The organism is Mesorhizobium sp. M1396 (assembly GCF_040317725.1).
Classification (GTDB): domain Bacteria; phylum Pseudomonadota; class Alphaproteobacteria; order Rhizobiales; family Rhizobiaceae; genus Mesorhizobium.
The window spans coordinates 1-55573 of the sequence record NZ_JAMYLA010000047.1 but is presented as its reverse complement, the minus strand read 5'-3'; the positions used below and the strand labels follow the sequence as shown (position 1 = coordinate 55573).

The 55573-nt window shown below is 63.3% G+C and carries 51 protein-coding genes, 1 tRNA gene and 2 pseudogenes (1 of these 54 cut by a window edge); 27 read left to right on the top strand and 27 right to left on the bottom strand.

Features of this window, described 5'->3' with window-relative positions:
• Nucleotides 1–260, top strand: the end of a protein-coding gene (locus tag NKH02_RS25910; RefSeq protein WP_352874015.1) for a ParA family protein. It extends 541 nt beyond the left edge of the window; 260 of the gene's 801 nt are visible here — the last part of the coding sequence; the start codon falls outside the window, past its left edge; its stop codon occupies nucleotides 258–260.
• 77 nt (nucleotides 261–337) lie between these two features.
• Complete coding sequence (locus tag NKH02_RS25905) at nucleotides 338–1222, top strand: ParB/RepB/Spo0J family partition protein (protein ID WP_352882543.1); 885 nt, start codon at nucleotides 338–340, stop codon at nucleotides 1220–1222.
• Between the two features lie 299 nt (nucleotides 1223–1521).
• Here the strand turns inward: NKH02_RS25905 and holA are convergent, their stop codons facing one another.
• Nucleotides 1522–2565: a DNA polymerase III subunit delta gene (gene holA, locus NKH02_RS25900; protein WP_352882542.1), complete on the bottom strand. Its 1044-nt coding sequence runs from the start codon at nucleotides 2563–2565 to the stop codon at nucleotides 1522–1524.
• A gap of 337 nt (nucleotides 2566–2902) precedes the next feature.
• On the opposite strand from holA, the gene NKH02_RS25895 reads away from it, so the two are divergent.
• From NKH02_RS25895 to lpdA, 4 genes are all read left to right on the top strand, one after another.
• Entirely contained in the window at nucleotides 2903–4135 is a 1233-nt protein-coding gene (locus NKH02_RS25895; RefSeq protein WP_352882540.1) for a 3-methyl-2-oxobutanoate dehydrogenase (2-methylpropanoyl-transferring) subunit alpha, read from the top strand.
• 3 nt (nucleotides 4136–4138) lie between these two features.
• A complete protein-coding gene (locus NKH02_RS25890; RefSeq protein WP_352882538.1) occupies nucleotides 4139–5152 on the top strand; it encodes an alpha-ketoacid dehydrogenase subunit beta in 1014 nt (337 codons plus the stop codon).
• 1 nt (nucleotide 5153) lies between these two features.
• A complete protein-coding gene (locus NKH02_RS25885; RefSeq protein WP_352882536.1) occupies nucleotides 5154–6557 on the top strand; it encodes a dihydrolipoamide acetyltransferase family protein in 1404 nt (467 codons plus the stop codon).
• Nucleotides 6558–6845: 288 nt separating this feature from the next.
• A complete protein-coding gene (lpdA, locus tag NKH02_RS25880) occupies nucleotides 6846–8237 on the top strand; it encodes a dihydrolipoyl dehydrogenase (protein WP_352882533.1) in 1392 nt (463 codons plus the stop codon).
• Nucleotides 8238–8278: 41 nt separating this feature from the next.
• Here the strand turns inward: lpdA and NKH02_RS25875 are convergent, their stop codons facing one another.
• Nucleotides 8279–9382, bottom strand: coding sequence for a saccharopine dehydrogenase family protein (locus NKH02_RS25875; RefSeq protein ID WP_352882532.1), 1104 nt, complete (start codon nucleotides 9380–9382; stop codon nucleotides 8279–8281).
• A gap of 163 nt (nucleotides 9383–9545) precedes the next feature.
• Here NKH02_RS25875 and NKH02_RS25870 point away from each other — a divergent pair, with 163 nt between their 5' ends.
• Nucleotides 9546–9974 (top strand): Lrp/AsnC family transcriptional regulator, encoded by a 429-nt coding sequence (locus NKH02_RS25870; protein ID WP_352866558.1) that lies wholly within the window; start codon nucleotides 9546–9548, stop codon nucleotides 9972–9974.
• Between the two features lie 172 nt (nucleotides 9975–10146).
• Here the strand turns inward: NKH02_RS25870 and NKH02_RS25860 are convergent, their stop codons facing one another.
• On the bottom strand, nucleotides 10147–10644 hold the full coding sequence (locus NKH02_RS25860) for a hypothetical protein (RefSeq protein WP_352882530.1): 498 nt from the start codon (nucleotides 10642–10644) through the stop codon (nucleotides 10147–10149).
• Nucleotides 10645–10863: 219 nt separating this feature from the next.
• On the opposite strand from NKH02_RS25860, the gene NKH02_RS25855 reads away from it, so the two are divergent.
• Both NKH02_RS25855 and NKH02_RS25850 read left to right on the top strand, forming a co-directional pair.
• Nucleotides 10864–11229: a RidA family protein gene (locus NKH02_RS25855; RefSeq protein WP_352866553.1), complete on the top strand. Its 366-nt coding sequence runs from the start codon at nucleotides 10864–10866 to the stop codon at nucleotides 11227–11229.
• Nucleotides 11230–11409: 180 nt separating this feature from the next.
• Nucleotides 11410–12645, top strand: a complete 1236-nt coding sequence (locus tag NKH02_RS25850) for an amidohydrolase/deacetylase family metallohydrolase (protein ID WP_352882528.1) — start codon at nucleotides 11410–11412, stop codon at nucleotides 12643–12645.
• A 193-nt stretch (nucleotides 12646–12838) separates the two neighbouring features.
• Here the strand turns inward: NKH02_RS25850 and NKH02_RS25845 are convergent, their stop codons facing one another.
• The 3 genes from NKH02_RS25845 to NKH02_RS25835 form a co-directional block, all read right to left on the bottom strand.
• Complete coding sequence (locus NKH02_RS25845) at nucleotides 12839–14629, bottom strand: NAD(P)-binding domain-containing protein (protein ID WP_352866547.1); 1791 nt, start codon at nucleotides 14627–14629, stop codon at nucleotides 12839–12841.
• 138 nt (nucleotides 14630–14767) lie between these two features.
• A complete protein-coding gene (locus tag NKH02_RS25840; protein WP_352882526.1) occupies nucleotides 14768–15712 on the bottom strand; it encodes a MurR/RpiR family transcriptional regulator in 945 nt (314 codons plus the stop codon).
• 146 nt (nucleotides 15713–15858) lie between these two features.
• Nucleotides 15859–17103, bottom strand: a complete 1245-nt coding sequence (locus tag NKH02_RS25835; protein WP_352866542.1) for a M24 family metallopeptidase — start codon at nucleotides 17101–17103, stop codon at nucleotides 15859–15861.
• A 189-nt stretch (nucleotides 17104–17292) separates the two neighbouring features.
• Here NKH02_RS25835 and NKH02_RS25830 point away from each other — a divergent pair, with 189 nt between their 5' ends.
• A complete protein-coding gene (locus NKH02_RS25830) occupies nucleotides 17293–17571 on the top strand; it encodes a hypothetical protein (RefSeq protein ID WP_352866539.1) in 279 nt (92 codons plus the stop codon).
• Between the two features lie 154 nt (nucleotides 17572–17725).
• On the opposite strand, the gene NKH02_RS25825 is transcribed toward NKH02_RS25830, so the two are convergent.
• The 4 genes from NKH02_RS25825 to NKH02_RS25810 form a co-directional block, all read right to left on the bottom strand.
• Nucleotides 17726–18055 carry a hypothetical protein gene (locus NKH02_RS25825; protein WP_352866537.1) on the bottom strand — a complete coding sequence of 110 codons (330 nt, stop codon included), beginning with the start codon at nucleotides 18053–18055 and terminating at the stop codon, nucleotides 17726–17728.
• A 42-nt stretch (nucleotides 18056–18097) separates the two neighbouring features.
• Nucleotides 18098–18694 (bottom strand): hypothetical protein, encoded by a 597-nt coding sequence (locus NKH02_RS25820; protein ID WP_352882524.1) that lies wholly within the window; start codon nucleotides 18692–18694, stop codon nucleotides 18098–18100.
• A 26-nt stretch (nucleotides 18695–18720) separates the two neighbouring features.
• Nucleotides 18721–20052, bottom strand: coding sequence for a gluzincin family metallopeptidase (locus tag NKH02_RS25815; protein WP_352866533.1), 1332 nt, complete (start codon nucleotides 20050–20052; stop codon nucleotides 18721–18723).
• A 135-nt stretch (nucleotides 20053–20187) separates the two neighbouring features.
• On the bottom strand, nucleotides 20188–22062 hold the full coding sequence (locus NKH02_RS25810; RefSeq protein ID WP_352882522.1) for an adenylate/guanylate cyclase domain-containing protein: 1875 nt from the start codon (nucleotides 22060–22062) through the stop codon (nucleotides 20188–20190).
• 154 nt (nucleotides 22063–22216) lie between these two features.
• On the opposite strand from NKH02_RS25810, the pseudogene NKH02_RS25805 reads away from it, so the two are divergent.
• Nucleotides 22217–22471, top strand: a pseudogene (locus NKH02_RS25805) (SapC family protein); the annotation flags it as partial.
• Nucleotides 22472–22591: 120 nt separating this feature from the next.
• On the opposite strand, the gene NKH02_RS25800 reads toward NKH02_RS25805, so the two are convergent.
• The 10 genes from NKH02_RS25800 to NKH02_RS25755 all read right to left on the bottom strand — a co-directional run bounded on the left by NKH02_RS25800 (nucleotide 22592) and on the right by NKH02_RS25755 (nucleotide 31474).
• Entirely contained in the window at nucleotides 22592–23155 is a 564-nt protein-coding gene (locus NKH02_RS25800; RefSeq protein WP_352866526.1) for a type 1 glutamine amidotransferase domain-containing protein, read from the bottom strand.
• A gap of 184 nt (nucleotides 23156–23339) precedes the next feature.
• The gene (locus NKH02_RS25795; protein WP_352882520.1) at nucleotides 23340–24068 is read right to left on the bottom strand and encodes a glycosyltransferase family 25 protein; all 729 of its coding nucleotides are present in this window, start codon (nucleotides 24066–24068) and stop codon (nucleotides 23340–23342) included.
• 146 nt (nucleotides 24069–24214) lie between these two features.
• On the bottom strand, nucleotides 24215–25024 hold the full coding sequence (locus NKH02_RS25790; RefSeq protein WP_352882518.1) for a DUF2182 domain-containing protein: 810 nt from the start codon (nucleotides 25022–25024) through the stop codon (nucleotides 24215–24217).
• A 60-nt stretch (nucleotides 25025–25084) separates the two neighbouring features.
• Nucleotides 25085–25723 (bottom strand): DUF1326 domain-containing protein, encoded by a 639-nt coding sequence (locus NKH02_RS25785; protein ID WP_352882517.1) that lies wholly within the window; start codon nucleotides 25721–25723, stop codon nucleotides 25085–25087.
• Between the two features lie 317 nt (nucleotides 25724–26040).
• Nucleotides 26041–26202 (bottom strand): hypothetical protein, encoded by a 162-nt coding sequence (locus NKH02_RS25780; protein ID WP_352866515.1) that lies wholly within the window; start codon nucleotides 26200–26202, stop codon nucleotides 26041–26043.
• 152 nt (nucleotides 26203–26354) lie between these two features.
• The gene (locus NKH02_RS25775) at nucleotides 26355–27092 is read right to left on the bottom strand and encodes an ABC transporter ATP-binding protein (protein WP_352882515.1); all 738 of its coding nucleotides are present in this window, start codon (nucleotides 27090–27092) and stop codon (nucleotides 26355–26357) included.
• Nucleotides 27089–27940: an ABC transporter ATP-binding protein gene (locus tag NKH02_RS25770; RefSeq protein WP_352882513.1), complete on the bottom strand. Its 852-nt coding sequence runs from the start codon at nucleotides 27938–27940 to the stop codon at nucleotides 27089–27091. Before NKH02_RS25770 ends, NKH02_RS25775 begins: the two co-directional genes overlap by 4 nt.
• On the bottom strand, nucleotides 27927–28829 hold the full coding sequence (locus NKH02_RS25765; RefSeq protein ID WP_352882512.1) for an ABC transporter permease: 903 nt from the start codon (nucleotides 28827–28829) through the stop codon (nucleotides 27927–27929). Before NKH02_RS25765 ends, NKH02_RS25770 begins: the two co-directional genes overlap by 14 nt.
• Nucleotides 28826–29854: an ABC transporter permease gene (locus NKH02_RS25760; RefSeq protein WP_352882511.1), complete on the bottom strand. Its 1029-nt coding sequence runs from the start codon at nucleotides 29852–29854 to the stop codon at nucleotides 28826–28828. Before NKH02_RS25760 ends, NKH02_RS25765 begins: the two co-directional genes overlap by 4 nt.
• An 18-nt stretch (nucleotides 29855–29872) precedes the next feature.
• Nucleotides 29873–31474 carry an ABC transporter substrate-binding protein gene (locus tag NKH02_RS25755; protein WP_352882510.1) on the bottom strand — a complete coding sequence of 534 codons (1602 nt, stop codon included), beginning with the start codon at nucleotides 31472–31474 and terminating at the stop codon, nucleotides 29873–29875.
• A gap of 121 nt (nucleotides 31475–31595) precedes the next feature.
• On the opposite strand from NKH02_RS25755, the gene NKH02_RS25750 reads away from it, so the two are divergent.
• The 4 genes and pseudogenes from NKH02_RS25750 to NKH02_RS25735 form a co-directional block, all read left to right on the top strand.
• Entirely contained in the window at nucleotides 31596–32321 is a 726-nt protein-coding gene (locus NKH02_RS25750; protein WP_352866502.1) for a FadR/GntR family transcriptional regulator, read from the top strand.
• Between the two features lie 71 nt (nucleotides 32322–32392).
• Nucleotides 32393–33373 (top strand): mannonate dehydratase, encoded by a 981-nt coding sequence (locus NKH02_RS25745; RefSeq protein WP_352882547.1) that lies wholly within the window; start codon nucleotides 32393–32395, stop codon nucleotides 33371–33373.
• Nucleotides 33374–33419: 46 nt separating this feature from the next.
• Nucleotides 33420–34343 carry a 5-dehydro-4-deoxyglucarate dehydratase gene (gene kdgD / locus NKH02_RS25740; RefSeq protein ID WP_352882508.1) on the top strand — a complete coding sequence of 308 codons (924 nt, stop codon included), beginning with the start codon at nucleotides 33420–33422 and terminating at the stop codon, nucleotides 34341–34343.
• Between the two features lie 147 nt (nucleotides 34344–34490).
• A pseudogene (locus tag NKH02_RS25735) lies at nucleotides 34491–34688 on the top strand (transposase); the annotation flags it as partial.
• A 570-nt stretch (nucleotides 34689–35258) separates the two neighbouring features.
• Here the strand turns inward: NKH02_RS25735 and NKH02_RS25730 are convergent.
• Nucleotides 35259–35333: transfer RNA gene (locus NKH02_RS25730), tRNA-Gly, on the bottom strand.
• A gap of 256 nt (nucleotides 35334–35589) precedes the next feature.
• Here NKH02_RS25730 and NKH02_RS25725 point away from each other — a divergent pair.
• The 4 genes from NKH02_RS25725 (at nucleotide 35590) to NKH02_RS25710 (ending at nucleotide 38517) form a co-directional block, all read left to right on the top strand.
• Complete coding sequence (locus NKH02_RS25725; RefSeq protein ID WP_352882505.1) at nucleotides 35590–36087, top strand: prolyl-tRNA synthetase associated domain-containing protein; 498 nt, start codon at nucleotides 35590–35592, stop codon at nucleotides 36085–36087.
• A gap of 82 nt (nucleotides 36088–36169) precedes the next feature.
• On the top strand, nucleotides 36170–37183 hold the full coding sequence (gene trxA / locus NKH02_RS25720) for a thioredoxin (protein WP_352882504.1): 1014 nt from the start codon (nucleotides 36170–36172) through the stop codon (nucleotides 37181–37183).
• A 207-nt stretch (nucleotides 37184–37390) separates the two neighbouring features.
• Nucleotides 37391–38062, top strand: a complete 672-nt coding sequence (locus tag NKH02_RS25715) for an LON peptidase substrate-binding domain-containing protein (RefSeq protein ID WP_352882502.1) — start codon at nucleotides 37391–37393, stop codon at nucleotides 38060–38062.
• Between the two features lie 209 nt (nucleotides 38063–38271).
• Nucleotides 38272–38517 (top strand): Trm112 family protein, encoded by a 246-nt coding sequence (locus NKH02_RS25710; RefSeq protein ID WP_352882500.1) that lies wholly within the window; start codon nucleotides 38272–38274, stop codon nucleotides 38515–38517.
• A gap of 222 nt (nucleotides 38518–38739) precedes the next feature.
• Here NKH02_RS25710 and NKH02_RS25705 read toward each other — a convergent pair whose 3' ends face one another.
• Genes NKH02_RS25705 through NKH02_RS25695 form a run of 3 tightly spaced genes read right to left on the bottom strand, consistent with a single transcriptional unit; the run spans nucleotide 38740 to nucleotide 44556 of the window.
• Nucleotides 38740–42078, bottom strand: a complete 3339-nt coding sequence (locus NKH02_RS25705; protein WP_352882499.1) for an error-prone DNA polymerase — start codon at nucleotides 42076–42078, stop codon at nucleotides 38740–38742.
• Nucleotides 42075–43553 carry a DUF6504 family protein gene (locus NKH02_RS25700; protein WP_352882497.1) on the bottom strand — a complete coding sequence of 493 codons (1479 nt, stop codon included), beginning with the start codon at nucleotides 43551–43553 and terminating at the stop codon, nucleotides 42075–42077. The genes NKH02_RS25705 and NKH02_RS25700 overlap by 4 nt, the downstream gene beginning before the upstream one ends.
• Nucleotides 43495–44556, bottom strand: coding sequence for an ImuA family protein (locus NKH02_RS25695; protein ID WP_352882496.1), 1062 nt, complete (start codon nucleotides 44554–44556; stop codon nucleotides 43495–43497). The genes NKH02_RS25700 and NKH02_RS25695 overlap by 59 nt, the downstream gene beginning before the upstream one ends.
• A 182-nt stretch (nucleotides 44557–44738) precedes the next feature.
• Here NKH02_RS25695 and NKH02_RS25690 point away from each other — a divergent pair, with 182 nt between their 5' ends.
• The gene (locus NKH02_RS25690) at nucleotides 44739–45161 is read left to right on the top strand and encodes a metallopeptidase family protein (RefSeq protein ID WP_111544069.1); all 423 of its coding nucleotides are present in this window, start codon (nucleotides 44739–44741) and stop codon (nucleotides 45159–45161) included.
• A gap of 70 nt (nucleotides 45162–45231) precedes the next feature.
• Here the strand turns inward: NKH02_RS25690 and NKH02_RS25685 are convergent, their stop codons facing one another.
• Nucleotides 45232–45879 carry a TetR/AcrR family transcriptional regulator gene (locus NKH02_RS25685; protein WP_352882494.1) on the bottom strand — a complete coding sequence of 216 codons (648 nt, stop codon included), beginning with the start codon at nucleotides 45877–45879 and terminating at the stop codon, nucleotides 45232–45234.
• A 170-nt stretch (nucleotides 45880–46049) separates the two neighbouring features.
• Here NKH02_RS25685 and NKH02_RS25680 point away from each other — a divergent pair, with 170 nt between their 5' ends.
• Nucleotides 46050–46736, top strand: coding sequence for a hypothetical protein (locus NKH02_RS25680; protein WP_352882493.1), 687 nt, complete (start codon nucleotides 46050–46052; stop codon nucleotides 46734–46736).
• On the opposite strand, the gene NKH02_RS25675 is transcribed toward NKH02_RS25680, so the two are convergent.
• Nucleotides 46723–46929, bottom strand: coding sequence for a DUF1737 domain-containing protein (locus tag NKH02_RS25675; protein WP_027032001.1), 207 nt, complete (start codon nucleotides 46927–46929; stop codon nucleotides 46723–46725). The genes NKH02_RS25680 and NKH02_RS25675 overlap by 14 nt on opposite strands.
• Nucleotides 46930–46973: 44 nt before the next feature.
• Nucleotides 46974–47864 (bottom strand): HpcH/HpaI aldolase/citrate lyase family protein, encoded by an 891-nt coding sequence (locus NKH02_RS25670; RefSeq protein WP_352882492.1) that lies wholly within the window; start codon nucleotides 47862–47864, stop codon nucleotides 46974–46976.
• Between the two features lie 550 nt (nucleotides 47865–48414).
• On the opposite strand from NKH02_RS25670, the gene NKH02_RS25665 reads away from it, so the two are divergent.
• From NKH02_RS25665 to NKH02_RS25640, 6 genes are all read left to right on the top strand, one after another.
• Nucleotides 48415–49959, top strand: coding sequence for a DUF4153 domain-containing protein (locus NKH02_RS25665; RefSeq protein WP_352882489.1), 1545 nt, complete (start codon nucleotides 48415–48417; stop codon nucleotides 49957–49959).
• Between the two features lie 3 nt (nucleotides 49960–49962).
• Complete coding sequence (locus tag NKH02_RS25660) at nucleotides 49963–50655, top strand: response regulator transcription factor (RefSeq protein WP_352882486.1); 693 nt, start codon at nucleotides 49963–49965, stop codon at nucleotides 50653–50655.
• On the top strand, nucleotides 50646–52247 hold the full coding sequence (locus tag NKH02_RS25655; protein WP_352882484.1) for a sensor histidine kinase: 1602 nt from the start codon (nucleotides 50646–50648) through the stop codon (nucleotides 52245–52247). Before NKH02_RS25660 ends, NKH02_RS25655 begins: the two co-directional genes overlap by 10 nt.
• 28 nt (nucleotides 52248–52275) lie before the next feature.
• Complete coding sequence (locus NKH02_RS25650; RefSeq protein WP_352882482.1) at nucleotides 52276–53442, top strand: NAD(P)/FAD-dependent oxidoreductase; 1167 nt, start codon at nucleotides 52276–52278, stop codon at nucleotides 53440–53442.
• 217 nt (nucleotides 53443–53659) lie between these two features.
• On the top strand, nucleotides 53660–54265 hold the full coding sequence (leuD, locus tag NKH02_RS25645) for a 3-isopropylmalate dehydratase small subunit (RefSeq protein WP_352662390.1): 606 nt from the start codon (nucleotides 53660–53662) through the stop codon (nucleotides 54263–54265).
• 73 nt (nucleotides 54266–54338) lie between these two features.
• Entirely contained in the window at nucleotides 54339–55256 is a 918-nt protein-coding gene (locus NKH02_RS25640; RefSeq protein WP_352882480.1) for an Ivy family c-type lysozyme inhibitor, read from the top strand.
• The last annotated feature ends 317 nt before the right edge of the window (nucleotides 55257–55573 follow it).

Here is a 55573-nt window from a genome sequence, read left to right as displayed (position 1 = left end):
CGGACCTTATTATCCAAGGCATCGTGCTGACCATGTATGACGGCCGCAACAATCTCGCCAACCAGGTGGTGCAGGATGTGCGGGCGCATATGGGCGACAAGGTCTACGAGACCGTCATTCCGCGCAATGTGCGGGTGTCCGAGGCGCCGTCCTACGGCAAGCCGGCTATCCTCTACGATCTGAAATGCTCGGGCAGCCAGGCCTATCTGCAGCTGGCGTCGGAAGTGATCCGCCGCGAGCGTAAATTGCGCGCCGCTTGATTGGATCGGATGCATAGCTAAAACCAATTCGATACCGAAACGATCGCTTCTGGAATAGACGGGACTTTGGAACAAAGATGAGCGACGACCTTTCGAGAAAGAGACTGGGCCGCGGGCTGGCAGCACTGATCGGCGAGATCGACCGTCCGGAAGCACCGGAAAAGCCTGGCATGAGCGCCGACGGCAAGGTGCCGATCGAGTTCCTGACCCCCAATCCGAAAAATCCACGCCGCCATTTCGGCGACGCCGAGCTGACGGACCTTGCCCAGTCGATCCGAGAGCATGGTGTCGTCCAGCCGGTGGTGGCGCGGCCGTCGCCGACACAGGCCGGCCGCTACGAGATCATCGCCGGCGAGCGCCGGTGGCGCGCGGCGCAGCGCGCCGGGCTGTCCGAGATCCCGGTCATCATCCGCGAGGTCAACGACCGCACGGCCCTGGAACTGGCGATCATCGAGAACGTGCAGCGCACCGACCTCAACGCGGTCGAGGAAGCGCTTGGTTATCAGCAGCTCATCGACGAGCACGGCTACACCCAGGCCGATCTCGGTCAGGTGATCGGCAAGAGCCGCAGCCATGTCGCCAACACGCTCAGGCTGCTTAAGCTGCCGGACGTGATCCGCGACATGCTCGTCGACGGCGCGCTGTCGGCGGGACACGCTCGCACGCTGGTGACGGCGGAAGATCCGGCCGGCCTTGCCAAGCGCATCGTCGAAGAGGGACTTTCGGTACGCCAGGCCGAAGCACTGGCGCAGATGCCAGCCGGCGGCGCGAAGGAGGCCAAGCCGGCGCCGAGTCCGGAGCAGAAGGACGCCGACACGCTGGCGCTGGAGAAGCTGTTGACCGATACGATCGGCATGATCGTGTCGGTCGATCACAAGGGCAAGGGCGGCGTGCTGCGCATAGCATATCGGTCGCTTGAGCAGCTTGACGAACTGTGCAGACGGCTAAAGCAGGAGCGGTAATTAGCCGGCGAATTATTGGCCACTGTTGGACTCCCGAGAGTAGGCGCTCCCGCGCACGGACTCCTCTCATACCTTGCTTTTGGAGCTTTGCGCTGCCCCTCACCTGCCTGCCGGCATCCTCTCCCCGTAAACGGGCGAGGGGCGCTGTCATCGGCGACTTCGCCCAATCATCCGCCTTGCAAGTAGGGCGTCGGCGTTGCGGCCAGCGTCTTTCTCCCCGTCACTATACGGGGAGAAATGTCCGGCAGGACAATGAGGGGCGGCGCTGACATCGATAGTCAGCGGCCTGCCTCAACGAACTACCTCTGCGCCAGCCGGCTGCTTTCCACGGCGATACCAAGCAGCGCCTGTCTTGCCAGCGCCACGGCAAGATCCGGCCGCCGTCGTGTCTGCAGGACCGCCGTCTGCAGCCGGGTCAGCGCACGGCCGAGCGCGTCGGTGTTCCAGCGCTCCAGCGCCTTCTCCACCAGCTTGCGGCGCGAGAAGAAGACCGGCGGTCGGGCGGCGGCAACGACGGAAGCTGCATTGCGGCCGCCCGAATCCATCTGGCCGCGCATGGCCTGGATTTGCTGCAGCTGCCGCATCGCCGAGGACAGCACCAGGAAGGGCTGCCCGCCGGACTGGCAATGGCGGGTGAAGGCGGTGTCGAAGTCGCCGATCTTGCCTTCGAGCAGCGCGTCGACCGCGTCGTCGAAAGAGGCGCCGGACACGTCGCCCGACATCGCTTTGACCTCCTCCAGTCCGATTTCCTGCTGGCCGTGGGCGTAGAGAATGAGCTTTTCGATCTCGCCGCGCGAGGCCAGCCGGTCGCCGCCAAGATTGCGGCGCAGCGCCTGTCTCGCCTCCATGGTCATCGACATGCCGGCCTTGCGCAGTTCGTCGTCGATAACGGCGTCGATGTCGCGGGCTTCATCGGCGTAGCATGGCAGCGCTATGGCGTTGTCCGCCGCCTCGACGATGGCGCGCAGCCCGACGCCCTTCTTGAGGTCGCCGGCCTCAATGAGAATGATCGCGTCCCGCGCGGGCTCCGCCGTCAGCGCCTTGACGTCATCGGCCAGCGCCTTCTGGCCGCTGGCATTGCGCACCCAGAGCAGCCGCCGGTCTGAAAACATCGGCACGGTGCGGGCTTCGTCGAGCAGGCGGCCCTCGTCGCGGTCAACCTCCGAGCCCTCAAGCCGGACCACCGAGAAGGGATCATCGAGCGGCAGGCCGGTCTTGCCGGCAAAAGCCTTCGCCCGCTCCGAGACGAGGCCGCGATCGGGACCATAAAGCAGGACAATGGAGATGCGCTGGTCCGGCCGCGCCAGCCACCCATCGACCTCGTAAGCTTTCTTCTGTGCCATGGCGGGTTGGTTAGCATGATGCGGGGGCGGGGTGAACGACGATTGGCACTGACCGCACTTTTCCTTCTTCCACAAGGGGAGAAGGAAGGCCGCTAGGCTCTGCCCCCTAAATCGCCTTATCTGGCGACAAACCCAGCCCAACCTTCCCCTTAATTGCGCTTCACCACCCAACATCGACAAGAAATTTCGGCGACATATCTTCATCCTGGTGCGCGGGAGGCTAGATCGGCCGGCGCGTCCGGAACCGACTTGCGCAGGCTTGCCCGACGAATTCGCACTGGTCTGGCCGTGCAGATATGCAACTATCCGCACCAGGCAACATTGGAGGACAGAGGTCATGGCCGATGCTGGGATGTTGCGGTTTCACGTTCCGGAGCCGGAAGTGCGGCCGGGCGGAACGCCTGACTTTTCCAATGTGCCGATCCCGAAGGCCGGCTCGGTGCCGCGCCCCGAAATCTCTGTCGATCCGCGCGCCATCCGCGATCATGCCTTCTCGATCATCCGCGTGCTGAACCGCGCCGGCGAAGCCGTCGGCCCTTGGGCCGGCCTGCTTTCCAGCGACGAGCTGTTGGCGGGCCTGCGCCACATGATGACGTTGCGAACCTTCGACGCCCGCATGCAGATGGCGCAGCGCCAGGGCAAGACCTCGTTCTACATGCAGCATCTGGGCGAAGAGGCCGTGGCTTGTGCCTTCCGCAAGGCGCTCGAACCCGGCGACATGAATTTCCCGACCTACCGGCAGGCCGGCCTGCTCATCGCCGACGGCTATCCGATGGTCACGATGATGAACCAGATTTATTCCAACGAGGCCGACCCGCTGAAGGGCCGGCAATTGCCGATCATGTATTCGTCGAAGGAGCACGGCTTCTTCTCGATCTCCGGCAATCTGGCGACGCAGTACATCCAGGCGGTCGGCTGGGCGATGGCCTCGGCGATCTCGAACGATTCGAAGATCGCCGCCGCCTGGATCGGCGACGGCTCGACGGCCGAGTCCGACTTCCATTCGGCGCTGGTGTTCGCCTCCACCTACAAGGCGCCCGTCGTGCTCAACGTCGTCAACAACCAGTGGGCGATCTCGACCTTCCAGGGCATCGCGCGCGGCGGCTCGGGCACGTTCGCCGCCAGAGGCCTTGGCTTCGGCATCCCGTCCTTGCGTGTCGACGGTAACGACTATCTCGCCGTCCATGCGGTGGCCAAATGGGCGGCGGAGCGGGCGCGCAGCAATCTCGGGCCGACGCTGGTCGAATATGTCACCTACCGCGCCGGCGCGCATTCGAGCTCGGACGACCCGTCCGCCTACCGGCCGAAGACCGAATCCGACGCCTGGCCGCTCGGCGACCCGATCGTGAGGCTGAAGAACCATCTCATCGCGCTCGGCGTCTGGTCGGAGGAGCGGCACGCGCAGGCCGAGGCGGAAATCCTCGACACGGTGATCGCGGCGCAGAAGGAAGCGGAAAGCCACGGCACGCTGCATGCCGGCGGCAAGCCGTCGACGCGCGACATGTTCGAAGGGCTCTACGCCGAAATGCCGCCGCATCTGCGGCGCCAGCGCCAGCAGGCGGGAGTCTGAGCCATGCCGAGACGGACCATGATCGAGGCCATTCGCGACGCCATGGACGTGTCGATGGCGCGCGACGACCGCGTCGTCGTGTACGGCGAGGATGTCGGCTTTTTCGGCGGCGTCTTCCGCTGCACGCAAGGCCTGCAGGCCAAATACGGCAAGAGCCGCTGCTTCGATACGCCGATCAGCGAATCCGGCATTGTCGGCTCGGCCATCGGCATGGCGGCCTATGGCCTGAAGCCGTGCGTGGAGATTCAGTTTGCCGACTACATGTATCCGGCCTACGACCAGCTGACCCAGGAAGCGGCGCGGCTGCGCTACCGCTCCAACGGCGATTTCACCTGCCCGATCGTGGTGCGCATGCCGACCGGCGGCGGTATTTTCGGCGGCCAGACCCACAGCCAGAGCCCGGAAGCGCTGTTCACCCATGTGTCCGGCCTGAAGACGGTGGTGCCGTCCAACCCGCATGACGCCAAGGGGCTTTTGATCGCGGCGATCGAGGATCCGGATCCGGTGATCTTCCTCGAACCCAAGCGGCTCTACAACGGTCCGTTCGACGGCCATCACGACCGGCCGGTGACGCCGTGGTCGAAGCACGAGCTCGGCGAGGTCGCGGACGGCCACTACACGGTGCCGCTCGGCAAGGCGGCGATCCGGCGGGCTGGCTCTGCCGTCACCGTGCTGGCCTACGGTACCATGGTCTATGTCGCGCAGGCCGCCGTCGAGGAAACCGGCATCGATGCCGAGATCATCGACCTCAGGACCCTGCTGCCGCTCGACCTCGACACCATCGTGGCTTCAGTGAAAAAAACCGGACGCTGCGTCATCGTCCACGAGGCGACGCTGACCTCGGGCTTCGGCGCCGAGCTGTCGGCTCTGGTGCAGGAAAACTGCTTCTACCATCTGGAGGCGCCGGTGGCGCGGGTCGCCGGCTGGGACACGCCCTATCCGCATGCGCAGGAATGGGATTATTTTCCCGGTCCCGCCCGTGTCGGCCGCGCCCTCATCGAAACCATGGAGGCCTGACATGGGCGAGCACATCATCAAGCTGCCCGATGTCGGCGAGGGTGTCGCCGAGGCCGAGCTCGTCGAATGGCACGTCAAGGTCGGCGACATCGTGCGCGAGGACAGCGTGCTTGCCGCCGTCATGACCGACAAGGCGACGGTCGAAATCCCGTCGCCGGTCGATGGCGAGATACTGTGGCTGGGCGCCGAGATCGGCGACACGGTGGCGATCGGTTCGCCCATCGTGCGGCTGAAGGTGGCGGGCGAGGGGAATGCGGAGGGTGCGGCGCCGGCAAAAGTCACGGCTGAGAGTACCCCCACCCCTAACCCCTCCCCACAAGGGGGAGGGGGACGCGTTTCAACCACGAAGGCCGACGCCAAGTCAGCCACATCCAAGAATGCGCCAAGAACCACGGGCGCCAGGGAATCAGATACCGGTATACGGGCGGCAGAGACCGAGTCCCCCTCCCCCTTGTGGGGAGGGGCTAGGGGTGGGGGTACTGCGCCGACGTCCGGAGTTGTCGGGCCCGTCGGCGCGCCGCGTCCTGAAGGCGAAAAGCCGCTGGCCTCGCCGGCTGTTCGCCTGCGGGCGAAGGAGGCCGGCGTCGATCTGAGGCAAGTTGCGGGAAGCGGCCCGGCCGGTCGCATCGGTCATGAGGACATCGAGGCTTTCCTGGCACGCGGACCGCGGGTTGCCAGGGCACCGGGCCTCGCCCGCAACGATGCCGTCGAGGACATCAAGGTGGTGGGCTTGCGGCGCAAGATCGCCGAGAAGATGACGCTGTCGAAATCGCGCATCCCTCACATCACCTATGTCGAGGAGATCGACGTCACCGCGCTGGAAGATTTGCGCGCCGCGCTCAACAAGGAGAAGCGCCCGGGCGTGGAGAGGCCGAAGCTGACGCTGCTGCCGTTCCTGATGCGGGCGATGGTCAAGGCGATATCGGACCAGCCCAATCTCAATTCGCTGTTCGACGACGAGGCCGGCGTCATCCACCAGCATGGCGGCATCCATATCGGCATCGCGGCCCAGACGCCGTCGGGGCTTGTGGTGCCGGTGGTCAAGCACGCCGAGGCGCGCGACATCTGGGAATGCGGCACTGAGGTCGTCAGGCTGGCCGAGGCGGCCAAGTCCGGCACGGCGACGCGCGATGAGCTGTCCGGCTCGACCATCACCATCACCTCGCTCGGCGCCATGGGCGGCGTGGCGACGACACCGGTCATCAACCATCCGGAAGTGGCGATCATCGGCGTCAACAAGATGATGGTGCGGCCGGTGTGGGACGGCACCCAGTTCATCCCGCGCAAGATGATGAACCTGTCGTCCAGCTTCGACCATCGCGTCATCGACGGCTGGGACGCGGCGGTGTTCATCCAGCGCATCAAGACGCTGCTGGAAACGCCGGCGCTGATTTTCGTGGATTGAGGGGGATGTAGTGCGTTCTCAGCGTGTTTCTCGGTCGCTTCACATTCAGTGCCGCGCCGCCCCTCATTGCCCTGCCGGGCATTTCTCCCCGTATAGTGACGGGGAGAAAGACGCCGTCATCGGCGGTTTCGCCAATCGCCAACGTTGCAGGGACGGCGCCAGCGTCACGATCAGCCCCCTTCTCCCCGTCACTATACGGGGAGAAGGCGCCGGCAGGCGGATGAGGGGCGGCGCGAGGCCGGGCAGGAGGGTGTCACTTGCAGTTCTGACTAAAAGGACGCCGACCCCATGAAAGAAATCTCCTGCAAGCTGCTCGTCATCGGCGCCGGCCCCGGCGGGTATATCTGCGCCATCCGTGCCGGGCAGCTCGGCGTCGATACGGTGATCGTGGAAGCCGGCAAACCGGGCGGCACCTGCCTCAATGTCGGCTGCATCCCGTCCAAGGCGCTGATCCATGCGGCGGAAGAGTTCGAGAAGGTCTCGCACATGGCCGGCGGCAAGAGCCCGCTCGGCATCTCGGTCACAACGCCGAGGCTCGATCTTGCCAAAACAGTCGCCTGGAAGGACGGCATCGTCAGCCGGCTCAACAGCGGCGTCGCCGGACTGCTCAAGAAGGCCGGCGTGAAGACCGTGCATGGCTGGGCGACATTTCGTGACGGCAAGACCGTCGCGGTCGAGACCGAGACCGGAAGCCAAGTGATCCGTGCCGAGGCGATCGTCATCGCCACCGGCTCGGCGCCGGTCGAACTGCCGTTCCTGCCCTTCGGCGGGCCGGTGATTTCGTCCACCGAGGCGCTGGCGCTAAGCGAGGTTCCAAAAAAGCTCGCGGTGGTCGGTGGCGGCTATATCGGGCTGGAACTCGGCATTGCCTTCGCGAAAATGGGCGCCGAGGTGACCGTGGTCGAGGCCTTGCCGCGCGTGCTGGCGCTGTATGATGCAGAGCTTACCCGACCGGTGGTCAAGCGGCTCAACGCGCTCGGCGTCGAAATGATGACCGGTGCCAAGGCCAAAGGGGCCAAGGGCGACGCGCTGCTGGTCGAGACGTCGGACGGCAAGAGCGCCAAGGTCGCCGCCGACAAGATCCTGGTGACGGTCGGCCGCAAGCCGGTGACCGAAGATTGGGGGCTTGACCAGATCGACCTCGACATGGCGGGCAAATTCATCCGCATCGACGACCAGTGCCGCACCTCGATGCGCGGCATTTTTGCCATCGGCGACGTCACCGGCGAGCCGATGCTGGCACACCGGGCGATGGCGCAGGGCGAGATGGTCGCCGAGATCATCGCCGGCCACAAACGCAACTGGGACAAGCGCTCCATTCCCGCCGTCTGCTTCACCGATCCCGAGCTGGTGACGGCAGGCCTGTCGCCGGAAGAGGCCAAGGCGCTCGGCGGCGAGCTCAAGATCGGCATGTTCCCGTTCGCCGCCAACGGCCGCGCCATGACGAAGCTCGGCGAGGACGGTTTCGTCCGCGTCGTGGCGCGCGCCGACAACCATCTGGTGCTCGGCATCCAGGCGGTCGGGCAGGGCGTGTCGGAACTGGCGGCGGCCTTCGGGCTGGCGCTCGAAATGAGCGCAAGGCTGGAGGACATCGCCGGCACCATCCATGCCCATCCGACGCAAGGCGAAGGCTTCCAGGAAGCAGCGCTGAAGGCGCTGGGGCACGCGCTGCATATTTGAGGGGGTGTGATCTCCCCCCTCAAGGGGGGAGATTTACGCGTTCAGCTCGCGAGCCGGCTAACCATCTCGTGTTGCGCATAGGCGCGGCCGAAGCGGTTGGCGAGGAAGGCGTCGAGGGCGATGTCTTCCTGCTTGATGAAGCCGGTCGCCGGCAGGCTGCCGTCGGCCAGCATGTCGAGCACGGCACAGATGCCGGAAGCTGTGGTGATCTGGATGGCGCTGCGCACCGTGTCGCCAATGCGCTTCGAGTAGATCTTGTTGGCGTAGGTCTCCTGCAGCAGGCGACCGTTCTTGCGGCCCGAGACGGTGACGAAGACGATGACCACGTCCTGCAGCGTCGCCGGCAGGGCGCTTTCAAAGATGTCCTTCAGCACATCGCGGCGGTGGCGCAGGCCAAGGTCGTTGAGCAGTGCCTTCATGATCGCGGCATGGCCGGGGTAGCGGATGGTGCGGTAGTTCAGCGTGCGCACCTTGCCCTTCAGCGTCTCGGCCAGCGTGCCCAGGCCGCCGGAGGTGTTGAAGGCCTCGTAGGTGACGCCATCGAGCGAGAATTCCTCGCGCTCCTCCAGCGGCGGCACTTCGACCAGCTCGCCCTCGACGATCGCTTCGCAGGGCTCGCAATATTCGTTGATGACGCCGTCGGTGCTCCAGGTCAGATTGTAGTTCAGCGCGTTGGACGGGTATTGCGGCAGCGCGCCGACGCGCATGCGCACGCTTTCCAGCGTGTCGAAGCGGCTGGCGAGGTCGTTGGCGACGATCGAGATGAAGCCCGGCGCCAGGCCGCATTGCGGGATGAAGGCGCTCTTGCCCGGGCGCGCCAGTTCCTTGACCCGGCGGGTCGAGACGACGTCCTCTGTGAGATCGAGATAGTGCACGCCGGCACTTGCCGCCGCCTCGGCGATTCGCGTGGTCAGGTGGAAGGGGGCGGCGCTGAGCACCGCGAACTTGCCGGCGAGCGCGGCTTCCAGCGTGCCGGCGGCTTCGATGTCGAGTTCCAGCGTCGCAACCGTGGCCGGCAGTTCGGCGGCAGCGAGCTGCTCCGCCGAGCGGTCGACGAGCGTGACCTGATAATCCCCGGTGGCGGCGAGCATCTCGGCAATGGTCGAGCCTATCTTGCCGGCGCCGACAACGACAATTTTCTTCATGACCGATCCCTCGCATCTTTTGTTTAATGCATCTCGTTGTCCCAAAACCGCTGCACACTTTTGGGCGACATGCATGAGTTTTGCAGCTTGCCCGTCGAAAGGAAGCGTGGAATTGTTCGAAACGAAACTCTGATTACGCAATCCGCCGACGGAAATCGTTGAAATGCTCAGTGACGCCGAACAGGCCCTGCTTTCGCTGCTGCGCGAGAACGCGCGTGCCTCGACCGCCGAACTGGCGCGGCGGCTCGGCGTGTCACGGACGACCGTGCAGAGCCGGCTGGAGCGGCTGGAGCAACGCGGCATCATCATAGGCTATGGCGTGCGGCTGGCGCCGGACTATGAGCAGGGGCTGGTACGGGCGCATGTGCTGCTCACCGTGACACCCAAACTCGCCGACAAGGTGGTGCGCGGCCTGCGCGCGCTGGCACCAGTCAGGACCCTGCATTCGGTCAGCGGCAATTTCGACATGATCGTCATCGTCGACGCGCCGTCGATCCGCGATCTCGATCTGCTGCTCGACCAGATCGGCGCCATGGACGGGGTCGAGCGGACCCTGTCTTCGATCATCCTGTCGACGCGCATCGACCGCTGAGTGGCTGCCGATCTCCCCCGCAAGGGGGAGATCGGCTCCTAACGCGCTCGTCCCGGCGCGTCACCGACAGTCTGATGGACGTGCCCGGTGGACAATGGCGCAGCGCGTTCTCGACCAGATTGGCGAACATTTGCGTCAACAATTCGCGGCCACCACCGGCGCGGGCTTGTTCCTAGGATGTCGCGGGTTCGCCGAGCGGATACGGCATGTAGCCGACAAAGCCAGCAATCTTCCATCTGCCGGCGACCTTGGTGCAGAAATACAGCGTCTGCCATTTCAGCCTGTCGACGCTGCCGTCCGCCTTGGCGACCGAGCCGTCGAACTTCTTGTGCAGCACGGCGCGGTCGCCGTCGACATCGATGTCGCGCATGTTGGTGACGCGAAACAGCGCCTCGCGCAGCGGCTCGGCGAATTTGGTCGCGGCGGTCTCCTTGGCCTGGCGCAGCCACTCGTCGCGGTAGATGTCCAGCCTCGGAAACTGCAGCCGCCATGAATCGGCGTTGCTAAGGAAATGCGCGTGCATGCCGAAGAAGCTGTCAGCGACGAAATCACCCTCGACCATGGGCCAGTCCTGGCCGATGAAGGCGTCGATGTCGCGCCGAACCAGCATTTCCCAGAGCGCGTGGCGGTCGGCATCGCCTGATGGAAACGGGTTCTTGTCGTAAGTCATTCCTGCTGTCTCCGGTCCGGCAAATGCGTATGGGCGTTGCGGCCGCAAGGCGGGCCGCCAGCGCGCACGATGCAAGCGCTTCTGTAATAAAGCAACATGGATTTGGAAGAATGTTGCTTTCCAACAAGGCCTCTATGAGGATCGCCCCGATCGGGGTAAATGTCGATCGAAGCGGGCGCCGCCACGGCACCCCGCCCTGCCATCAGAGGAGGCCCTCCCTTGCCCAAGCAATGTTTTGGAACGTCGCATGTACCGTTGTCGCCGGCCGTGCGGGCCGGTGATCTCGTCTATGTCTCGGGCCAGGTTCCCGTCGGCAGCGACGGCATCGTGGTCAAGGGCGGCATAACGGAACAGACCGAGCAGGTGCTCGCCAATGTGAGGGCCGCGCTGGCGCTCGCGGGCTGCACCCTGGACGATGTGGTCAAGACCACGGTCTGGCTGGAAGACGCGCGCGATTTCGGCGCCTTCAACGCCGTCTATGCGAGGCACTTTCCGAAGAACCCGCCGGCCCGCAGCACGGTCGAATCGCGGCTGATGATCGATATCAAGATCGAGGTCGAGGCGGTCGCGTACCGGCCTCTCTGAGAGAGACTGTTTGGAAATTCTACTCCGGCGGCCATCTGGCGGCGTTTTCCGCGCTTCCGGTTGCTAACGGACCCAAATGTCCGCTCCGCTCCGGGTCTCGAAACCACCACCATATGGCTCACCAGAGCGAATCTCGAAACAGTCTCTGAGAAGCAAAACAACGAACCGGAGGTGACCTCAATGCAATTCGACCTCCTGCTGAAGGGTGGACGGCTTATCGATCCGGCGGCCGGCATCGACGCGCCGCGCGATGTCGCCATTGCCAATGGCCGGGTCGCCGCGATCGATACCGATATCCCGGCCGAGCGCGCCGCGCAGGTCGTCGATGCCGGCGGCTGCATCGTCACATCAGGTCTCGTCGACCTGCACAGCCACGTCTATTGGGGCGGCACCTCGCTCGGCGTCGATGCCGATAGGCTGGCCGCAAAGAGCGGCACCACCACCTTCATCGATGCGGGCAGTGCGGGCGCCGGCAATTTCCTCGGCTTCCGCCGCCACGTCATGGAGCGCTCGAAGGTTCGCATCCTGGCCTATGTCAACATTTCCTTCGCCGGCATTTTCGGCTTCTCGCGGACGGTTTCGGTCGGCGAATGCAGCGATCTCAGGCTCTGCGAACCGCGCGAGGTTGTGGCGGCGGTGCGCGAGCACCGCGACGTCGTGGTCGGCGTAAAAGTTCGCTCCGGCAAGCACGCCGGCGGCACCAGCGGCATCGCTCCGGTCGACCTGGCGCTGGAGGCCGCCGACCAGGCCGGCCTGCCGCTGATGGCGCATATAGACGAGCCGCCGCCCGGGCGCTCGGAAGTGCTGCCTCGCCTGCGCAAGGGCGATGTCCTCACCCATTGCTTCCGGCCGTTTCCCAATGCGCCGGTGTTCGCCTCCGGCGCGGTGCGGCCGGACATGCGGCTGGCGCGCGAGCGCGGCGTCATCTTCGATATCGGCCACGGCATGGGTTCCTTCGATTTCGCCGTTGCCCGGGCCATGCTCGAGGAAGGGCTGGCGCCCGACGTGATCAGCAGCGACGTTCATCTCTACTGCGTCGACGGGCCGGCCTTCGATATCCTGGTCTGCATGTCGAAGCTGCTGGCGCTCGGCATGCCGCTGGTCGAGGTCTTGCGCGCCGCGACACAGGCGCCGGCACGGGCGATCGCAAGGCCCGATCTGGGCACGCTGGCGGTCGGCACCGTCGGCGACGTCGCCGTGCTGCGGCAGCGGCCGGGCCGCTTCACCTTCGTCGACGCGGTCGGCGCGTCTTTGGTCGCCGATCAAAGATTGGTCTGCGAAGGCATCGCCATCGGCGGCACCTGGTGGCCGAACGAGGCGGTCAACGATGTCAGCGAAACCGAGCGTTTCGGGGTGCATGCGTCGCATACGCATGTCGAGGTGGCGGCAAGGCATTTCGGGCATCGGCATGAGTGATTGGCCAATCTCCCCCCTCGTGGGGGAGATGCCCGGCAGGGCAGAGGGGGGCGTGAAGGAACGCAACCTTCTTCATCCTGCAACGGAACCAAGAACCTTCCCGAAGATGCGGCTGCCGTCGGTTGATAAGCCGCGGGACAGCGCCCCCCTCTGGCCTACCGGCCATCTCCCCCACAAGGGGGGAGATCGAACTTCACCGACCGGCGTTGCTCACCGGCCCATAAACCGGCGTTTCTACTCCCTCCATCCGTGCCTTGATCTGCAGCGCCACATATTTCGAATAGAAGCGCGACAGCGCGAGGTTGCCGCCGTGGAACCACAGCGCTTCCTGCGCGGTCGGTTTCCACATGTTGCGCAGCTCGCCTTGCCATGGGCCGGGGTCGCCCTTCACGCCCGAACCGAGGCCCCAGCAGGGGCCGACCTTGTCGGCGACCTCGCGAGAGACGATCGCCGCCACCGTCTCGTTCATCGACTGATAGCCGGTGCAGGCGATGATTGCGTCCGCGGCGAGTTCGGAGCCGTCCTCGAACAGGATGCCGCTCGGCGTCAGCGACTTGATGGCGACGCCGCTGCGGACGCCGATCTCGCCGTCGATGATCAGGTCGGAGGCGCCGACATCGATGTAGTAGCCGGAGCCGGTGCGGTAGGCCTTCATCAAAAGGCCGGTTTCGTCGTCGCCGAAATCGATGGCGAAGCCAGCGGCGCGCAGGCGGTCGTAGAAGGCCGCGTCGCGCGCCTTGATCACCTCGTAGAGCGCTCGCTGGCCCTTGGGCACCAGCGCGAACGGCGTCGAGGCGACGATCATGTCGGCCTTCTCGGTGGTGATGCCGCGTGCCAGTGCGGTCTCCGAAAAGATCTCGAAGCCGACTTCCATCAGCGTGTCCGACTTGACCACGGTGGTCGGCGAACGCTGGATCATGGTCACCTCGGCGCCGCTTTCCCAGAGGTCGACGCAGACATCGTGCCCCGAGCTTGCCGCGCCGATGACCGCGACGCGTCTGCCGCGGAATTTCTCGCCGCTGGCATACTGGCTGGAGTGCAGCAACTCGCCCTTGAACTGGTCGGCGCCCGGCAGATCGATCCGCCGTGGCGGGCCATAGGCGCCGGTGGCGAAGACGATGTGCTTCGGCTTCAGCGTGGTGTGCCGGCCGACGCGGTCGACCACCACGGTCCAGACTTTCTCGGCCTCGTCATAGGAGGCGCTGAGGCACTTGGTGGCGACCCAGTAATTGAGCTCCATGACGCGCGTGTACATTTCCAGCCAGTCGCCCATCTTGTCCTTGGGCGTGAACACCGGCCAGTTTTCGGGGAAGGGAATGTAGGGCAGATGGTCGTACCAGACCGGGTCGTGCAGGACGAGCGTGCGGTAGCGGTTGCGCCAGGAATCGCCGGGCCGGGCATTTTTCTCGATGACGATGGTGGGCACGCCGAGCTGGCGCAGCCGCGCGCCCAGCATGATGCCGCCCTGGCCGCCGCCGATGACCAGGCAATAGGGCTGTTCATCAGTGCCAAGCTCGCGCGTCTCGCGCGCCCGCGCTTCCGACCAGGTCTCGCGCCTGGGATCGGCCTTGTGGCGCACGCCCAGCGGCCGTTCCGCCCCCTTGCGCTCCTCGAACCCTTTCAGGTCGGTCATCGCCGTGAACAGCGTCCGGCAGCGTCCGTCGCGCAGCCGCATGACGCCCTCTCCCGAAGCGTCAGCGGTTTCGAAGCTGAACCAGGCCTCGACGGTGCTCTCGTCCGAGGTCGCCTCGCCGGTCAGCTGCCACGCCGTCGGCCTGGTCGTCGCCAGCGTTGACTTGAGCATGGCGGCGATCGCCTCGCGGCCTTCCATGGTGGTGATGTTCCAGGTGAAGGTCAGGAGATCGCGCCAGTAGCAGTCATCGACAAACAGGTCGGTCGCCGCCGACGCGTCGCCAGCTTCGAGCGCCTTGGCAAAGGACCCGAGCCATGCGGCGGCCTGTTTCGATGGTGCTATTTCGAGCATTTCTTTCCTCTTGCTGCGTGCGTCTAATCGTGTTGGAACGGTAACTGTCGGACCCGGCGCTGCCCCTCATCCGTCTTGGCGCTGCGCGCCAATCCACCTTCTCCCCGTGAACGGACGTGAACGGGGAGAAGGAAAGAACTAATCCCCGAGCGGTTCCATTTCCTTGCCGGTGCGGTGGATCTGGGCGTTGTACTTGATGCGGCGGACGGTCTCGCGGGCCGAGCCGTCGAGCTTGTAGGCCGAAGCCACCGCCAAAAGGTCGATCGCGGCCAGGAAGGCGAAGCGCGACGCCGTCGGCTTCAGCGTGTCGGGATATTCTGATACCGCCACCGTCAGCCTGACGTCGCAGGCGCGCGCGAGCTCGGTGTCGGGCGCGGTCACGGCGATCGCATTGGCGCGGTAGTGCTTGGCGAGCTCGACGGCCTCGATTACCTCGCGGGTGCGTCCCGTCGCCGAAATGGCGATCACCAGGTCGCCAGGCTTGAGCGTCGAGGCGGTCATGCGCATCAGATAGGGATCACACTGGGCGCTGATCGATATACCATAGCGGAACAGCCGGTACTGGGTTTCCTGCGCCAGCGCCGAGGAGCTGCCGCCGAGGCCGAAGACCGTGACCTGGCGCGCCTTGGCGATCAGCTCGGCCGCCTTCTGCAGCTGCGCCGGATCGAGCTGCCGCTCGGCCTCCTGGAGCGCCCGGCGCGCCTCGCCGAACACGGCGTTCCAGAACGGCATGCCATTGTCATTGCTGACGGAAGGTGACTTGGCCAGATAGAGCGCACCGACGACGAGGCTCTGCGCCAGCTTCAGCTTGAAGTCGCGCACGCCCTCGCAGCCTATGGCGCGGCAGAACCGGGTCACCGTCGGTTCGCTGACCCCGGCGCGCTGGGCAAGGGCGGCGTTTGAGGCGTCGACGGCGTATTTGACATCGTCGAGCACGACATCGGCGACACGGCGTTCGGCCGGCCGCAATTCCCCGTAGAAATCCTTGACCAGCGAGATGATGTCGGGGATGCGGCGTACAGGCGCGCGCCCTTCCATATCGTGGCCTGAATCAGGCTCGTCCTGGCTGCCAGCTTCGGTCATGAGGTTCCGGTCTTTCCCTGAGTTGCGAGGCTGATGTCTTAGCATGTTCGCACGCTGTGGCTCCACGTGGGCCATTCCGGATGATGACCACGACGCAATATGACACCCAGAAGCAGGCCGACCGCAAAGCGTTCCAAAGGCCCTCGCTATCCAATCCTCTCCAGCCGCCTCGGCAGTCGGTTCATGGCAATGGGCCCGCCCGGCGTGATCAGGAACTGGTCCTCGAGATTGAAGCTGGCGAGGCCGTCGATGTATAGCGGGATCTCGAAAGCCAGCACCATGCCGGCTTCGATCACGACATCGCTGTCGGCCGCGATGAACGGCCATTGTTCGGAAAACACCGACTGGCCGACGCCATGGCCGAAATGGCCGCGGCGGTAGGAGCGCAGCCCCTGCCGCGCCAGACTGCCGGTGGCCACCTGATGCACATGGGCGAGGGTGTTGCCGGGAACAAGGGATGCCAGTCCGTCCTCGAAGGCCTGTTCGGCGATGGCATGCAGCTCGGCCTGCTCGGCGGATGGCGGCCCGAAGGTGAAGTTGCGCGACATATCGGAGGCGTAGCCGCCGACCGTGCAGACCATGTCGCACTTCAGCGGATCGCCGGGCATGGCTTTCGCATCGGCGCCTTTGGCCCTGGCGCCCAGCGTCACATATTCTGCCATGGCGACCGGATGGGACAGGCCGGATGCCGCCGTGGCGACGCCTTGCCGGTAGAGGGCAATGAGATCGGCCTGGCGCATGCCTGCCATGGCATCCACCTGCAGCCGGTCCAGGCCGGCTTCCGATAGGATGATGCCTTGCTGGAGAAAGTCGATCTCGCGTTGCGACTTGATGGCCCGCAACCGATCGAGGACGGCCGAGCCATCGACCATGATGCAGGCCGGCAGCAATGCCTGCATGGCCGAGAAATCGGCGGCGGCGACAAAATCGAGATCGACGCCGATCGTTGCGCGCTCGAGACCGAAGCCGGCAAGGATCTGCTTCAGTTCGCCGACGGAATTGGTCAGGTCGAATGTTGCCGGTCGTGAAAAACCAGGCGCCCGGCCGGACCCTCCAAGACCGGCCTCTATGCGTTGCGCCAGCCCTTGCCCTGACGTCGATGCGTCAAGCGTGGCCGATTCGATCCAGATCGGGTGGCTGCGGATGACAGCGTCCGGCAGGACCCGTTGCAGCTGCGCGGCATTGAAATCCGCCACCACCACGCCGATCGGCAGGTCGTGGCCAGCGGGAATGACGACGAAGCCGGCGCCGGCGCGCCGGAACAGCCCCGCCGGGCCGATCGAGGCACCGGTCGCATAGTGGAAGGCCTCGGGCGCGCACAGCACCAGCGCCTCGATGCCGGCGCGGTCCATCAGTTGCGCCGCGCGCTCGCGGTCGACAAAGCCTGTCATCAATCTTCTCCGGACGTCCAAAGTGGTAACGGAGCATTCCGGGTATGGACAATCAAGCGAGTTCCTCGCTTGTATTGATGCGCCGCATGCCTTGAAGACTGGCGAAGACGCTCTTCACTTCGTCATGTATGGACGGCCCCTCTCAGGGCAAGAGGCAACTGGCAGATACGGCGCAAGTCTGGAGCGGTCATGTATTCGGCCTTTGATGCGGTCGATTCTGTTGACCGCTGGTGTCCGCCGCTGACGCTCGAAGGCGGCGAGGTGCTCAACCTCACCGATTTCCAGGTGATCGACGAGCCGGCCTTCAACAAGCTCAGACGAGGCTCGACCTGCGCAAATCAGGCGCGCTCGGCCTGCTCTACTGCCACCTCGCCTCGACCAACAGCTGGACCTCGCTGGTGCATCAGGCATCGCTGCGGGCGGCGGGGCGGCCGGCGGGCCGATTTCTCGCTGGCCCGCATGAGGTGAAGGACTTGAGGAGGCAGCTGCGGAAGCCGATCAAGCAGACACTCGACCGCAAAACATCAAGAACCCGGCAAGATTTTGCCGGCGTGAGGGCAGAGCCGTTGATGCCGATGTGAATTGCAGTCAGTCATAGAGTATTTGTTTGGCAGTGACCAGCTTAGGATACAGTGATAGTTCCATCGTCAGGGCCACTTGCGATCGTTTCACCTGAGGATTTTTTCTTGATCTGAACATAATATTCTCCAGGCGAAGCGCCATGTTCTGCTTTAACCATAAAGTTGATTTCTGTTGAATTCTCGACGGTTATATCGTCATTGTATAGATATTCGGTGCCTTCTAAAGTGGCGGCGTAAATAAATTTAATTACCAAGTCTTCTGCCTCTTTAAACCAACTTGGGGCCACCGTCACACCGACCGTAACCGGATCTTTGCCTCTTACGGCATTCCCTTCAGGTATAGCGACATGCACTATCTCTACGTTTGCCATGGTCCATCTCCTTCGGCATTTCTCAATTAACGATCGGAAACGCTAGTCCAAATCGCCGCGCCCGCCGCGATTCATGGCGCCACCGGACCGCCCCATCGCACCGCCAGACCTGCCCATGGCGCCGCCGGATCGCCCCATCGCACCGCCGGATCGGCCCATTGCTCCACCCGATCGACCAAACGAACGCGGGTCCAGCTCGGCACTCAACAGGACATCCTCGAGCGTTCCGGTGTCGAGTTCCAGCCGCATTGTCAGGTCACTCTTGTCGTAGACCCAGACCAGCATTCCGCGCGCGAACGAGCCTATCTGTGATGACAGTCCGGTATAGGCAGGGTCGCTTGGACCGCGGCTCATGACCTTGAGATCGGTGTCCGCCGGGGCCGGATAATCAACGGCAGTGCCAGGCCCATGGACAAGAAGTATTGTCGGTCGGGCGAGTTCGTAGAACTGCGCCTCGAAGGTGAACGCATAGATCCTTGCCAGCAGGCTACCGGAGGCGTCGATCTGGTTCTGCAGGAATCTGTTGTTGCCAGGCCTTGGGGGCCGTCCCCCGTCGATCCTCTTCTTGAGTTTCAAATCTTCAAGAACCCTACCGAACAAATGTATGGCCGAGGTATTTAAAATGGTTTCAGGAATCATGGATCACCCCATCTTTTGCATGTCGATCAAAGCTCGGCGCCCCTTCTGGACATCCAATATTTCTCGAAATAGCTCATGTCCGGCAGACGCGCCTGGTCCCGTGGAAGGGCGATTCGACCCTCATGGAAATGGCTCTTTCGGGTTGGCTTCGTCAGGCGGGGCCCGGCACGGTAGCGAAAAACCCCTCTTCGGTCGAAATCCCGGAAGATGATCCTTGATAGTTCTCCTCCGGTCACACTGTCATCGACCGCGAGCATCGTTCTCGCCACGTCACCATAGTCCAGAAAATCCGGGGCGAGAGCCCACAGCGTCTCGGCGAGATAGGTACCCACGATATCCCGCGCGTCGAGCAGCGCGTCGACGAAACCTTCCGGATTGCGAGCGAAATCGCGGTCAAAGACTTCCTGGACCGGCAGCTCGGCTGCTGGGTCGATCTCGGCGAGGTCGGCAAGATTTTCGACCTCCGGCGAGATCAGTCCTCGAGCCACCAGGCTCTCGTGAAAGACATCGACCAGAATGTCGAAGACGGCGCCCGTGAGAGGTTGCGACAGTGCATGCTCGTCGGTCCAGCCGTCCGCGAAATCGGCCATCGTCAGTTTGTTGCTGGCCTCGCGTATCTGGCGGTGCGGCGAGAATTCCGAGAAGCGAGAGAGCTGGTTGGCGATGTAGAGATTCCCGCGCGTCACCGTCAGAACATTTTCGATCACGGAGGGAAAATGCATGGCCGCGATCAACGAAACGCAGTCGGAAAAGGCCTCCTGAAAGCCCAGATATTCGGGGAGCTCGGCTCCCGGGTCCGGAATGCCGAGGACGCCGTAGACCAACGCATGGCCAACCTCGTGCGCGATAATATCGAAGTCGAGGCTGAAGGGGAGCGCGCGTCCGTCTTTCACGAATTGGCCGCCGAGCTCGAGGAAGCCATAGCCGTATTGGGCGTTATCCCAACCCGGCAGGATCGAGATTTCCAGACGGTCGTAGTGATCGCGGAAGTGCCAGATGAGCGGTTGGCCGATGTAACGCTCCCAAACGTCGAGCGTGAAGCGCACGCAACCGAACGCGTGCGCTGCTTCGAAGCCGGGCGTCGAGGGCTGATAGTGATCGAAATTGCCTTCCTCGTCGGGAACGGCCGGATCGAGGATCGCTCGCGTCCAGGGCGGCAGGGAGATGAAGGGCGTGCCCAACGGGCCGTGGTCGACGCCATAGGGCCGCGTCTTGTCGACCGGCTCGACGACATACATACGATCGTCGGACGGGCCAGGTCCGACGCTGCCTCGCGGGGAAGAAACCGTAATGATTTCAGGGCTTGACGTAGGGTCTTCGAACGGAGGCTGAACGAACAGCCTGAACCGGGTACCCATTCCCCACCTCTCGGTTACATTAGTAACGTAACATAATGTCTGTGGGATGGCGAGAGCGTTGGTTTGTCAGGTAATCTTCCTGAAGCCGGTTCTTGATTATCGGCAATAAAATCGCCTCAAGTACAATGCGTATCGCTACCGCAGGAGCTGGAGCAACTTCTGGTAGCGAGGATGACTGCGAACAGAGGCGAAATCGGAATCGTTCTTGAACCAGAGTCTCATCTCGGCGCCAGCCTGCGGCAACCACGCTTCCAAAAGGTCGATCGAGCGTTCGAACTCCCCCAGCAACGCATAGGTACAAGCGGCGTTATATTGGACGTTGATATCGCTAGGGTCGATCGCCAGAGACCGGTCAAGCCACTTCGCCGCCCTATCGCGTTCCCCAAGGAAGGCCAGCACGATAGCCCCCAGGCAGGCACAATTGGCGTTCTCCGGATGCAGACGGAGTTCCTCTTCAGCTCTCTCCAATGCGATCCGCGCATAAAGCTCGGCGTCGTTCTGCTGGCCGAGAGTGCGGAAGACGTTCACCAGCATGACCGGTGCGCCGTAGTCGGTCGGTTTGATCTCCATCGCGCGCATGAAGTACGTCGCGGCGAGCTCGAACTGGCCGCCGGTTACGCAGAACTCGGCATAGTAGCGGTTGGCCTCGTGGCAATTTGGGTCGAGCGCGAGAGCCTGTTCGAACGCCGCCGCGGCCTCGGAACGGCGGTCGGCGAGGGAAAGGGCGAAGCCCCTGGCTGAATGCGCCTCGGCCAAATTCGGGTCCAGCGCCAGGGCCTTGTCGGCGGTCGCGAGAATGTCGTCCACCTGGATCGGCGAGCCGTAGCTCGACTGAAGGCGTACGTCGCAGACCGCCAAGCCTGCATATGCGCGGGCATATCCCGGATCAAGCTCGATGGCCCTGATATAACTTTGTCTGGCCATGAGGTGGTTCGCCCTGGTCGCGATGTGACTGTAATCGCGCCCTCGAAGATAATGCGTATAGGCTTCCACATTGTCCGTCGGCGCCTGCTCAATAGCCTTCTTCTCCTCGGGCAGGAGCCTGACCCTGAGCTGCGCCACGACCGCCTTGGCGATTTCGTCCTGCACGGCGAAGATGTCGGTGAGGTCGCGGTCATAGCGGGCAGCCCAGACGTGTCCGTCTGTGGCCCCCTCGATCAACTCGGCATTGATCCTGACCCGGTTTCCCGCCTTGCGGACGCTGCCCTCGACAATGTAGCCGACGCCAAGCTCCCTGGCGATGCGTTCCATCTTGTCGGTCCTGCCCTTGAAGGCGAAGACCGTATTGCGGCTGAGTACGAACAGGCCGGAGACGTTCGAGAGGTCGGTTATGATATCTTCAGTGATGCCGTCGCTGAAATACTGCTGGTCGGGATCATTGCTCAGATTGGCGAAGGGCAGGATCGCCACCGACGGCTTGTCGGACCGCACCAGCGTCTGGACGCTCCTGGCCGCAATATGCGTCGCGACATGCGGGACGCCCTGCCAGTTGGCGAAATAGACGTGCACCGGCTGAGCAATGTTCTTGACGGTCCTGGCGCCCTGATCGGCGAAGTCGACGCCCAGCTTGTTGCCGACCTCATGGCGCACCGCCTCCGAGCAGGCGATGCCGCCGGGTATCGCGAGGCCCTGCAGCCGCACGGCAAGATTGACGCCGTCGCCATGGAAATCATCACCGTCGACGATGATGTCGCCAAGGTTGATGCCCATGCGAAACTTGAAATGCCGGTCCTCGGGGATGCCGGCATTCCGCTCGGACATGCCGCGTTGGATCTCGACCGCGCAGCGCGCCGCACTGATGACGCTGGCGAACTCCACCAGGAAGCCGTCACCCATCACCTTAAAGATGCGCCCACCGTGCTTGGTGACGGTCGGATCGAAGAACTCCCGCCGATGCTGCCGAAGGAGATTGAGCGTGTGCTCTTCGTCGACCTCCATAAGACGGCTATAGCCGACCACATCCGCGGCCAGGATCGCCGCCAGCCGACGCTCAACATGCTCGTCAGACATGTCGTCTCCTGAAATTACAAAATGGTTCTGCCTGATTTAGTTCTATCTGATTTAGCTGCTCTGCGCCAACGCGCTGGAATGGTCGCTCGCGCCGGTCCCATACGGTTGCCAAACCAGGTGGCGCAGCACCAGTCGCAACCTAAGCGATCCGGCCGTGCGTTCGACGTCGTTCACGGGAATAGGAATCGGCACCGAGGCGACCAGGCAGGCACTCGCCTTCCGCAATCGGTTCCAGATCGACTTCAGCGCCACCCGCGCGATGATCGAAAGGATCGACGCGCGCGGCCTGTTTTCGCCGCGCCGGAGCAAGGTGACGCTGGAAGGCGGCGAAGAGCTCAACCTCACCGATTTCCAGGTCATCGACGAGCCGGCCTTCAACAAGCTCGGCGACGAGGCGTTTCTCGACCTGCGCAAATCCGGCGCGCTCGGCCTGCTCTACTGCCACCTCGCCTCGACCAACAGCTGGCCTCGCTGGTGCATCAGGCATCGCTGCGGAAGGCGGACGGTACGAAAGTCGTGCAAGGACCGGCTAAGCCGCAGCCCGCCTGTCGTGCCGCCCTTCCCTGATTTCCTCGGCGAGCTTGTCGCAGAACGCGTCGAGATCGCCTGGGTTGCGGCTGGTGACAAGTCCCTGGTCGGTGACCACCGCGCTGTCTTCCCAGACACCACCGGCATTGATCACGTCGGTCTTGATCGATTTGTAGGATGTGACCCGGCGGCCCTTCACAATTCCGGTCTCGACGAGAAGCCAGGGCGCATGGCAGATCGCGCCCACAACCTTGTTGGCCGACCAGAACGATTTGATGAAGTTGAGGACTTTCGGCTCGATCCGCAGCAGATCGGGGTTGATAACGCCGCCGGGCAGCACGATTGCGTCGTAGTCATCCGCCCGCGTCTCAGCCAAAATCCTATCGACGGGAACCTCGCGGCCCCAATCCTTGTGGTCCCAGCCTTTGATCTTGCCGCTTGCGAGCGACACGACATCGACTTCAGCGCCTGACTCGCGCAATTTCTTGAGCGGCACCTCAAGTTCGGACTGCTCAAAACCGTTTGTCGCAAGGATAGCGACGCGCTTGCCGGAAATGTCCTGCATTGGTTTTCTCCATCGTTGGGTTGATGGAGGGCTAACGAGGCCCAGCGGGAAGCGTTCCCCGCTGTAACTTTATGTGACATCTGGAGGATGGATCAGGGGATTTCGGGCAAGTACCCCACCGGCCGGGTCAATGTTGTCGACCCAAAGCCGGATGAGACCGGGTTCGGCCGGGTCGCAGCGAGCGCTACATATGGCCAATCAGCTGTCGGCGATATTTCTTATACTGCCACTCCATGCGCTTATACCAAAGCGGCCTTTGACTGTCGGGATTTATCGACGTCAAGAAGGCCCCGTTGTGCGTGCCCTGCTCAACAAAGGGTCTCTCGAACCAAAGCACCTCCACCCCGAGCGCCGCGTCCGCACGGTCGATCTCATGGCCGATCGGCGCGGACATCTTGCGTGCATCAAACCAGGCGCACCTCTCGGCTGCCACGGAGCGGGTGATGATATAGGAATCGGTGGATCTGCCGTGAGGGGCTGGATAGAGATGTTGTCCGCGCTTCAACTTGAATGCCGAAATGTAATAGGTGCCGGCATTGCCGATATAGATGGCGGCTTTGCGGTTTGGATCGCCGAGTTCCGCCAGAGCCGCGTTGAATTTTGTATTGAAATTGGCGGCCAGGAAGACGTCGTCCTCAAGCACCAGACAATAGGGCTTGTCGGTCTTCAGGAAATCACGCCAGATCCCGATGTGTTTTAAGGAGCAGGACAGTTCCGCCAGTTTGAGAGCGCCCGGCACGGTAAGCCTTTCGACCTCTTCATCGGCAATATCTGCAACATCCCAGTGAAGATACCAAGTGGCCGGGATGCCATGGCGGCCGACCTGCCTTGCAATGTGCTGTTCGCGGTCCTCATAGCCCTGCTTGACGTGACAAACACGCACATAGACTTGGTCGGCGGGAAACGTCGGCATTTGCCGTGTATAGCCATCGGCTTTTTGCGAGTCTACGCTCCTTGAACGGTTACGGGACCCAGCTTCCTATTAAGGGCCATGCCGAAGTTCTTTGATTTAGTGGCGGATTCAAATTTCAGGTCGAATCGACCTGACGCCATCCGGCTCTAGCCGCTTGTCCAAGGCATCTCGATCGCCCCGAGCGATACGACGACCCCGAGGGCAATTAGCGCAATGCCCAAAGCACCTTCGAAGCGTCGGCCACGCCGCATCAGCTTCTCGACGAAGATGATCAGTGTCAAAAGCAGCATCCAGGCGAGGCTCATGACGCCCGCTGCGACCAGCACGGCGAACAGCGCCCAACAGCACCCGAAGCAATACAGCCCGTGGCGCAGCCCCATCCCGAGCGCGCCAACCCGCCCGTCGCGCCAGTGCTGGGCAACGAAGGCGAGCGGCGAACGGCAATGGCTGAGGCAAATGTGCTTGAGGGCCGTAAATTGGTAAAGTCCGGCGACGCCAAGCGTGACACCGAGCGCGAGCGGCGCCCATTTCGAACGCCGAGGCGGATCGAGGCTCGTCGCCAACTCGCTGCCGAACTGGACCAGGACATATACGAGAAGGCCCGCCGCCGCCCAGACGAGCATGTAGCCCGCGACGAAAATCCAGGTTGGAACGGCCACCCGCCGTCCGCGCCTGGCCTGCGCCGCCGCGAACATAAAGATCATGGGCGCCGCGGCCGGCAGCATCATAGCGGCCATCATCACAGTCCATACGGCGAGAAAGGCGGCGACGCCGGCGAGTGACCAGCCGTCGGCCGCAATTCCGGCCATCGCCATGCCGGCCATGCCTTCCATTCCCTCCATCCCGCCGCGCACCGCAATGCCCATGGGCATATCCATGCTTAAGGTCTGGTAGAGGGTGAGCGCCCATGCCGCCGCTGTCAGCACGACGAGCGATGCGAGAAGGCCGAGCGGCATGCCATGCAAACTCCCGAGCCGCCACGTTTTCCTGGGGAACGCGTCGGGCATCGGCATGCCCTAGTTCGGGCCGGTCCAGTCGAATGGAATGTGCTTGCTCGAGCGGGCCGTGCCCGTCCAGTCCAGCCCGAAGCCCTTGGTGCTCACCTCGACAGAACGCCCCCAGGTGGCAACCTGGCCTGGGCCGACCTCCGAGCCCGGCGGGTTGATTGTCTGCACCCGCTTGCCGGGCGGTGTTGTAGGACCGGAAAGCGCTTCCGCGCGGCCGACGACGAGGCCGGGAATTTCGACTTTCCAGGTGGCGAGGTCGCCCGCCACCTCGAACGTGATTGGCACAAACTCCATGCCACGCATCTCGCCGATATTGGCGGCAAAGCCAGCCGGCCAGCCGCCGACGTGGCCGCCGAAGATCGCCTGCAGGGCTTCGCGCTGCGACTCGTTCGCCTTCTCGTCGAGGTACATGCCCATCACGGCCTTTGCCTCGCCGGCCCATAGATTGCCTTCGAACTCGCCGAGCGCCACCAGAGTCAGGCCGTCGAGCTTCACGTCGCCATACTGACCCTCGCGCACATGCCAGGCGAGCACGCCCTGGCAGTGATTGCCGGTTGGCCGCTGGGCGAACTCGCACGGGCAAGGGATGTCGCAGCTGCAGATGTCGAACCAATCGCCCGCGAGGCGCCATTGAGGCACTGCGTCCATGGCTCTTTCCTCCCGAAATTCGAGGGTATTTATACGCCGAAGGCCAGGCGCACGCCAGCAGTTCGTGCGTCGCTCCGTGACTTCCAGCTCAACCCGGAAGTCCGGTCTTGCGATGGCACGTGCGTCCACCCTTGCGACACGCCAGGCGTGAAGACGCTGTTCCAGACCGACACCGGCGTGGCGAATGTAGCCCGCTCAGCGGAAGCGCAGCCCGGGCCTCTCAACTGCTGCGGCCCTCAGGTCGATTCGATGCCTGGAATTGGGGAAAATCCACGCTGCATCCGGCGGCACGAAACGATAGAGGCTCCAAGAAGTCCTCATGCTTGCCGTCGGATACGCTGGTCCTCGGCGATTGGCGGCTGTGTGGCACTAGATGTGGCGTTCACCATCGGTGTCTTGCTCAGCGCCAACCCGGCATGTATCGCCGTGGCGAGCGCGACGGGGTCGCCCTTGCCGAAGACATGCATGTAAAGCGTCATCGAATCATCAGTTCAGGCTCCGCTGCTGCGGCTGACCGTGCGGTTCTCACAGCGGCAGTTGCTTGAAGGAGCGTGCTCTGACGGACAGAAGCTACGGCCAATTCGACCGTTAGCCCCGTCAACAAATCCGCCCATGTTTAGGTCCCGACCGATCACAGAAAATTGGCTTCGAACAACTCTTGCGAATAGGCGGCATGGGTTGTTCCCGCACGCAGATCCGCTTTCGTCATCTCATCGAGAAAAACCCCATTTTGCATCACCAGAACACGGTCGCACATATGGGCGATGACCGACAGATCATGGCTGACGAGGACAAAGGTCAGGCCGCGTTCGTCGCGCTGGTCGTCGAGCAGGTTGAGAATTTCCGCCTGGATCGAAACATCGAGCGCGGAGGTTGGCTCATCGAGAAGGAGAATGGGTGGCGACAGGATCAGCGCGCGGGCGATGGCGACGCGCTGTCGTTGACCACCGGATAGTTCGTGCGGGAAACGATTGGCGAAATCCTCCGGCAATCCGACCTGCTTCAGGGCTTGCGGCACCTTCGACCAGCCGTCGCCAAGCCCCATGGAGCGGATCGGTTCAGCCAGCGCCGTGCCGATCCGATGGCGCGGATGAAGCGATCCGTAGGGATCCTGAAATACCATCTGCGATAGCTTCAATTCGTCGCGCGAGCGCAGCTTTCCGATCGGCGTTCCATTGAACTCGACCGAGCCCGTCCAGCCCTGCTCGATACCCGCCAGCGAGCGCAGCACGGTGGATTTGCCGCAACCGGATTCGCCGACGATACCGAGGGTCTCGCCCTTGGCAACCGAGAAGCTGACGCCGCGGACGGCATGGTTGCGCGCCCTGCCGGTACCATAGACTACGTCCAGTTTGTCGACCTTGATCATTCCGTTGCTTCCGGTGTCGTTTCAAGCGTGCGCCGGTCGAGGACCTGCAGGCGCCGGACAGGGTTTCGCGGATCGGGCAAGGCGGCGATCAAGCCGCGTGTATAGGCATGTTCGGCCTCGTCCAGTCTGGTCAGCGTCTCGACCACGCGGCCGGCATACATCACCAGAATGCGTTCGCAGAAGGCGGCGACCATGCGGATATCGTGGCTGATCAGGATCAGGCCCGAATTGTTTTCGCGAACCAATTCGTCGAGCAGGATCAGCACGTCTTTTCGCACGCTGACATCGAGGGCCGATGTGGGTTCGTCGGCGATGACCAGCTTTGGCTTGGACAGAAGCATCATGGCGATCATCACGCGCTGGCCCATGCCGCCAGAAATCTGATGTGGGTAGAGTTTCATGACGCGATCCGCATCGTTGATCCGGACGCGCCGCAGCATGGCGCGGGTCTCATCGAGCGCCTGCTTCCTGCTGGAACCGAGATGCAATCGTGCTGCTTCGGCGACCTGCCTGCCGATGTTGAGAACCGGGTTCAGAGAATAGCGCGGATCTTGCATGATCAGTGCCATGTCCTTGCCGCGCAAAGCGCCCATCTGCCGTTCGGTCTTTTCCAGCAGCGGACTTCCGTCCAAATCCAGGCGCTCGGCCGAGATGTGGGCGCTGGGCGCAAGCAGCCGCATGATGGCGCGCCCGGTGGTGGATTTCCCGGAGCCGGACTCGCCGACGATGCCGATCCGCTCGCGGCCGAGATCGAAGCTGACGTTCGAAACGGCGGCAATGGAATTCTTGCCAAAGCGCACATTCAGGTCACATACCGACAGGATGGTAGATGGATTACGATCGGGCATGGCGGGGATCCAGAAGGTCGCGCAGCGTGTCGCCGACAATGTTGAAGGCAAGGCTCGTCAGGAGAATGGCAATGCCGGGCATGACCGCGACCCACCAGTAGTCAAGCATGAACTTGCGCCCGCTCGAAATCATCGCGCCCCATTCGGGCGACGGCGGCTGTGCACCGAGACCGAGGAAGCCGAGGGAAGCGGCCGTTAGAATGATACCGGCCATGTTCAATGTCAGGCGCACGATGACGGACGGAATGCACATCGGCGCGATGTAGAGAAGCAGAATGCGTACAGGCGAGGCGCCGTAAAGCCGCGCGGCGGCGACATAGTCCGCATTGCGCACGACAAGCGACTCAGCCCGAGCCAGACGGGCGATCGGCGGCCAGGCGGTGAGTGAGATCGCGATTATGGCGGTGTTGAGACCGGCGCCGAGAGCGGCGGCGAAAGCCAGGGCCAGGATCAGCGACGGGAAGGACAGCACGATATCGGTTGCCCGCATCAAGATCGCATCGGTACGCCCGCCGAAGAACCCGGCGACAACGCCGATGATCAGGCCGACGGGGCCGACGATGACAGAGACGGACAGCACGGTCTGGATGGTGATGCGCGTACCCCAGACCAGCCGGCTGACGATGTCACGGCCGAACTCGTCGGTCCCTGCAAGATGAGCAAGGCTCGGCGGCTTCAGCGCATCGCTGAGCATCTGGACATTCGGGCCGTAGGGCGAGATCAACGGCGCGAAAACCGCAACGACGACCAGCATAGCCAGAATGAGGAACCCGGCCATTCCGAGCGGTTCTTCGGCAAGCTTGCGGATCGTGCGGCCCGCCGATGCCTGCAGACGAGCGAGAATGCCCGGCGGCTTGACGATGGCGTCATTGTGAAGAACCTGACTCATCGGGTGGCCTCCCGAGTGCGCGGATCAAGAATCGCGGAGGCGATGTCCGCGATGAAATTCAAAAGCATGAAGACGAGTCCGACGACGATCGTGGCGGCAAGGATCGCGTTCATGTCGCCTATCATCAGCGCATTGGTCATGTACTGGCCGATCCCGGGCCAGGAGAAGACGATCTCCGTGACTACAGCGCCCTCCAGCAGGTTGCCGTAGGAAATGGCGAGAACCGTGATCAGTTGAACGGCTATGTTCGGCAGGACGTGGCTGACGACCGTGCGCGCCGGGCCGACGCCCTTCGCACGCGCGGCAATCACATAGTCCTGTCCGAGCTGTTCCAGCGTGAAGCTGCGGGTCATGCGTGTGATGTAGGCCATCGCCGCATAGGCAAGAATGATGGCCGGCAGGATGATGTGCGACAGCGCGTTCCAGAAGATTTCCGTCTCGCCTTCGAGCAGGCTGTCGACCAGCAACAGGCCCGTGGCTGGTGTGACGATCCCCTCATAGTAGACATCCACCCTGCCCGGTCCGCCGACCCAGTTCAGCGTGGCGTAGAAGACCACAAGACCGACGATGCCGAACCAGAAGACAGGAATGGAGTGACCGACGAGCGATACCACGCGGGCGATCTTGTCGATGAAAGTATCACGGAAAAGCGCAGCGGCGAGCCCGAGGGGCACGCCGACAAACGTCGAGATCAGCACAGCGAGGGTGGCGAGCTCCAAGGTGGCCGGAAAGGCCCGGGACAGATCCTGCGAGACCGGATTGCCGGTAAGGATCGCCGTTCCGAAATCGCCGTGAAGCAGGTTATTCAGGTAGATGAAGAACTGCTGATACAGCGGCAGGTCGAGGCCGAGGCGGGTCCGCATCGCCTCGTAGGCGGCAGGATCGGCAAGTTCGCCGACAATGGCGCCCACCGGGTCGGCGGGGAGAACCCGGCCGATCACGAAGGTGACGCATAACAGGATGAACAGGCTGAGCAACAGGTGAAGAAGACGCCGTCCCAGCTCGCTTGCGGATAGTTCCTTCATGATCGGATGCCTGGCAGGTTATTCGGCTGCTGCCTTGGTCACGCCTTCAAGGCGCGTCGCCTGGCTTGGGTGACCGACATAACCCTTCACACGGGTGCTGAGAACGATCGGTTCGAACCGCTCGAACAGGGGCAACACGGCCGGTTTCTGATCGACGAACATCTTCTGCATCTCGACATAGAGTTCACCGCGCTTTTTCGGGTCCCGCTCCATCGATGCCTTGGCCGTCAAATCCGTCAGCTCGGGAATGTCCCAGGCCGAGCGCCAGACGAAGTTGCCGGCATTGTTGGCCTCCAGGGAATTGTCCGGATTGCTGGAAAACTGTTCCATCGATCCGAGCACGTTCGGCATGTAGGCGCCGGTCTGCGGGATGAGCAGATCGAAATCGCGGGCCCGGTGGGCGGCGATGATCTCCGCGCCGTTGCCCTGCTGGATATTCACGGTGATGCCGATTTGCCCAAGTGTCGCCTGGATCGCGGTCGCCAGATCGATGCGCGGCGTCTGGGCGATGGTCTTCAGATTGAGGGAGAAGCCGTCCTTGTAGCCGGCCTCTGCCAGCAGCCACTTTGCCTTGTCGACATTCAGCTGCCAGTCAGGGCTGGGAATGGCATACTCGAAGGTCTCAGGAACCGGAACGGTCCTGGCCTTGCCATATGGCCCCATGATCGCCGTTTCCATCCCCTTGTAATCAATGCCGTAGGCAATGGCTTCGCGAACCTTTGGATTGGACAGGTATTTGTTGCCCGCATTCATCGACAGGACGTAAAAGCCGCCGGTAGGGATGCGCTGGATTTCAAAACCCTTCTTGTCCTTGAATGTGGCAATATCCGGCGCGGTCAGCGCATTAGCGAGATCGACGTCGCCACGATCGAGCATGAGGCGCTCGACCTGGCTTTCCGGCACATGGCGCATGATGACCCGGCGCATCTTCGGCGCACCGGTCGCGTAATCAGGGTTCGCCTCGAGGATGACCAGTTCGTTCGGCGTCCAGCGGTTGAGCGTGAACGGCCCCGACCCGGCCGATTTGGTGCGCAGCCAGCCATTGCCGAAATCGTTGTCGACGACATGGCCCTGCACTTCGACACTGTCGACGACGCTGGCAACCACCATCGCAAGACGGAAAAGCAGCAGATCGGCGGTAACCTTGCCGGATAGATCGATGCGGACCGTCTTGTCGTCCTCCGCGCGGACCAGTTTTTCGATGTTGTCCCCAGTGTAGCCGATACGCTTGAAATTTGCCGCTGCCGCCTGATCCAGCTTCAACAGACGCGTGAGGGAATAGACCACATCGTTTGCCGTGACAGGATTGCCGGAGGCAAATTTCGCGTCGCGCAGCTTGAAGGTGACGCCCTTGTCGTCGACCGCCCAGCTTTCGGCAAGCTGAGGCACGAGCTTGTCCGCGCCGCTCGGGTCCGTGGCAACGAGCCGGTCGTACAGATTGGCCATGATTTCGATGGCCTTGGGCTCAGTCGCCTGCTGCGGATCCAGCGACAAGACTTGCGCAAGCGATGTTGCAATAACCAATTGGTTTTCGGGAGTTTCCGCGCGGGCGGCAGGCGAGCCAAGTGCCAGAACGCCCATCGCAACGCCGATGAAAAGCCCTTTGCAAAAATGCTTCATATAATCTCCTCCCTACGCTATCATGCCGAACATACTATGTCGTTCGTATGTCGTATTATGATTTATAGGTGTTGTATTGAATTGGCAAGGGCTCCTTGCCGGGACGTGAGACAGGCGGGTAATGGCAAACGAAATCGGGCAGGCACCACCACGGGAACGGCAACGACTGGCGCAGCAGCTGATCGACCAGCTGCGCGGTCAGATCGAGACGGGCAAGCTGAAGGAAGGCGATCAACTGCCGACCGAACCGCAGCTGGCAGCGAGCTTTGGCGTGAGCCGTACCGTCGTGCGGGAGGCGATCGCGGATTTGCGCTCCGCAGGGTATGTGAAGCCGGTCCAGGGAAAAGGAGTGTTCGTCAGCGACCCCAAGGGCCATCGGAGTTTCGCGCTCACCGCCATTGAAATCAGCACCATCCCGGAAACCCTTGAATTGCTCGAGTTTAGAATGTCCACGGAGGGAGAGGCCGCAGCCATTGCCGCCTACCGCCGGACAGCCGAACAGGAAGCAGCTATCCGCGCCGCTAACCGTAGAATGGCGACATTGATCGAACAGGGCAAGCCGACGGTGGAGGCTGATTTCGATTTCCATATGGCGATTGCGGCAGCCACGAACAACAGGTTCTATGTTGACGTATTGCGCCATTTCGGGCCCCGCGCTATCCCCCGGGGGCAGTTCCCGACACTGCCGGACGCCAACGATCCGGACTACCTCGCAAAGGTCCATGCCGAGCATGTGGAAATCCTGTCGGCAATCGCCGATCAGGACCCGGATCGGGCTCGTCGGGCGATGCGCGCCCACATGATGGCCAGCCAGAAGCGATACAGGATTTTGGCAGAAACCCGTTAAATACTCTCGACAGGTCCCAGAATTCATATTACGTCATACGATATGAATGAGTTTTGTTTAAGGAGATCGCTGTGTATCTGGGAACACAGGTCGGTGCACGGGACGATGACGACTACAGAGTCCTTGCCCAACTCGGCGTAAAGCACATTTCAGCCGATCCGCCCGGCAATCCCAGGGACTGGTCGTTGCAGGATCTGGACCGCCATCGCGACAAAGTCGAAAGTTTCGGCCTGATACTCGATATGATCCAGCTTCCGCTTCCTTCTCAACCGATAGAAAAGGCATCCTACCCGGATATCCTGCTGGCGGGACCGGATCGGGACCGGCAGATTGATGCCGTCTGCCGGATGATCGAGAACTGTGCGAAAGCCGGCATTCCCGCGGCGAAATACAATCTCAATCTGATCGGTATTCCGCGCACCCCGCACGAGCCGGGCCGTGGCGGCTCCCTGAACGCCAGCTTTCGTTGGGACAAAGCCGATCAGCACGCAGTACCCGGTCTGGCTGGCGTGCTTTCCGAAGACGAGAACTGGGAGCGGATCGACTATTTTCTGGAACGCGTTGTGCCGGTTGCGACCAGCAACCGCGTGCGCCTCGCCTGCCATCCACACGATCCCTATACGCCGCCTGGCTATCGCGGCGTGACGCGGGTGCTCGGCACCGTCGAGGGCCTGAAGAAGTTCGTCATGATGCGGGAAAGCCCCTATCACGGCCTGAACTTCTGTCAGGGATCCGTCGGGGAGATGCTCGACAATCCGGGCGAGGAAATCGACGATATCATTCGCTGGTTCGGGACGCGCGGCAAGCTCTTCAATGTCCACTACCGCAATATCCGAGGCGGCAAGCTCTCCTTCATGGAAACCTTCCCTGATGAAGGCGACATGGACATGGTCCGCTCGATGAAGGTCTACAAGGAGGTCGGCTACCGGTACATGGTGATGCCCGACCATGTGCCTGCGATCAGCGGCCGCGACCCGGACGGCGTCGCCTTCGCCTTTTGTTACGGCTACATCGCCGCGCTACTAGAGGCGCTCGAAACGTCGCCGACCTGAAAATGCGATCTCTCCACCCGCTGGTTCAAGAAGACAAGGATATCACATGGACCCGATTGAACTCAAAAAAGCCGTCGGCAACGGACTGCTTTCCTTTCCCATCACGCATTTTACTGCAGACCTGAAATTCAACGAGCCCGCCTATCGCAAGCATGTCGAATGGCTGGCCGGCTACGACGCGTCCGTACTGTTCGCCGCCGGAGGCACCGGCGAATTCTTCTCGCTCACGCCGTCAGAAATCCCCGATGTCATCCGTGCCGCCAAAGCGTCCGCCGGAACGACGCCGATCGTATCGGGTACCGGTTACGGCACGGCACTGGCTATCGAGATTGCAACAGCGGCCGAGAAGGCCGACGCCGACGGCCTGCTCCTTTTGCCGCCTTATCTGATGTTTGCTGAACAGGCTGGACTTGTCGCCCACGTCAAGGCCGTGTGTCAGTCCGTCGGCATCGGCGTGATCGTCTATAATAGGGACAACGCCGTTCTCACGGCAGACAGCATCGCCAGGCTCTGCGATGAATGCCCGAACCTGATCGGCTTCAAGGATGGCGTCGGCGATGTCGACAAGGTCATCGAGATCACCGCGCGGATCGGCGACCGGCTGGTCTATGTCGGCGGCATGCCGACGCACGAAGTCTACGCACAGGCCTATTTTGCAGCCGGTGTGACGACCTATTCCTCGGCGGTGTTCAACTTCGTGCCGGAACTGGCCCAGCGTTTCTATCAGGCGCTTCGAACCGGGAACCAGCCAGTGGTCGATCAGATCCTGAAGGATTTCTTCTTCCCATTCGTTGCGCTACGCAATCGAAAGAAGGGCTATGCCGTCTCGATCATCAAGGCTGGACTGAGAGCGCTTGGCCGGCAACCGGGCCCGGTTCGCCCGCCACTGACCGACCTGACGGCGGAAGAACTGAAGCTGCTTGAACGGCTGATCCAGGTCAACGACGTGGCAAAGATCGCCGCCGAGTAAACTGCTTTCAGTTGCCTCGACGAAGGTTGCACCGCCTGCTCAGCCCCGGCCACGCGCAGGACTGCCACCTTCCTCTCGTTAGCCACCGGGCGGAGATGGCCCTGTTCCGGCCGTCGATCCTCGACCCGCTGATGGGCGTGGCTTCGCGGCCGAATCTGCATGCACCGCAGGAAGATCAACATCTCAACCGTCATGGCCGGTCAAAGGCTCGGCATCAAGAAGATCGACGACGGCATTTGGCTCGTAAGCTTCATGCATTATGATCTGGGCTATATCTATCTGGAACAGAGGATATTGCAGACCATCGACAGCCCGTTCGGCGCGAGGTTGTCACCCATGTCCTAGGTACAATCTGGCACCTGTCCGGCGGAGACTTCGCACCTAATGTCGGTTCTTGGCGCAACCGTGCCGCCTTCCCAAGAAGATGCCGATGGCCGTTCGTCGTCATCCAGCCGGCGCGGGATGCCTGCTCCGAGCAAGCTAATCGTCATGGCTATCCAACAAGGCGGCAAGCCGCCTGGCTGCGACGTTTCCTATGATTAGCTCCTCCAGCCACATATCTCCGACCCGAGATGTGGCGACGCGACGTCCGATTGTACGAAGCGCTTCAGATATCGAAACTGCGGTGGCCTTTGGCGTGGTCATCAAGATATCGGCCGACTGCAATCACCGCATCCTAATGTCATCCGGCAATTCCCGCGTGGCACCTCCCGCAGCGCGATCCGAACCTTGGCAGAATAGAGCGATAAGCCATTGATTTCTCCGCATACAGATAACCGGTGTCTGGCACGGGTATCCGGCAAACGCTTCGCCTGCTATCTCTGCTGCTTACATTGTGCTTACATTGCATTGCCGTGTAAGCAAGAGACGCCCCGGAGGGCGTCTCTTAGTCGCTTGATTTCCCTGGAAGGAAACTGGAGCGGGTGAAGCGATTCGAACGCTCGACCCCAACCTTGGCAAGGTTGTGCTCTACCCCTGAGCTACACCCGCTCGCACGGCGTCTTGGCCGCAAGCCGGGCCTATATGGCTGAAGAGCGCGGCGATTGCAACAGGGAAATCGCAGGCTTTTTTTGCAACGCGGCAGGCGATGCCGGCAAGCCGCCGGCACTGTGCCGGGCGCGCGAGTGGCGGGGGGCACCACCGCGAAGGCGGTGCCGTTCACCGCGATGTCGCATGACGGTCTTGTGCCGGCCGCCCCATTGGCCGTAAACGGCATGGGCTGAGAAACGGGACGAAGGACAAACCGATGCCGAAGACCGAAGCCGACCTGATGGCCTTTCTTGCCGAACTCGGGATTGCCGCCTCGACGAAGCGTCATCCGGCGCTCTATACGGTCGCCGATTCGCAGGCGCTGCGCGGTGAAATCGCCGGCGGGCACACGAAAAACCTGTTCCTGAAGGACAAGAAGGACAATTTCTTCTTGGTCACCGTCGGCGAGGACGCGGTTGTCGACCTGAAGCAGATCCACCAGGTGATCGGCGCCGCCAGCCGCGTTTCCTTCGGCAGGCCGGAGATGCTTATGGAGCTGCTCGGCGTCACGCCGGGTGCCGTCACGGTCTTTGGCGTCATCAACGATACGGCAAACAGGGTCAAGCTCGTGCTCGACAAGGATTTGATGGAGCATGCGGTGATCAACGGGCATCCGCTGACCAATGAGGCGACGACATCGATCGCAGCGAGCGACCTGATCAAATTCGTCGAGGCAACCGGGCACGATGCTGCTATCTTGAAAGTCTCCGCGTGATCGCCACATGGTGGCTTGAACCGATGGTCTGAAGCGTGTGGCGTCTAGCTGCCGGCCGGCCGCGCCATGGAAGGGTAAAGAGATGAGCGACAACAATCCGTTTGGAGGCCCCTTCGGGGGCAATGGCGGCCAGTACACCACATCGGTGCAGTATGGTGGGACCGCCCCCGCGCCGGCGAAAGTCGCGCTTGGCGATGCGCCCGCTGCTACCGGCGCCCCGGGTGCCAATGTCATCAAGGACACGACGACCGCCGCCTTTGCCGCCGACGTCATCCAGGAATCGCGCCGCCAGCCGGTGCTGGTCGATTTCTGGGCGCCCTGGTGCGGGCCCTGTAAGCAACTTACGCCGCAGCTGGAAAAGGCGGTCAAGGACGCCGGCGGCAGGGTCAAGCTGGTCAAGATGAACATCGACGACCATCCCTCGATCGCCGGCCAGCTCGGCATCCAGTCGATTCCCGCGGTCATCGCCTTCAAGGACGGCCAGCCGGTCGACGGCTTCATGGGCGCCATCCCCGAGAGCCAGATCGCCGAATTCATCACCAAGGTCGGCGGCAAGGGCGATGGCGCGCCGCCGGTGGCCGAGGCGCTGGCCGCCGCCGCGCAAGCGCGCGAGGCCGGCGACATGCAGGGTGCCGCCGACATCTATGATGCCATCCTGGCGCAGGCGCCGGAGACGATCGAGGCGATCGCCGGCCTGGGCGAGCTGCTGTTCGAGGCTGGTGACGTGCAAGGCGCCGAGGCACTTTTGGCAACAGCGCCGGAAGCCAAGAAGGATGCGCCGCCGCTGGCCGCCCTGCGCGCCAAGATGGCGGTCGCCGCGCAAGCGGCCGCGCTTGGCAATCCGGCCGAGCTCGAGCGGCGCCTTGCTGAGAACCCCAACGACCATCAGGCGCGTTTCGATCTGGCCATGATCCAGAACGCCAATGGTGATCGCACCGCGGCGGCCGACAATCTGCTGGCCATCATCAAGGCCGACCGCGCATGGAACGAGGACGGCGCCAGGACGCAATTGCTGCAGCTGTTCGAGGCTTGGGGCATGACCGACGAGGCGACGCTCGCGGCGCGGCGCAAATTGTCGGCGTTGCTGTTTTCCTGAGCCGGTTACCGGTTGTTTTGCCGCACGGGCTTGGCGTCGGCGATGACTGCGCCAGATTAATGCATGTCGCCCAAAAGTAGTCCCGGCTTTGGGAGAACGACATGCATGAAACAAAGAGATGGAGCGGTTGGGCGTTTCCGTGAAACGGTGAGCTGCTCTGGGATAAAGAATTGACGCGCTTCTTGGTGGCGCGATCGGAGGAATGAGGTGCAAGCGGGAAACGCGCATTACCGGCTCGCCAAGCATTTGCCGTCGACGATCCCGATCTTCCCGCTCGAAGGTGCGCTTTTGCTGCCGGGAGGCCGCATGCCGCTCAACATCTTCGAGCCGCGCTACCTGCAGATGGTGGACGAGGCCATCACCGGCCCGCGGCTCATCGGCGTCATCCAGCCCAGTCTCGACGGAGCCTTGCGCGACGACGGCGAGCCGGAGCTCTGCAATGTCGGCTGCGCCGGGCGCATCATCGCCTTTTCCGAGACCGGTGACGGCCGCTATCTGATTTCCCTGCAGGGCGTGTGCCGGTTCCGCATTGCAAGCGAATTGACGGTCAAGACGCCGTTTCGACAGGCCAAGCTGGCGCCCTTCCTCGCCGATCTCGATGAGGATCAGGCGGCCAACGAGATCGACCGGCCATCGCTGCTCAAGGCTTTCCGCGCCTATCTGCAGGCCAACGACCTGGAGGCCGACTGGGAAAGCGTCAGCCGGGCCGAAAATGCCATGCTGGTCAACGCGCTGTCGATGATGGCGCCCTACGGGCCGGCCGAGAAACAGGCGCTGCTCGAAGCAGCCGACCTGAAAACCCGGGCCGAGACGCTGATCGCCATCACCGAAATGGCGCTGGCGCGCGAGAATGAGGATTTTGGTTCGAGCCTGCAGTAAGGTGTGCCGAAGGACGCAGTGCAGCGGGTTAATTGTCAATGGCGGTGCTGCCCCTCATCTGCCTGCCGGCATCTTCTCCCCGTGAAGGACGGGGAGAAGGGACCTGGCCGCAACGCTGGCGATCCCCTCTCCCAGTTCTTCACGGGGAAAGGGTAGGGTGAGGGCAGCGCCGACGTTCGGATAATCCGAGGGTGAGGAGGACGGACCGAATGGCGGACGGACGTGGCGGGAAGAAGGTCAATGTCGACCCCAAGCTGCTGGAGCTGCTGGCCTGCCCGCTGACCAAGGGGCCGCTGACCTGGGATCCGGAGCGCGGTGAGCTGGTCTCGCGGGTTGCCAAGCTCGCCTATCCGGTGCGCGACGGCATCCCGATCATGCTGCCCTCGGAAGCGCGGACGCTCTCCGTGGAGGATGTGCTGGCCCCGCCGCCGCCGCGCTTGGGCGGACCGGGCTGAAGAGTGCGGATAGAATTTTCCGCCGCGTTCCTTCACACCCCCCTCTGCCCTGCCGGGCATCTCCCCCGCAAGGGGGGAGATCGGATGTCGCATCGGCCTTCGCCAATCTCTAACGTCTGAAAGCTGGCGATACGCACGAACTGCCGATCTCCCCACCTGCGGGGGAGATGTCCGGCAGGACAGAGGGGGGTGCTGTCCCGCTGACATCGAAGTTTTTTGCCACTACTGAAAATTACGTCCCTTGGGCATCACTTGTTCCGCCTCTCCCGATAATGCCGCGAGATCCTGTCGGATCGGTGCGCTCCGGATTGTGGGTCGACCGTTGCGATTCGGATCCTCCCAGGCGGGGCGTGCCGGTCCAGCTTCGCTGACCTTCTCAAGAAGCACGGTCAGCCAGGGCGTCAGGTCCTCGACCTTTTCCGCGACGATGTGGACCACACCCGATTCCGACTGCAATTTCCCAGTGACCCGAACGAACCGCGCGCCCATCACGATCGGCCGGTAGCGGTCGAAGGTTCTTTGCCAGAAAATGATGTTGGCGACGGCCTTGTCGTCTTCGAGCGTCAGGAAGATCGCGTTGCCCTTGCCGGGGCGCTGCCGCACCAGAACAAGCCCGGCAACGGAGACACGCCGGCCGTCGCGTACGGAAGGCAGGTTCGCATTGGGCGTGACGCCGGCGCGGTCGAGGCGCTCGCGCAGGAAGGCGACCGGATGCGCCTTCAGCGACAGGCCGAGCGAGCGGTAGTCGTGGATGACATGCTCGCCGAGCGGCATTGTCGGCAGCTTCGTCTCGGGCTCCAGTTCGCGCAGGCGGAGCGCCGGCTGGTCGAACAGCGGCAGCCTTTCGGCGGCGCTCTTGCCGTCGAGCGCGCGCACCGCCCACAAGGCTTCACGACGATCGAGGCCAAGCGAGCGGAAGGCGTCGGCCTGCGCCAGCCTCTCGATCTCGCCGACATCCAAGCCGGAGCGCAGCCAGATATCCCTCACGGACTCGTAGCCTGAACCGCGCCGCTCGACGAAAGCGTCCATGCGTTCCTCCGACAGACCCTTGATCTGCCGGAAGCCGAGCCGCAGCGCATGATCCGTCTCGATGACGCCGCGCATCTCGGCATGGCGCGCGAGGATGCGGGCCGGATCGAAAGGCGCCTTCTCCAGCGTGCAGTCCCAGACCGAGAAATTGACGTCGACGTCGCGGATGTCGACGCCATGGTCGCGCGCGTCGCGCACGAGCTGGGCCGGCTGGTAAAACCCCATAGGCTGCGAATTCAGGATCGCTGCGCAGAACACGTCGGGATAGAAGGTCTTGAACCAGCAGGAGGCATAGACCAGCAGCGCGAAGGAGGCGGCGTGGCTTTCGGGAAAGCCGTATTCGCCAAAGCCTTCGATCTGCTTGAAGCAGCGTTCGGCGAAGTCCTTGGTGTATCCCTTGCCAACCATGCCGTCGATCATGCGCCGGCGGTAATTGCCGATGGTGCCGGTGCGCTTGAAGGTGGCCATGGCGCGGCGCAGTTCATCGGCCTCGCCCGGTTTGAAACCGCCCGCGACGATGGCGATCTTCATCGCCTGTTCCTGGAACAGCGGCACGCCAAGCGTCTTGCCGAGGATCGCCTCCAGTTCCGGTTTTTGATATTCGGGTTTTTCCTTGCCCTGCCGGCGGCGCAGATAGGGATGGACCATGTCGCCCTGGATCGGGCCCGGCCGAACGATCGCCACCTCGATGACGAGATCATAAAAATTGTCCGGCTTGAGACGCGGCAGCATCGACATCTGAGCGCGCGATTCGATCTGGAAGACGCCGAGCGTGTCGGCGCGGCAGATCATCTTGTAGACCTGCCTATCCTCCGGCGGCAGGGTGGCCAGCACATAGGGCTGCCCATACTGGTCCCTCGCCTTCGGATAATGCTCAGTGAGCAAAGTGAAGGCGCGTTTCAGGCAGGTCAGCATGCCGAGCGCCAGCACGTCCACTTTGAGGATCTTCACCGCGTCGAGATCGTCCTTGTCCCATTCGACCATCTTGCGCTCGTCCATCGCCGTCTTGACGATGGGCACGATCTCGTCCAGCCGGTCCCTGGTGATGACGAAGCCGCCGACATGCTGCGACAGGTGGCGGGGAAACCCCATGATCTCGTTGGCGCGTTCCAATACATGCCGCGACACTGGATCGGCATGATCGAGGCCGCCGGCGCGGGCCTCTTTCTCGCCAAGCTCCGAGGTGGACCAGCCCCAGATCGAGCCTGACAAAGACCCTCGGACATCTTCCGAAAGGCCCATTGCCTTCGACACTTCGCGCAACGCCGAGCGGCCGCGATAGCTGATCACGGCGGCGGCCAGTGCGGTGCGCTTGGTGCTGTATTTCGTGTAGATGTACTGCATGACGATCTCGCGCTTCTCATGCTCGAAATCGACGTCGATATCCGGTGGCTCGTTCCTCTCCTCGGAAATGAAGCGCTCGAAAAGCGTGTCGATCCTGTCCGGGCCGACTTCGGTGATGCCGATGCAGAAGCAGACGATCGAATTGGCGGCCGAACCGCGCCCCTGGCAGAGAATGTCCTGGCTGCGGGCGAACTTGACGATGTCATGGACGGTCAGGAAATAGCGGGCGTAGTTGAGGCGCTCGATCAGAGCCAGCTCCTCCGCGATGCGCTTGGTCACGGAGGCAGGCACACCTTCCGGATAACGCTCGGCAGCCCCCTCCCGCGCCAGCCGTTCCAGCTCGGCCTGCGGCCCGAGGCCCGATTCCGTCGGCTCGTCGGGGTAGTTGTACTGGAGGTCGCTCAGCGAAAACGTCAGCTCCTGCGCAAACCGCAAGGTCTCGGCCAGCGCCTGCGGATACCTGCGAAACAGGCGCGCCATCTCCATCGGCGGCTTCAGGTGGCGTTCGGCATTGGCCGCCAGTTGCAATCCGACCTCGGCGACGGGCGTGTTGAGGCGGATCGCGGTCAGCACGTCCTGCAGCGGGCGCCGTTCGGCGGTGTGGTAGAGAACGTCGTTGGTCGCCATCAACGGGATGCCGGCGCTCTCGGCAAACGCAGCCGCCTGCTCGATCCGGAAACGGTCATTGCCGGCATAGTCGGGCGAAACGCCAAGCCGCAGGTTCCGACCGAAACGATCCTTGAGGTCTCGAAGCAAGGCGAGACTGTCTTGCGGCCCCGCCGACAGATCGGGCAGGACCGCCAGCGACATCAGATCCCCCCATTCGAGGAGGTCGCCGCGCTGGAGAAGGGTGGCGCCCTTTTCACTTTCGTCGCGTAGATTGGCCTGAGTCAGCATGCGGCACAGGTGCCCCCAGCCCTTGCGGTCCTGCGGATAGGTGAGAATGTCCGGCGTGCCGTCGCCGAAAACCAGCCTGCAGCCGGGATGGTAGGAAAGCTTTTCCACCTTGGCCTGCTGCCAGGCTCGCACCACGCCGGCCACCGTGTTGCGATCGGCAAGCCCGATCGCGGAAAAGCCCAAAAGCTTGGCGGCGACCACCAGCTCCTCCGGCTTGGAGGCGCCGCGCAGGAAGGAGAAATTCGACTGGATGCCGAACTCGGCATAGGGGATGACGGTCAGCGCGTTCATGCGAAGACCCCATGCAGGAACCAGCGCGGCGGGACCTGCGAGGCGCCGCCGTAGAGACCTTGCCTATAGAGCCAGTAGCGGCGGCCGTCGCCATCCTCGATGCGGAAATAGTCGCGCGTCGATACCGCCTCGTCGCTCGGCGCCTCGCGCCACCATTCCGCCGCGATGCGTTCCGGCCCTTCGGCCCGCGTCACCCGGTAGAGCGCGCGCCGCCAGCGGAAGTTCAGCGGCGGTCCCTCGGGCATTTCGGTGGCCGGCACATCGATGGGTTCGGGCGAGCGGAACAGCCGGATCGGCCGTTCCGGCGGGAAGATGGTTTTTGGCGCCTGCAGCCTGTCCGGCCTTTTCGGCGGCGTGGTCCGGCGCGGCGCTTCGGTGAAGGGGATGGTGGCGACGGCACGCTCCGGCAGATGGCTTTCGACGACGACCGGTTGCAGCACCGCGCCATCACCAAGCCGGGCGCGGATGCGGTCGGCGAACAGCGCGATGTCGGCGCCGTCGTCGATCACCTCGCCGGCAAGGTCGGCCTGCTGCATGTCGAAAGCGGCTGATGTCAGCACCGAAAGCCGCACCAGATCGAAGCCATAGCCGGCATCGATATCCTGTTCGAGCGCGGCCAGCCGCTCATGGAACAATTTCTGGATCAGCTTGGGTTCGCGCAGCGGCCGCGAGGTGCCGAGAGCGATGCGGCTGACGGCGCCGTCGACGCGAAAGAGCAGCAGCGCCAGCGTCCTGGCGCCCTCGCCGCGGCGCTCGAGGTCGATCTTCAAGGTCGTCGCCAGCATGCCCACCAGCCGTTCGATGTCCTCGGTCAGGGTGACGGGCTCGGCGAGATGGCGTTCGACCGAAAGCGGCGCGACGGGCAGGCGCGGTGACACCGCCTCGTCGAGACGGCCAAGCGCCTGGTCGAGGCGCAGGAGCAGCAAGGCGCCGAAGCGGCGGGCGAGCGGCGCGCGCGGTGCCGCCATGACGGCGCCCGCCGTGCGCAGGCCGACGCTTTCCAGGCTGGCGCGGGTCGCCGGCTCGATGCGCAGTGCGGCCAGCGGCAGGGGTGCCAGCAGCGCTTCCTCCTCGCCGGCATCGACGATGCGGTCGCCGGCAAACCGTGCCGCCGCCCAGGCCGCTCCCGGTGTCGCGGCAAGCCCGGCGCGGACGTCAAAACCCTGATGGAAGAAACGCGACAGGATGTCGTCCAGCATGGCGCGCTCGCCGCCGAACAAATGGGTGCAGCCGGTGACGTCGAGGAACAGGCCGTCCGCCCCGTCCAGCGCCACCAGCGGGGTGTAACGGTCGCACCAGTCGGCAAGGCCTTCGAGCAGGCGGCGATCGGCCTCCGGATCGGCCTCGACGATGTCGATCGACGGATGCATGGCGCGCGCATCGGCAATGCCCATGTCGCGCTTCAGGTGCAGCGCCTCAGCCCGCTCGTCGAGGGCCGAGATGCGCTGCGCGTTGCGGTCGCGATGGCTGATCACCAGCGGTGGGTGAGATGGCGGCAGGTGATCCGACGGCCGGGAACGCCAGGACCGCCCCAGACGCTGCCGCAGGATCCTTTCCACTGCCAGATAGGGAAACCACAGAGACAGGATTCTTTGCCCGGCCTCTCTCTTCGCCCCTTCTTTCGTCGCCCGCTCTTTCGTCGAATGCGCGTTCATCGGGGTTCCACTCCAGTGTGAATTGTCCAGGCAAGGCCGTGCGGCTCTTGCCGATGGTGAGGGTGAAGGCCGGGTGGCCGATCGAGCCGGCGAGCGGCCCGGCGATGGTGTCGCGTGGTGCCGCCGGCGCCGAGGCGACGATGAGGCGGACGGGGGCCGCCGTCGGCTCGGGCTCGGCCGCCTGCCGCAGCAGGAACACCGGCCGGCCCGCACCTTGCGCCCTTGCATGCAGCCGGCGCGTCGCGGTCAGGTCCAGTCGCCGCGGATTGCCGCGGATTTCGAGGATGACGGCGGCGAGCGCCGTCATCCGGGCCGCCTCCTCGGCGACCCACAGCGCATCGACAAGTCTGGGCGCCTCGGAAAACAGCAATTGTTCCGGCTCGATGCCGAACGAGGCATGAAGCCCCCTGGCATAGGGAAAGCCGGCTTCGCGGAAGATTTCCGTGGTGCCTATCCACAGCACCGGCAACCCTGGCGTCCGCTTGAGGATTAGGCTGGCGAGCGACAGGGCGAAGCCGGCGACGGCCCCGGCATCGCGGGTTTGCGTGCCATGGATTTCGCTCAGGGCTGCCTTCGGCAGGCCGCCACTCAAAGCGGCATCGAGACGCTCGACGCCGGTGGGCAGGAACGCATCCGGCAAAGCCGCGGCAATGCCGCGCCGGACGATAGTGAGATCGGTATTGGACGTGACATCCGTGCTGACGTCAGCATCAAGGGTCGCTGCGGCCGGCGCCCGCAGGCGCTCGGGCAGCGTTCCCTCGATTTTCGCGATCTGGCGGCGCAGGGCAAAAACAGTCTCCCGCGCCACGGCGGTCATCGCCATGACGGTCAGCTTCCACTCACAATTGTTCCTGTTATGTTCCTATAGATTCCAGAGAGCCCCCCAAGAGTCAAGCAGACTCATGGGGAATTTATTCCTCTCCACCTGATGATGCAGGCGCATCAGCCCGTTCATTTGCCGATTCCGGTGCGAAAGCCTATATGCCCGGGATCAAAGGACAAAGCATGGCCCGCATCTACAAGACCCGCACCTGGCACGACGAACTCTCGCCCTCGATGGAGGAAATGGAGTTCCTGGCGCTGGAGGCGTATGCCCATCTGCCGGAGGATTTTCGCAAGCTGACCGGCGAGATCGTCATCCAGATCGCCGAGTTCCCGACCGACGAGATCATGGACGATCTATCGCTGGAGACGCCCTTCGACCTGCTCGGGCTGTTCGAGGGACGCGGCATCGCCGAGCGCTGGAATCCGCAGACCGGCGAAGGCCCGAACCGCATCACGCTCTACCGCCGCGCCATCCTCGACTACTGGTCCGAGAACGAGGAAACGCTGGGCGACATCGTCACCCACGTGCTGATCCACGAGATCGGCCACCATTTCGGGCTGTCGGACGATGATATGGAGAAGATCGAAGAGGCGGCGGAGTAACTGGTTCCTACGCCGCGTGAACTGTCCATTCCTCTCGAGTCGGTCCAGAACCCAGCGGCGGCAAAGGCCTCTAAGATTTCGATTCAGGCAGGTTGGTCATCCGGCTGATGAAAAGATGCAGCGCCTTGCGCACGGCGAGCGATGGCGCCTCGGACGGATGCCACTGCGGAAAATGACCATCGACCGCCATTCGTGCCAACCCATAGACAAATGCACGAGCGGCAAGAACCAGATGATCGAAGTCCGTGTTCGCAGCCAACCGACCCTGTTGTTGCGCCTGGGTCAGCAGGTCGATCATCTTCCGGCGAATGGCTTCATTCTGACCCCGAAGACTGTCCGACCCGTCGAAATCAATCAGCGTTCGGGAACTGATGATCTGGAAATGCGTGGGATTGGCAATCGCCCATTCCAGATAGCCTTGTCCGATTGCTTCGAAGGCCACGACGGGATCCGCGCTGTCGACTTCTGAAAGTGCATTGGCGACGGCCTCTGTCAGCCGGCTCATGGCCTGTTCGGCGACCGCGGTCAGCAGCGCTGTTTTCGACTGAAAATGCCGGAAGGGCGCGCCGGGGGAAACGCCGGCCCGCTTTGCGGCTTCGCGCACGCTCACATTGTCGGGGCCGCCTTCCTCGACAAGTTGAATTGCAGCATCGATCAGCGTGTCTCGCAAATTGCCATGGTGGTAGCTGGCGCGGCGAGGCGTCTTGGCTTCTGCCATCTCGTTCCCTTCGTTCGGTAGAACTGCTTCACGCGTCCGTAGCATGATTCCGCAATTTATGTAATCACCGTTTACAACTCCGGCAAGAGAATGTAAGCAGCGATTACAGATGGGATCGGAACAGGCCCGCGGTCTTCGCGGCCGCCGTTTTCCCAGATGAGGAGACGACCATGCTCGCCACAACCGCCGAACCCCGCCGTCCGCAATCGCTCATTTCGCTTCAGAGGCCAGCCGAAGGACCTCGGCACGAGGAGAATTCCACGACTGTCCGGTCGAGCGCGGCTGTGCCCAGCGCTACGCTCTATCGGCTTGCTTCCGTCGCCGGGGTGGGAAGCGCGCTTATTCTTCTGGTCAACGCGGCTAAACGCAGCTCGCTCATCGCGACCACCGATCTGACGCAACTTCTCGCGCCAGTCGCCGAGATTTTGGCGCTTGGTCTTGTCGTAGGCCTGTTTCTTGCTTTTGGCCGGCGCGCGGGCCTGTTCGGCATGATCGCGTTTGTCGTCAACTTCGTTGCATTGGCAAGTTTGGTCGGCGTGGAAGTGGTGATCAATCTCGTATTTTCGAAACTTCCGCTGACAACCATCATCGACCTGCGCGCCGGGCCTCTCGGGCTGGCTCTGGTCGTCAGTTCAGTTCTTTTTCTGCTTGGGACGCTCGCATTTGTAATCTCTCTTGTCGTTGCAAGAGGCGTGCCGCGCATTCCACTCGCTCTCTATTTCATTGGCGCGGTGCCTATCGCGCTCCGTGCGTTCGTGCCGGAGTTGGCTCTTGACCTGGGCTTGGTGACGCTTGCGGCGGCGATTGCCTGGCTGGCCGGGTGGCTGTGGATGCGAGCGCCGACTACCAGTCGCTAAGCTTGGTGTCCGGCCCGTATTCCTGTCCATCGATATCCTTCACGACGGCTTGGCCGCAGCGCATCGTCTTGGCCTTCTTATCGTAAGCATAGGTCGGCGAGCCGAACAGGTGCCAGCCCTTGTTCAGCGCCGCCGTTACCTTGTGGCAGAAGCTGGCGTCGTCCGGGCCGGTCAGAAAGCGGTAGAGTTTCATAGGGTGATTCCTGTCGTGAGTAGCCCGCAAGCATAGGGCTGATATCATGCGTCGATGGCGGCTGCCTTCGCCAGCAGTTTTTCGGCCTGCGCCAGGTGCAGCCGCTCGACCATCCTTCCGTTCAGCGCAATCACACCTTTGCCGGCATTTTCGGAAAGCTCGAAGGCCTCTTTCACCGAGCGCGCCTCGGCTACCGCCTCGGGCGACGGTGCAAAGGCCCGATTGGCGGCTTCGATCTGGGCCGGGTGGATAAGCGATTTGCCGTCGAACCCCATGGCCGCGGCTTCCGTGCACTCACGGGCGAAAGCGTCGAGGTCGCGGAAATCGTTGGAGACGCCGTCGAGCATGTCGATGCCGCCGGCGCGCGCGGCCAACAGCATCTGCATCAGCCAGGGCACGAGATAGCGCCGGTCAGGTGTGACCAGCACGCCGGTCTCCTTGACCAGATCATTCGTTCCGGCAACGAAACAGTCGAGCCGCGAGGCCGGATCGCGGCCAAGCTCGGCAATGGCGCCGATGTTGAGCATGGCCTTGGGCGTCTCGATCATCGCCCATAGTTTCACCGCATCGGGGGCAAAATTGTCGTCGAGCACGTCGCCGACTTCCAGAATGTCGCGCGGCGTGTCGACCTTGGGTAGCAGGAGTCCGTCAGGTTCGCATTTGGCCATGGCAAGCAGATCGTCGGCGCCCCATTCGCTGGACAGCGCGTTGACGCGCACGATCATCTCGCAGCGGCGGCCAATATCGTTGACAACCGGACGTTTGGCCAAAATGCCCGCCAGTTTTTCGCGGGCGGCAATCTTGTCGGCCGGTGCGACGGCGTCTTCGAGGTCGATGATGACGGCGTCGCAGGAAAGCTGCGCGATCTTGGCTAGCGCCTTGTCGCTGGAGGCCGGGATGTAGAGTACGGAGCGGCGCGGGCGGTAGGTTTCCATGGGTGATCTATGCCGCGTGCGGTTGGTCGAGGCAAGCGCCGGGGCAATGGATCAGGTGAAGTTTGCGCGGGGTCAGCCAATCGTCAAGATCAGCGCTGCCCCTCATCTGCCTGCCGGCATCTTCTCCCCGTATAATGACGGGGAGAAGGACGCTCTCACCGTCAATTTCGCCAATAGCCAACCTTGCGGAAAGGCGCCAGCGCTGCGGCCAGCCCCCCTCGCCCCGTTTACGGGGAGAGGATGCCGGCAGGCAGGTGAGGGGCGGCGCCAACGTTTGGAAAGGATGTGCGCAGCGCACCAGCCCTGAAGCGCAGGCCCTGCACGAAAACTGCACACGCTTGGGGAAAACCTCCTCGGATCCGCCCTGCCGTTTCCCAGCCGGCCTGCGAGACAGGCGGCATGCACAAGCGAGAAAAACCCCGTCTGCCTTACCGGCTGCGCAACGAGGGCTGGTGGCTGGTCGATCAGCCGCGCGCGACGGTGATCCTCATCCCCTTTGCCCGCAGAGCCCGTCGGCAATCCGGCTGGGAGCCATCAGGAAAGCCAGGTCATGACATCGTTGTTCGCTGCCGCGCCGAGCTATTGCAGCCGCCTTGGTGTCGCCGTGCTGCTGGTCGCGCTTGCGGATTTCCTGTTCTATGGCCAGCCTGCCGGGATCACCGTTTTCCTGTTCGCCATCCTGATCGCCGCGGCGGTCGTCGCCGTGCACCCAGCGGCCTTCAGCGACGGCAGGATCTGGCTCAAGCCCATCGCCTTGCTTGTCGCGCTGCTGCCGCTTGCCGAAAATGTCAGCGCCTTGTCCGTCTCGATTGCACTTGCGGCCCTGGTCGTCTTCGCGCTTTCGCTGAGCGGGCGGCTGCGACACCGCATCGCCCGCATTGCCGGCCAGGTCGCGCTGTTCGGGCTGGCGGCGCCGTTCCGGTTCGCCAGTGATTTCATCCGCTGGCGCAAGACGGCGCGCCGCTTCGGCCGGCGCCGTGTGCGACTGGCGGCGATCGCCGTCTGGGTGATGCCGCTGACCCTGGGCGCGGTCTTCCTGGCGCTGTTCGGCGCCGCTAACCCGGTCATCGATTACTGGCTGTCGCTGATCGACCTCGTGAGGCTGCTCGATCTCATCCAGCTTGCGCGGATTGCCTTCTGGCTGTTCGTGCTTGCCGGCGCCTGGGCCTTTTTGCGACCGCGGGTGCCGCGCCTGATTCGCCGCATCCCTCACGCGGCGCCGGCGGTAAGCGCTCAGGCCGAGAAAACCGTCACCACCATCGAGGACATCCTGTTCGGCAAGGCCGCCATTTTTCGCGCACTTGTTATCTTCAACATCCTGTTCGCGCTGCAGACCGGGCTCGACGCAACTTATCTGTGGGGCGGGGCAGCCCTTCCCGACGGGCTGAGCTACGCGTCTTACGCGCATCGCGGCGCCTATCCGCTGATCGTCACCGCGCTGCTTGCCGCCGGCTTCGTGCCGGCGGCGCTGCGGCCGGGCAGCGAAACATCGGCCGATCCGCTCATCCGCCGGCTGGTCTATGCCTGGGTCGCGCAGAACATCATGCTTGTCATCTCGTCGATCCTGCGGCTCGACCTCTATGTCGGCATCTATGGGCTGACCTACTGGCGCGTCGCCGCCTTCGTCTGGATGGGGCTGGTGGTATCAGGCCTTGCCCTGATCATCGCCCGCATCGCACTTGGAAAATCCAACGAATGGCTGCTGTCCGCCAATCTTCTGACGTTATCCCTGACGCTTTATGCCGGCTGTTTCATCAATTTCGCAGCAACGATCGCCAATTACAATGTCGACCATTCCTTTGAAATGACCGACCAGGGCATTCCCCTCGACGCCTGGTACCTGCGCTCGCTCGGCCCGAGCGCGTTTCCGGCGCTCGATCGCTTTCTCGATCATCAGAGCCGGACTGCCGCCGCCAACAATCCGGTCGTTCGCGAACTGACGGGGCGGCGCGGCAGCGACGAAGGCTGGTATCGTACCCTCCAGCAGAACTGGCGGGCCTGGAGCTTTCGCGACTGGCGGCTGCTCGGGTATCTCGACAGCAAGGGGCCGTTCGTGGTTCCTCACCGTATCGAACCTTACCTGCCGGGCCGCTGATCGATGCCGCATCACATCCTCGTCGCCGACGATGATCCGCATATCCGCGAGGTGATCTGCTTTGCGCTGGAAAAGGCCGGCATGCGGACGCAGGCGGTGGCCGACGGTGCCGCCGCTTTGCAGGCGATCGGACGGCGAGCACCTGATCTGATCGTGCTCGACATCGGCATGCCTGAGATGGACGGGCTGGAGGTCTGCCGGCGGCTGCGGCACACATCCGATGTGCCGGTGCTGTTCCTGTCGGCGCGTGACGAGGAGATCGACCGCATCCTCGGCCTCGAAATGGGCGGCGACGACTATGTGACAAAACCGTTCAGCCCGCGCGAACTGGTCGCCCGCGTCAACGTCATCCTGCGGCGCGCCCGCCCGGCGTCGCCCCAACCGGCCGACGACAGGCAGTTCGCGCAGGGCAAACTGGCCCTGGTGCCTGCCAGCCATGCCGCCAGCTTCGACGGTAAGCCGCTTGCCCTGACAGGGATAGAGTTCTCGATCCTGAAAGGGTTTCTGGCGCGGCCGACGCATGTGCTCGACCGCGACGCGGTGATGGCCAGTGCCTATGCAGGCAACATCCATGTCGCCGGCCGCACCGTCGACAGCCATATCCGCAACATCCGCGCCAAGCTGGCGGCGGTGGGTTGCCTGGATGTCATCGAGACCGTGCATGGCGTCGGCTTCCGGCTCGGCCGATGCGGCTGACGACTTCGCGAAAATGGATCGGCCGCAAATGGCGGCCTCGCCTCGCCACGGTCGTCGTCGCCATCCTGATCATGGTGATGGCCTTGCCGCTGGTCGGCCTGTTCTTCTTCCGGCTCTACGAGAACCAGCTGATCCGCCAGACCGAGGCGGAGCTGATCGCGCAAGGGGCGGCCATCGCCGCCATCTATGCGCGGGAAGTGCGCGACGCCGGCATTGCATCGGACAAACTCGGCGCATCGATGCCGCGGGCGGGTGGGAGTTCAAGCCGAAGTGCCGATCTGGACCCGCTGTACAGGCCGATCGAGCCGCGGCTCGATCTGGCCTCCGACTATGTACTTCCCACCCGGCCGGCGGCCGTGGCTGCAATCGCCGATCCCGCCTTCGCGGCGATCGGGGTACGCCTGTCCGGCGTTCTCGACGCCACGCAGAAAACCACGCTGGCCGGCTTCCGGCTGCTCGACCCCCGAGGCGTCGTCATTGCCGGACGCGGCGAGGTCGGGCAGTCGCTTGGCGCGGTCGAGGAGGTGCGCGAGGCACTCAGCGGCCGCCACGCAAGCGCGCTGCGGCTGCGCATCCCCGACCAGCCGGCGCCGCCGCTCTATTCGGTCAGCCGGGGCACCAAGGTGCGTGTCTTCGTCGCCTTGCCAGTGGCCGTCGATGGCAGGGTCGCCGGCGTCGTCTATGTGTCGCGGACGCCCAACAACATCATAAAACATCTCTATGGCGAGCGCGGCAAGGTGACGTTGGCGGCCATCGCCATTCTCGGCGGCACGCTGCTCATCGGCCTGGTTTTCCTGCGCACCGTCAGCCGGCCGATCTACGCGCTGATCGACCGCACCGAGCGCATTGCAGCCGGTGACCGCGAGGCGATCCAGCCGCTCGACCACCACGGCACATACGAGATGGCGGAGCTGTCCGCAGCCTTCCTCGATATGGCCGAAAAGCTGCAGGCGCGCTCGGACTCCATCCAGACTTTTGCCACCCATGTCTCGCATGAGCTCAAATCGCCGCTGACGGCGATCCAGGGCGCGGCCGAGCTGCTGCGCGATTCAGGCAGCGCGATGGACGATACGGAGCGGCGGCGTTTCTCAAACAACATCGTCACCGACGCGGGGCGGCTCAATCTGCTGGTGCGGCGCCTGCTTGACTTGGCGCGCGCCGAAAACCTTGCGCCGAGCGGCGAAAGCACCTCGATTGGCGCGGCACTGGCGCTGCTTCCCGTCGACAACAGGCTGGCGGTTCGCGTCGAGGCCGGCGGCGATCTGGCTTTGCGCATATCGGCGGAGAACGCTGCAATCGTGCTTGCCAATCTCATCGACAATTCCGCCAGGCACGGCGCGACGCAGGTTTCGGTCACGGCAGCGAGCGCCGGTGGCAAGGCAACCATTCAGGTCGGTGACGACGGTGCCGGCATTTCGCCGAGCAACCGGGCGCGCATCTTCGAGCCGTTCTTCACCACGCGGCGCTCTACCGGCGGCACCGGCATGGGCCTCGGCATCGTGCTGGCCCTCCTGAAAGCGCATGATGGTATGATCGCGCTGGTTGACTCCGAGCGCGGCACGCGCTTCGAGATTATCTTGCCGGTCGCGTGAGGACGCGGGCAGAGGATCGGAGAAAAAAGTGCGCTACGACATCGTCATCATCGGCGGGGCCATCGTCGGATCCTCGGTCGCCTATTATCTGCGCGAGGAAGGGTTTTCCGGCTCGATCGCCTTGATCGAGCGCGATCCGCGGTTCGCCCACGCGGCAACGACGTTGTCCATGGCCTCGATCCGCCAGCAATTCTCGATCCCCGAAAACATCCGCCTGTCGCAGTTCACGCTAAAGCTGTTCCGGCGGCTGAAGGAAGAGTTCGGCGCGGACGCCGATATCGGCTTTCGCGAAGGCGGCTATCTCATCCTGGCCGGCGAGGACGGCTTGCCGATCCTCAAGAGCAATCACGAGGCGCAGATGGCCGAGGGCGCCGACATCGTTCTCGAGGACGCGGAGCAGCTGGTGCGCCGCTTCCCGTGGCTGTCGGCCGAGGGCATCACCGCCGGCGCCTATGGCCGGACAGGCGAGGGCTGGTTCGACGCGCACGCGATGCTGATGCTGTTCCGAAAGGCGCTGCGCGAGAAGAAGATCGATTTCATCACCGCTGATGTCACCGGCATTGAGCGCGACGGCAACCGCGTTACCAGCGTCAGCCTCGACAATGGCCAGACGCTGGAGGCCGGCATCGTCGTCAACGCCGCCGGGCCGAACGCCGGCAAGGTCGCTGCGATGGCCGGGCTGGCGCTGCCGGTCGAGCCGCGCAAGCGCAACGTCTTCGTTTTCGAGGCGCGCGAGAAATATGCCGACATGCCGCTGTTGGTCGATCCCTCCGGCATCTATGTGCGCCCGGAAGGCTCGGTCTATCTCACCGGCGGGGCCGAACCGGAAGAGGGCGACGGCCCGGCCGCCCCCGGGGATTTCGAGGTCGATTGGCCGCTGTTCGAAGAGGTGATCTGGCCCGTGCTGGCGACCCGCATTCCAGCCTTCGAAGCGATCAAGCCGACGCGGGCCTGGGCCGGCCACTACGACTACAACACACTCGATCAGAACGCGGTGATCGGCCCGCATCCCGAGGTCGGCAATTTCCTGTTCGCCAACGGATTCTCCGGCCACGGCCTGCAGCAGGCGCCGGCGGTCGGCAAGGCGCTGGCCGAGCTGATCGTGCATGGGGGTTATCGCACGGTGGATTGTTCCGCGTTCGGCTATGACCGGATTGCGGAAGGGCGGGCGTTCCGGGAATTGAATGTGATTTGAGCGAGGTTGCGGAACGGAACCTGTTCCGAAGCGATCCTTCCCATCTCAAGCTGTTGCAAGTCAGGTGATCCCTTGCGGCCGAAAACCGGAGCCAATTTCGGGTGACATCCATCGTGGCTTGCGCCACCGCGCACAAACAGTTGCCTTTTATTTGCCGCCGGCTTTGTGTAAACCGGCGTCAGCAAATTCCCCCGCAACGAAAATACGGGCAAAAGCCATGGAAAAATTCACCAAGCTCACCGGCGTCGCCGCTCCGATGCCGATCGTCAATGTCGACACCGACATGATCATCCCGAAGGATTATCTGAAGACGATCAAGCGCACCGGGCTCGGCACCGGCCTGTTCGCCGAAATGCGCTACAACGACGACGGTTCGGAAAATCCGGATTTCGTGCTCAACAAACCGGCCTATCGCAAGGCGCAGATCCTGGTCGCCGGCGACAATTTCGGCTGTGGCTCGAGCAGAGAGCACGCGCCGTGGGCGCTGCTCGACTTCGGCATCCGTTGCGTCATCTCGACCTCGTTCGCCGACATTTTCTATAACAACTGCTTCAAGAACGGCATCCTGCCGATCACCGTCAGCCCAGAGGATCTCGAGAAGCTGATGGACGACGCGTCGCGCGGCTCCAACGCCACGGTGTCGGTCGATCTCGAAGCCAAGGAAATCCGTGGACCGGATGGCGGCGTGGTCACGTTCGACCTCGACGACTTCAAGCGGCACTGCCTGCTCAACGGGCTCGACGACATCGGCCTGACCATGGAGAAGGCCGGCGCCATCGCTTCGTTCGAGAAGAAGAACGCCGAACAGCGCCCGTGGGCCTGAGCGGCACGCTCCGGGCGGATAGGCCCCGGCCGCTTTCAAGCCGGGTTCGTTGCGACTGAGTGGAGGGACGGTCATGACTCGTTCGCTTCTTGCCGGCACCTGCGGGCTGGCGTTTCTTCTGCTGACTGCCGTGGGCCACGCCCAGACACAGACGCCCGCCGCGTCGGCGGCCGAAAAGCCTGCCACGGATCAGGGGACAGACGCCGCCGACGCTTCGGATGACGACAAACAGGCGCCTGTGCCATTCGAGGGCGGCCAGCTGACCATCACCCAACCGGAGCAGGACGGTGAGAAGGTGCTTGCCTTCGACGGCAAGCAGCTGGCCACCAACTATGACGTCTTCTTCGACAGAATAGTCGAGGTCGGCGGCGTCAAGGTGGCGCTGTTCGATGTCGGCGATGGCGGCAATCAATGCGGGCCGGCGACAGTGATCGTCTGGAAGCCGGAAGGCGGCACCATCCAGAGCACCACCGTCGAACAGGACCAGTGCGGTGCGCCGCCATCGGCGGTGTCCGACAACGCCATCTATTTCGTGCCCTATCTGTTGCCGGGGGATCAGAAGCCGGCCTTGCAGTGGTCGCCGACGGACGGGCTGACGATTTCGGGCAATCTGAGCTACATGCCGGAACCCGGCACGGACTGGAAGGACATCGATCCGGAAAAGTACCAGAACATCATCGACGCCTTCCACAACGAGGCTGTCTACAAGGAAGCCGAAAAGCTGCTGGGCAAGGACATGCCCGACATGGCGACCAGCCTGCTGGTCGGCGGCGGCACGGAAAAGACAGCGTCGGGCGCCTTCTACGCCAGCGGCTGCGTGCCGCATGACTGCGGCGGCAATGACGGTTTCATGGCGGTCGACCCGGCCAAGCACAAACTCTATTTCGCCCGCCGCGGCGACGATGCCGAGCCGAACGCCTGGCCGCCGGTTGCGACATGGCCGGCCGATGTGAAGGAGGCGCTGGACAAGGCGCAGGGGTCGGCGAATTAGGTATTTTGCGCGACGGCGGCCGCACCGTCGTCGTGTTGCGGAAAGGAATTGTCCGCCGCGATCCTTCACACCCCCCTCTGCCCTGCCGGGCATCTCCCCCGCAAGGGGGGAGATTGGCAGCTTCGGCGCTCTGCCATCTCTGCAACGTTGGTAATTGGCGAAAGCATTCGTGATATGCGATCTCCCTCCTTGCGGGGGAGATGCCCGGCAGGGCAGAGGGGGGTGCTGCCCCGCCGGCATCGAGGTTTGCACCGCCAATCCCTCTGCGTTGGCCCATGGCCGGACCGGCATCTTGCCTGCAAAATGGCCGCCACACT

What these genes read in the sequence shown, in the direction of transcription:
- NKH02_RS25905 (WP_352882543.1), top strand. Translation starts at nt 338, where the DNA reads ATGAGCGACGACCTTTCGAGAAAGAGACTGGGCCGCGGGCTGGCAGCA.
- holA (WP_352882542.1), bottom strand. Translation starts at nt 2,565, where the DNA reads ATGGCACAGAAGAAAGCTTACGAGGTCGATGGGTGGCTGGCGCGGCCG.
- NKH02_RS25895 (WP_352882540.1), top strand. Translation starts at nt 2,903, where the DNA reads ATGGCCGATGCTGGGATGTTGCGGTTTCACGTTCCGGAGCCGGAAGTG.
- NKH02_RS25890 (WP_352882538.1), top strand. Translation starts at nt 4,139, where the DNA reads ATGCCGAGACGGACCATGATCGAGGCCATTCGCGACGCCATGGACGTG.
- NKH02_RS25885 (WP_352882536.1), top strand. Translation starts at nt 5,154, where the DNA reads ATGGGCGAGCACATCATCAAGCTGCCCGATGTCGGCGAGGGTGTCGCC.
- lpdA (WP_352882533.1), top strand. Translation starts at nt 6,846, where the DNA reads ATGAAAGAAATCTCCTGCAAGCTGCTCGTCATCGGCGCCGGCCCCGGC.
- NKH02_RS25875 (WP_352882532.1), bottom strand. Translation starts at nt 9,382, where the DNA reads ATGAAGAAAATTGTCGTTGTCGGCGCCGGCAAGATAGGCTCGACCATT.
- NKH02_RS25870 (WP_352866558.1), top strand. Translation starts at nt 9,546, where the DNA reads ATGCTCAGTGACGCCGAACAGGCCCTGCTTTCGCTGCTGCGCGAGAAC.
- NKH02_RS25860 (WP_352882530.1), bottom strand. Translation starts at nt 10,644, where the DNA reads ATGACTTACGACAAGAACCCGTTTCCATCAGGCGATGCCGACCGCCAC.
- NKH02_RS25850 (WP_352882528.1), top strand. Translation starts at nt 11,410, where the DNA reads ATGCAATTCGACCTCCTGCTGAAGGGTGGACGGCTTATCGATCCGGCG.
- NKH02_RS25845 (WP_352866547.1), bottom strand. Translation starts at nt 14,629, where the DNA reads ATGCTCGAAATAGCACCATCGAAACAGGCCGCCGCATGGCTCGGGTCC.
- NKH02_RS25840 (WP_352882526.1), bottom strand. Translation starts at nt 15,712, where the DNA reads ATGACCGAAGCTGGCAGCCAGGACGAGCCTGATTCAGGCCACGATATG.
- NKH02_RS25835 (WP_352866542.1), bottom strand. Translation starts at nt 17,103, where the DNA reads ATGACAGGCTTTGTCGACCGCGAGCGCGCGGCGCAACTGATGGACCGC.
- NKH02_RS25830 (WP_352866539.1), top strand. Translation starts at nt 17,293, where the DNA reads ATGTATTCGGCCTTTGATGCGGTCGATTCTGTTGACCGCTGGTGTCCG.
- NKH02_RS25825 (WP_352866537.1), bottom strand. Translation starts at nt 18,055, where the DNA reads ATGGCAAACGTAGAGATAGTGCATGTCGCTATACCTGAAGGGAATGCC.
- NKH02_RS25820 (WP_352882524.1), bottom strand. Translation starts at nt 18,694, where the DNA reads ATGATTCCTGAAACCATTTTAAATACCTCGGCCATACATTTGTTCGGT.
- NKH02_RS25815 (WP_352866533.1), bottom strand. Translation starts at nt 20,052, where the DNA reads ATGGGTACCCGGTTCAGGCTGTTCGTTCAGCCTCCGTTCGAAGACCCT.
- NKH02_RS25810 (WP_352882522.1), bottom strand. Translation starts at nt 22,062, where the DNA reads ATGTCTGACGAGCATGTTGAGCGTCGGCTGGCGGCGATCCTGGCCGCG.
- NKH02_RS25800 (WP_352866526.1), bottom strand. Translation starts at nt 23,155, where the DNA reads ATGCAGGACATTTCCGGCAAGCGCGTCGCTATCCTTGCGACAAACGGT.
- NKH02_RS25795 (WP_352882520.1), bottom strand. Translation starts at nt 24,068, where the DNA reads ATGCCGACGTTTCCCGCCGACCAAGTCTATGTGCGTGTTTGTCACGTC.
- NKH02_RS25790 (WP_352882518.1), bottom strand. Translation starts at nt 25,024, where the DNA reads ATGCCGCTCGGCCTTCTCGCATCGCTCGTCGTGCTGACAGCGGCGGCA.
- NKH02_RS25785 (WP_352882517.1), bottom strand. Translation starts at nt 25,723, where the DNA reads ATGGACGCAGTGCCTCAATGGCGCCTCGCGGGCGATTGGTTCGACATC.
- NKH02_RS25780 (WP_352866515.1), bottom strand. Translation starts at nt 26,202, where the DNA reads ATGACGCTTTACATGCATGTCTTCGGCAAGGGCGACCCCGTCGCGCTC.
- NKH02_RS25775 (WP_352882515.1), bottom strand. Translation starts at nt 27,092, where the DNA reads ATGATCAAGGTCGACAAACTGGACGTAGTCTATGGTACCGGCAGGGCG.
- NKH02_RS25770 (WP_352882513.1), bottom strand. Translation starts at nt 27,940, where the DNA reads ATGCCCGATCGTAATCCATCTACCATCCTGTCGGTATGTGACCTGAAT.
- NKH02_RS25765 (WP_352882512.1), bottom strand. Translation starts at nt 28,829, where the DNA reads ATGAGTCAGGTTCTTCACAATGACGCCATCGTCAAGCCGCCGGGCATT.
- NKH02_RS25760 (WP_352882511.1), bottom strand. Translation starts at nt 29,854, where the DNA reads ATGAAGGAACTATCCGCAAGCGAGCTGGGACGGCGTCTTCTTCACCTG.
- NKH02_RS25755 (WP_352882510.1), bottom strand. Translation starts at nt 31,474, where the DNA reads ATGAAGCATTTTTGCAAAGGGCTTTTCATCGGCGTTGCGATGGGCGTT.
- NKH02_RS25750 (WP_352866502.1), top strand. Translation starts at nt 31,596, where the DNA reads ATGGCAAACGAAATCGGGCAGGCACCACCACGGGAACGGCAACGACTG.
- kdgD (WP_352882508.1), top strand. Translation starts at nt 33,420, where the DNA reads ATGGACCCGATTGAACTCAAAAAAGCCGTCGGCAACGGACTGCTTTCC.
- NKH02_RS25725 (WP_352882505.1), top strand. Translation starts at nt 35,590, where the DNA reads ATGCCGAAGACCGAAGCCGACCTGATGGCCTTTCTTGCCGAACTCGGG.
- trxA (WP_352882504.1), top strand. Translation starts at nt 36,170, where the DNA reads ATGAGCGACAACAATCCGTTTGGAGGCCCCTTCGGGGGCAATGGCGGC.
- NKH02_RS25710 (WP_352882500.1), top strand. Translation starts at nt 38,272, where the DNA reads ATGGCGGACGGACGTGGCGGGAAGAAGGTCAATGTCGACCCCAAGCTG.
- NKH02_RS25705 (WP_352882499.1), bottom strand. Translation starts at nt 42,078, where the DNA reads ATGAACGCGCTGACCGTCATCCCCTATGCCGAGTTCGGCATCCAGTCG.
- NKH02_RS25695 (WP_352882496.1), bottom strand. Translation starts at nt 44,556, where the DNA reads ATGGCGATGACCGCCGTGGCGCGGGAGACTGTTTTTGCCCTGCGCCGC.
- NKH02_RS25690 (WP_111544069.1), top strand. Translation starts at nt 44,739, where the DNA reads ATGGCCCGCATCTACAAGACCCGCACCTGGCACGACGAACTCTCGCCC.
- NKH02_RS25685 (WP_352882494.1), bottom strand. Translation starts at nt 45,879, where the DNA reads ATGGCAGAAGCCAAGACGCCTCGCCGCGCCAGCTACCACCATGGCAAT.
- NKH02_RS25680 (WP_352882493.1), top strand. Translation starts at nt 46,050, where the DNA reads ATGCTCGCCACAACCGCCGAACCCCGCCGTCCGCAATCGCTCATTTCG.
- NKH02_RS25675 (WP_027032001.1), bottom strand. Translation starts at nt 46,929, where the DNA reads ATGAAACTCTACCGCTTTCTGACCGGCCCGGACGACGCCAGCTTCTGC.
- NKH02_RS25670 (WP_352882492.1), bottom strand. Translation starts at nt 47,864, where the DNA reads ATGGAAACCTACCGCCCGCGCCGCTCCGTACTCTACATCCCGGCCTCC.
- NKH02_RS25665 (WP_352882489.1), top strand. Translation starts at nt 48,415, where the DNA reads ATGACATCGTTGTTCGCTGCCGCGCCGAGCTATTGCAGCCGCCTTGGT.
- NKH02_RS25660 (WP_352882486.1), top strand. Translation starts at nt 49,963, where the DNA reads ATGCCGCATCACATCCTCGTCGCCGACGATGATCCGCATATCCGCGAG.
- NKH02_RS25655 (WP_352882484.1), top strand. Translation starts at nt 50,646, where the DNA reads ATGCGGCTGACGACTTCGCGAAAATGGATCGGCCGCAAATGGCGGCCT.
- leuD (WP_352662390.1), top strand. Translation starts at nt 53,660, where the DNA reads ATGGAAAAATTCACCAAGCTCACCGGCGTCGCCGCTCCGATGCCGATC.
- NKH02_RS25640 (WP_352882480.1), top strand. Translation starts at nt 54,339, where the DNA reads ATGACTCGTTCGCTTCTTGCCGGCACCTGCGGGCTGGCGTTTCTTCTG.